Below are 47,399 nucleotides of genomic sequence, written 5' to 3' on the forward strand. Positions count from 1 at the left end.
TTTTCTCCATAAAAGAGGCGCAAGAGCCTTAATTTCTTACTATATTTCCGTTTTATATATTTAATTTCTTCTCGTAAACCATCAGCATGAATAAGACCAACGTAGCCTCCAAATTTAAACTCACCTTGGTTATTATAAATAGAAATATGAGGAACATGAGCAAAGTTATCACGTAACTTGAGATGTCCACTTCCATCTACAAAATTACAGTATTCTTCTGTTCCAGGAATAGTTTTTTCTAGGTTTCCTAGAATTCCAAAAGAAGTCATACCAGCAACTTTTTCTAGTCTTTTAATTACCAAATTAATAATTTTTTCCCCATTACCTAAAATATGATCTGTAATCATTTTAGCCGTTTGGGGACAATTCCAATAACCAATATGAGCGTCTGCTGCACCGGCAGCAATAGCACCTAAATCAAGAAGTTTATTAATAGCGGTAATATCACTTACTGTTTTCGCTATTTGACGCACAAAATCTTCTAAATTATTTGCATTATCAACAATAAATTTATCTGTGACAGAAAGATTAGAATCTGGTTTTATTTCCAAACTAGAACTAATTGGATAAGCAATCATATCTGAAGAATGAATAATATTTAGCCACCTTAAAGGATATTCTTGTGATTTACACCTTAGTTTTACTTGTTCAGCTTGAATATCTAAAAGCATATTAAATAAAATGACTGGTGAACCCATTGTTGTAATGCTTTTTAACTGAACCTTTTCATTAATTAATGACCGAAACTTCAAAGCTGCATCACCATTTTCAAATTTATCTGAAAACAACATATCCCATAAAATTACAGTTCCCATTGAATGAGCAATTATATGTAAGTCTTTTTCCTGTGAGTGATTTTTAATAAAATCTTCTAAATGTTGAGTAATTGATTGTCTGATTTTCGCTCCTTTTTCATGATTCAAATAAGTAAAAGCATCACCTACAAAATCAGATATAAAACCTTGTCTTAATTCTTGACCACGTAAGATATCTTCAGTATTAATATAGGGATTTTCTTTTTTAAATTTTTCTAAGTCCTCATGAATGAAATTCCAGATTTTACCTTTATTATTTATAATATCTGCATAAAATCCAGAATGAAAATGAGGTAATTTTTGCCCTCGTTGGGAGAACTCTGTTTGAATTAAGGTTTTCAGAGGTTCAGCAAATTTAGTCTTATATTCTGCAACACCGTGAATAAAAAGTACAAGCATGGCTATATTAATGTAGAAACAAAAATATTATAAATTGATGATGATAAATCAGTAAGATATGTATAAAGAACTTAATACAATGGATTAGAAAATGATTATAAATAATAACTTTCTAAAATATAAACGATAGTATCACAAAATGGTTTATATTTTCCATCATTATCCAATTCTAAATAATCCTTAATAATATTCTTAATTTCCTCTTCATTAAAATCATCATCCTCTAATAATTCTAATTCTGCATCAATCGCAGCTTGGCGCATTCTTTGTAATTTAGAAATATTCAAGGATAGATTTTCTATAGTTGTTTCAGCGGCAGATTTTTTCGTTGCTTCTTCTGTAGGTAAAATTTCACCAGCAGCAGAATATTTAAAAAAATCTACACAATTTGCTAGTAATGGTGAAACTAATAACTTTTCATCATACCAATTATCTTTCTTGTGTCCACAATGCACTGGTACACGGGGTTGAGTATTATCTTCTCCTTGACAGGAAACTATAAGATTAAAATAATCAAATCTTACAGTTTCATCTATACCTTGAGGTTTAAAATGTTCAATATGACAATTTCCTTTATCTATAGCAACACCACAATAACAACAAATATAACCTTGTTCTTTTAATAAAGTTTCTAGAAGCTGACCTTTAACCCCACTTCTTCCAAAACTTTTCCAAGTAGGTATTTTATCACCTTGCTTGATTTTCCATGTAGATAAACTACTTGGTTCTACACTTTTTTGAATATATTTCATTTACGCAAACTTCCTTTTCTCCTAATTAAAATATCTGCTTTTACAAACTGTGCTTCATCTTCACCAATTTTTTCAGCTAATTCTCCTCTTAATTCTTTAGCACCTTCTAAATCTCCAGCATCAATTAAACGAAATAATTGTAAAAGTTCTTCTTTTATTTCCTGCGGACGTTCAGGAACATCCATTAAATCTTCTAAAATTTGATTACTATCTCTACCATAGGAACTTTCAGGACGTTTAGCAATTATATCTGTATCTGTTTTTTCTAGAATATAAATTCCTTGAGGTTGAACTTGACTAATTACTTGAGGAGAATGAGTAGTAACTATAAACTGACAATTAGGAAATGTTCTAGTTAAAGCTGGGATAATTTCTCTTTGCCATTTTGGATGTAAATGCAGTTCAATTTCATCAATTAAAACCACTCCAAAACCATGAAGGGGATTTTCTAAACCAGGGTTAGCAATAGCTAATCTTCTCGCTAAATCTCCTACCATTGCTAACAAGCATTTCTCACCATCTGATAATTGATTAACTATTAATTCTTCACCATCTTTTTGTAATGTCATTCTCAAAGGAGAACGACGTACACGCAATTTAGTAAAATTGGGAATTAATGAAGATATGGCTTGTCTAACTGCTTCTAATTGTTTATCTCGATAATCAGGATTATTTTCTAGACGTAATTCATTTTCTAAATCTTCTTGTTTTCTAAACCATTCAAAGAAAATTCTAAACTCACTTCCTGTACCACTGACTGCATTTTCATAAGTATCTATTTGTTCAAATGAATGTTGTTTGCGGATTTTTAAGGGAATATCCAGAACTGCACGATTAGTTGAATAATAAATAATAACAGGAAGATTGTATTCCTCAGATAAGGATGAGGATAATTTATGTTTAATATTTTCAGCAATCTTGTTTATTTCAGACAAATTTGTACTTGTATCTTTCATCCGTCCTTTTTTCACCTTAGTCAAAGACCAAGTAAATTTTTGAGATTCAAAATCAGTTATTATTTCATTATGAGTTTCATTCTTATCATTTTTTATGTCTTCTTCAGTAAATAACCTTCCTGAAGCTGTTGAGTGTTGAATAGCACTAGAAAAGCGCGATAATAGAATGGCTAAACAATCAAGAATACTTGATTTACCTACACCATTAATACCAATAAATACTGTTGGTTCTTTTTCATCAAAATCTATTGTTAAATCACCAATTCCGCGAAAAGATTGCATTCTCAACTGTTTAACTCTCATAGTTTTCAATAAAAATTAGCGAAGTTTATGACATTTTATCTCATCTTTGTAATTCACTCAGTAGCAAGTAAAGAATAGATTATGAAGAATATTGTAATCCGTAGTTGACATATTAGGTGATAAATTCTTGAAAATATTGGTGATCTAAGAATGACTAATGATTAAAATAGAAGTGGTTAGGCGTTATGGGGTTTTAGGAAGATGAGTTGGACAGAAAAACTAGAGCAGTTAAAAGAGTTATTTACAGAAATGGAGCAGGCTTTAATAGCCTATTCTGGGGGGGTTGACAGTACATTGGTGGCGAAGATTGCTTATGATGTGTTAGGCGATCGCGCGTTAGCTGTAACAGCCGTTTCTCCTTCTCTATTACCAGAAGAATTAGAAGACGCGAAAATTCAAGCCGCAACTATCGGAATATCTCACAAAATTGTCCAAACACAGGAAATGGACAATCCCAATTACACATCTAATCCAGTCAACCGTTGTTATTTTTGTAAAAGCGAATTACACGATACCCTCAAACCCTTGGCTTTAGAGTTGGGTTATCCTTATGTAGTAGATGGTGTAAATGCAGACGACTTACATGATTATCGTCCCGGAATTCAAGCCGCAAAAGAAAGAGGTGCGCGATCGCCTTTAGCCGAAATTGGGGTGACTAAAGCCGAAGTTCGGCAAATTTCCCAACAATTAGGTTTATCTTGGTGGGATAAACCCGCTCAACCCTGTTTAAGTTCCCGCTTTCCCTACGGAGAAGAAATTACCATCGCCAAATTACAGCGAGTAGGTAGAGCCGAAATTTATTTACGAAACCTGGGGTGGCAAAATTTACGGGTTCGTTCCGAAGGTGATACAGCCAGAATTGAATTATCACCAGATAAAATTAAAGATTTTGTCTCAACTACAGATTTACCAACCCTAGTATCCGCATTTCAAAACTGGGGATTTATCTATGTCACCTTGGATTTAGAAGGTTATCGTAGTGGTAAATTAAATCAGGTTTTACCGCAAATTGCTGTCACCAACTAGTACAACAAGGTATAAATAAACCAACAATTCTCAATTACCAAGGTATTCTTACAAATGTACCGTAATCGCTATTTTCCCCAAGTCTTTGTCTTTATTTTCATGATTACTAGCTTGCTGGCTTGTAGTGTAACTGAAAATAGTACATCTGCAAATGCTAAAAATCCCCAACAGTCACAGTTAAGACAAAATAGTTTACCTCAGTCCATTTCTCAAAGAGTGCTAAGGAATGCTTCTAGAGTTTCTGGGTTGAAGATTTCTAATTTGAAAATTACTCAAATTACATCTACTAATTTTAGTAACCCGTGTATTTTTCAATTTAGAGAAATTTGTACAAAGGAATATAATCCTATCCCCGGTTGGATTGTCATTGTGCAAGTGGAAGAACAATCTTGGATTTATCATGTCAATAAATCTGGTTCACAAATTCTTTTAGATCCGAAAATTAGCAATAATCAATTACCCAAAAAAATTACCAATGGGGTTTTGAGTGATGCTTCTAAACGTTCTGGTTTAGCGATAAGTTCTCTGAAAATTACCCAGTCAACCCAGAAAACTTTTAGCAATTCCTGTGTGTTTAATTTTGGTGAAGTCTGCGCTCAAATATTTGATCCTATTAAAGGTTGGGAAGTAATTGTTAGGGTCAAAAATCAATCCTGGACTTATCATGTAGATATAACTGGTACACGCATTGTTTTAGATCCTCAAATTACTAAAATTTAAGAATCAAAGACATTTTAACAAAACTGCCTTTAATCTTAACGGATGACAAGGCGGTTAAAGATGAGATGTGGCAATGATTTCAGAAAATAAGGTAGCCGCCACAAGAACAAAATGCTACCACGATCATATCAAACAATATTTCAAAAACTCTGTGAAACGTCTCTACTTTTGGATAGATGAATAACTCTAGGAGAACAATTAGAAATTAGTTAAATAACTAGCAAAGGCGAAAAATGACTAAAACCAAAACTCAAGAACCCATTAGTAACTTAGAGTTTGATTTTATTAGTGTGCTGCATACTAAATCCGTAGCAGTTCAAGCTTATGAAAATTATATCAAAGATGCCAAAGAAGCTAATTCTCAACCTTGTGTAGAACTTTTCCAGAAATTACGACAATCAGAAATTGAACAAGCTCACGAAATTCGCCATCATCTTCAAGAAGTTATGCAGAAAGGCAAGATGTAATTAATGTTGGGGGCAGGTTTAAAAGATTAATGATTTAAACCCACCCCTAACAATTAACGAATATACTCTTTCAATACACTATTCCGATTGGGATGGCGTAATTTACGGAGCGCTTTAGCTTCGATTTGGCGAATACGTTCGCGGGTCACGTTGAAAATCTGGCCGATTTCTTCTAAGGTTTTCATGCGCCCATCATCTAAACCATAGCGAAGTCTAAGAACGTCTCTTTCACGGGGACTGAGACTGTCGAGGACTTTTTCTAGGTCTTCCCGCAGCAAGTTCTTAGAAACTTGATCTTCTGGTGTTTCTCCATCAGATTCAATGAAATCACCTAAACGAGAATCTTCTTCTTTACCGATAGGTGTTTCTAAGGAAATTGGCAACTGGGCAGATTTGGCAATAAACCGCAGTTTCTCGATGGTCATTTCCATGCGAGTGGCAATTTCTTCTTCTGTGGGTTTGCGTCCCATTTCTTGGGAGAGGAGTTTGGTGGTTTTCTTAATCCGAGAAATGGTTTCGTAGAGATGAACCGGTAAACGGATAGTGCGGGACTGATCAGCGATCGCTCTTGTAATTGCTTGACGTATCCACCATGTAGCGTAGGTAGAAAACTTATAGCCTTTTTCGTGATCGAACTTTTCAGCGGCACGAATCAAACCCAAACTACCCTCTTGAATCAAGTCTTGGAAGGACAAGCCCCGATTCATGTATTTTTTGGCAATGGAAACTACAAGTCTCAAGTTCGACTGTACCATCTTGTCTTTCGCTCTGCGTCCTACGTGCAGACGATAACGAAAGGTTGGTAATGGCAATGATACTTCTGCTGCCCATTCGCTGTCTCTAGGATCGCGTTCTAGGCGTTCACAAAGCCTTTCCCGCGCCCGTTCTAGTTCCAGTAATTCAGCAATTTTCCGCGCTAATTCAATTTCTTCGTCTGCGCGTAACAAACGAATCCGCCCAATTTCTTGCAAATACAGCCGAATTGAATCTTCGGTGTAGTGCTTTTTCTTGGCAGTTGGTGTCCGACGACGCGATTTAGCGGCTTTTCCAGACTTTGCGTCGTCCTCATCAGACTGAGGCTCTAAAAAATCATCAATTTCGCCGTCATCAGTCAGCAATAGGTCCTCTTCTTCGATTAAGAGTGCCTGTAGTTCGATCTCAGGCGGATTTATCATTTCTAGGTCAGGCTGATAAATATTATCGAGTACGTTGTTAGCCTGGTTCATGCCGCGTTCCTCATGCTCCTTGCAGAATCAGTTACTGAAGACATTATGATTACTTGTAGTGTGAAGTAATCTCTAGACCGAAAATGGGGTTTTGGCTGATTACCCTCAGATATTTTCGGTAATTTTTTTCCTGTTTGAGGCAGGATTTTTTAGTAAAAGTGGCCAATATCACTTTGTAAAGTGAGTTGCCTGCTTTTTTAATTGCCATACTCGCTTGTCCTACATATCACTTTTGGTTAACTGAACCTATAAACTCTAGATCCATCTTTTTCAAAAAGTTTCCTGATGCGGACGCAAGTGGATGACATTTGGTAGATTTAACTGTAAATACTGTTCCGATTGTAGCCTATTTCACAAAAATTACACTCTTTTCGTGCATTATTTATGAACTTACTTACTAAGATTAAGCCACCTTTATCAAAAAGACATTAAAAATGGCGGTAATACCATTAAATCTTGTCGAAAACTTTTTGGTTGGGCAGTGGCATTCTCATTAAATTAAAAGGTAGGCACACTTACTGCTTTATAAAACTTATACAAATTGTTCCTAACTGAACAAATAGTATTTATGTTCTGCTTGAACTTAATCCGAAGGCGGATATTTGTTTACAGATATTAGTTCTGATTGAACTAATTGGACATATCCACTATTAGCTAGTGATTGGTGTTTGTTTCCAGGCACTAACTCCTGTATATGCTATACCAAGAACTTGAACTAAGGAGTTAAAGTTATGGCATATTTTTAGCGAAGTAAAAGACGAATTCAGATTACTCTCAATTTAGCCTTATTCACACATTAGCGCAGAGTTGAGATTTCTACCCTGTGCAAGTTGACAAACTGTTCCTATGGTATACAACGATATTTTAATCAGGTGATGAATAATATTGTTGATAAAACTGCCCAATGATATATTTGGGTAAGTTAACGTATGTCAATTGTAATTATGAATACTTCGGATTTTAAGAAGGTGGCTGTCATCTGGTTATGAAAAGTTTTGTGTATGCTTACTAAGCTTTGCTTTGTAGATAATATCTAGTTGCGCTTTATAAGCATAGCAAATGCTTTCCCCCTTTGTGGAGAAAATTTATGATTTTTAGGGAAAAATTTATGGAAACAGGGAACAGGGGGAGGTAAAGGAGTAATTACCAATTACCAATCACCTATTACCCATTACCAATCACCTTAAATATCTAAATCTGTCATATTCAGTTTAGAACCATAGGTTTCAATAAATTCCCGTCTTGGTGCGACGCGATCGCCCATCAGAATGGTAAAAATCCGATCAGCTTCGGCTGCGTCTTCAATTTCTACTCGTTTGAGGGTACGAGTTTCTGGGTTCATGGTGGTTGTCCACAGTTGTTCCGGCATCATTTCCCCCAAACCTTTAAAACGTTGAATGGTATAGTTAGCGTTAGCCGGTAGGGTGGCAATATGCTGTTGCAGTTCCCGTTCGCTATAACAATACTGGTAATTTTTGCCCCGTTCTACTTTGTAGAGTGGAGGACAAGCAATATAAATGAAGCCTTGTTCAATCAATGCTCTTTGGTAACGATAGAAGAAAGTCAACAACAACGTGCGGATGTGCGCCCCATCTACGTCAGCATCAGTCATCAAGACTATGTGATGATATCGTAATTGTGTAGCGTTGAATTCTTCACCTTTGACACCTAAACCAAGTGCGGTAATTAACGATTGAATTTCGTTATTTTTATAGATTTTGGAGTCGTCGGTTTTTTCGATGTTGAGGATCTTACCACGTAAAGGGAGAATTGCTTGGGTGCGGCGATCGCGTCCTTGTTTTGCACTCCCCCCCGCGGAATCCCCTTCCACGATGTATATTTCCGATTCAGCAGGATCACGGGAACTACAATCTGCTAATTTACCGGGTAAAGGAGAGGATTCTAATACTGATTTGCGACGGACTAATTCCCGTGCATGACGGGCAGCTTCAGCAGCTTTAAACGCTTGGATGGCTTTATCTAAAATAGCATCAGCGATCGCCGGATGAAAGTCTAGATATTCCGTGAGAACTTCACCGACAAAAGAATCAACAATCCCGCGAACTTCCGTATTTCCCAGTTTGGTTTTAGTTTGTCCTTCAAATTCAGGATCAGGGACTTTCACGGAAATTACAGCCGTTAAACCTTCGCGGACGTGTTCACCACTAAGATTAGATTCACCTTCTTTAATTTTATTCCGTTTGCGAGCCGTCGCATTTAATGTCCGAGTTAAAACTGCTTTTAAACCTTCTAGGTGTGTACCACCATCAATAGTCCGAATATTATTAGCAAAACCGAGAACATTATCTGTGTAAGCATCAGTACACCACTGTAAAGAAACCTCTACCTGGACGTTGTTACGTTCCCCTTGGACATAGATAATTTCTTCATGGAGTGGTTGCTTTTCACGGTTCATGTAGGCGATATATTCCTTAATACCACCCTTGTACTCGTAAGTTTCTATTCTCGGTGTGTCGCTTTTGAGGATTTCTAAACGATGATCCGTAAAAATAATTCTGACACCTGCATTCAGGTATGCCAACTCACGCAAGCGTCCTGATAAAGTAATGTAATCAAATTCTATGCTGGTGGTAAAAATTTGTGTATCTGGCTTAAAGGTAATAGAAGTCCCAGTTTTATCTTCTGGGGAAGGTGTTGCTACCAATTCTGTAACGGGGAAACTCCGTTCATATCTTTGTTTATGTACCTTTTTATCTCGCCAAACCGTAACTTCTACAAACTCAGAGAGGGCGTTAACAACAGAAATCCCCACCCCGTGTAACCCACCAGAAACCTTGTAGCCACCACCACCAAACTTACCACCAGCGTGAAGAACAGTTAATACTGTTTCTAAAGCTGATTTTCCGGTTTTGGGGTGAATGTCTACGGGAATACCCCGACCATCATCTGTTACTGTAACAGAACCATCAGCATTGATATCCACTTCAACATGGGTACAGTGACCCGCCAAAGCTTCATCAACAGAGTTGTCCACTACCTCGTAAACTAAATGGTGGAGTCCTCGCGGACCTGTAGTACCGATGTACATCCCTGGTCGTTTGCGGACGGCTTCCAGACCTTCCAGAACTTGAATCTGATCGGCGCTGTAACTGCTCGTCATGAAAATTCTCCTGATGCTTGGGGTTAATATCGCCAAAAGGCGAAAAAAGTCAAATCACCCCAATAGTATATCACAAATGCCTTCCTGCCGTCTGTAGCGCAATTTAATGAGAAATTTATATAGGGGACTGGGGACTAGGGACTGGGGACTGGGGACTGGGAAGAATATTTATTTTGACTAATGACTAAATTAATTGTAATTTGTGGGGCGACGGCGACGGGTAAATCTGGGTTGGCTTTGAGTTTAGCACAAAGGTTAAATTCTGTAATTCTTAGTGCGGATTCTCGTCAAGTATATCGGGAGTTTGATATTGGGACGGCTAAACCAAATCTGGCTGAACAAAAATCAGTTCCCCATTATTTGATAGATATCTGTGAACCAACTCAAGTAATGACATTAGCCGATTATCAGGAACAAGCACAAGCTTTAATTGCTAGTTTGGGGGTTGAAACACTGTTGTTAGTGGGTGGGACTGGTTTATATATTCGTTCAATTGTCCAAGGAATGAAGATTCCTAGAGTTGCACCACAACCAGAATTGCGATCACAATTAGAATCTCTTGGTCAATATCAACTTTACCAGATGTTACAACAAGTTGATCTTATTGCGTCCCAAAAAATTCACGCTAACGATTTGGTGCGAACTTTGAGAGCTTTAGAAGTTTATTATACAACTGGTATGCCGATCTCTGAACAACAAGGAGAAAATCCACCAGATTATCCAATTTTGCAAATTTGTTTAGATTCTGATGCAGAACATTTAGATGTGAGAATTCGCCAGCGAACTGAGCAAATGATAGCAGATGGTTTAGTCGCTGAAGTTGAATATCTTTGTCAAAAATATGGTAATGATTTATCTTTATTAAATACTTTGGGATATCAAGAAATTAAGCAATATTTAGCTGGTGAACTTGCTTTAGATGAAGCTAAAGAATTAATTGTTTTACATACCAGACAATTTGCCAAACGTCAACGCACTTGGTTTAGACAATCTCCTAATCTTGAATATGTTAATATGGATAATCCTGATTTATTAGAAAGTGTTTGGCAAAGAATTAATCAATTTTTCTGATAGATTTTTTAAAATCAATTAACCAGAACTCTGAGTAGAATTTTTTAATGATGCCGATTTCTTACCCTTTCTGGACTACCTGTAGGAATTGCAGCGATTAATTTTTGGGTGTATTCTTCTTTGGGGTGGAGATAAATACTTTCAGATGTACCAGATTCAACTATTTTCCCCTGATTCATCACCAAAATGCGATCGCTCAAAAATTTGACTACACTTAAATCATGGGAAATAAAAATGTAAGTTAGTTGAAAATCCGCTTGTAATTCTTTCAATAAATTTAAAACTTGCGCTTGCACAGATACGTCTAAAGCTGAAACTGACTCATCACAAATAATAAACTTAGGATTTAAAGCCAAAGCGCGAGCAATACAAACTCGTTGACGTTGACCACCAGAAAATTGATGAGGATATTTTTTCATATCATCTGCACTTAAACCCACCCGTTCCAACAATTCTACTACCCTCGTTTGTCGCTGTTGTTTCGACTTCCCTACCCCATGAATCAACAGAGGTTCTACAATTGCTTCCCCAATTTTGATCCGGGGATTGAGGGAACTAAAAGGATTTTGGAAAATAATCTGCATTTCTCGTCGTAAATGCTGCAAAGTTTTCCCACGTAAGTGCGTAATATCCTGTCCATTAAATAATATTTTACCGCTCATCGGTTCGACTAATCGCAACAGTGTTCTACCTAAAGTGGTTTTACCGCAACCAGATTCTCCCACCAATCCCAAAGTTTCCCCCGGAAAAACATCAAAGGAAACCCCATTTACAGCCTTATGGTAACGTTTTGTGCTACCAAATACTCCCCGGACTGGAAAACCGACTTCCAAGTTACTAACGGTCAACAGCGGTAGTTGTGAACGAATATTTGCTAATCTGGCGTTCATCTCTTCCCCAGTAATTTCCGCTGGTTGTGCAGGTTCTTTAGTCTGAATTGTCACTTTTCCAAATTCATCTTCTGTCACATTCATGTAGTCAGAAACAGTCAGTAGTTTGTGGGGACGACGATTCAGACTAGGACGACAAGCTACAAGTCCTTTAGTATAAGGATGTTGGGGGTTATTAAAAATTTGTGTTGCTGCACCATATTCGACAATTTTACCTTTATACATTACTGCTACTTGGTCAGTAATTTCCGAAATTAAACCCAAATCATGGCTAATAAAAATCATTGCCATATTGCGGCTTTGTTGCAGTTCATATAACAATGATAGAATTGTTGCTTGCACGGTCACATCTAAAGCTGTAGTTGGTTCATCAGCAATTAATATAGATGGATTACAAGAAATTGCCATTGCAATCATTACCCGTTGCAATTGTCCTCCAGATAGCTGATGTGGATATCTTTCCAGCATAGCTTCTTTGTGTTCTTTCACCAACTGTGCTAATTTAAAACTACCTGATGCGGATAAATCATGATCAAGGTACTGTTCCTCAATTTGTTCATCACTAGGTAAAAGTTTAACTTCTTGCAACCCGGCGATCGCAATTCTTTTGGCTTCAATTGCATTCACATTTTGATGGCGCATAATAGCTTCTTGCAACTGAAACCCGATACTATAAACCGGATTTAAAGAACTCATTGGTTCTTGAAAAATCATCGCAATATCACCACCACGATAAAGCTGCATTTCGTCCGGTGATAATGTTAATAAATCTAACGGTTGTCCACTTGTCCGAGAAAAGAAAATTTCCCCTCCACTCACTTTTCCCGGATATTGCAACAAACCCATAATTGCTAAAGCCGTAACCGACTTTCCACTTCCCGACTCTCCCACGATTCCTAAAGTTTCACCCTGATGTAGCTGAAAACTAATATCATCAATAGCTTTTACTTTACTGCTATCACTGATAAATTCAACTTGTAGATTGCGAACCCCTAAAACTATTTCTTTCATAACACCAATTACCAATTACCAATTACCAATTTATAACTTCGGCAAAACATCTGGTAGCAATTGTCCTGGAAGTTTAGACAAAGCTAAATTTTGTCCTTGAATTCCTAACTCATTGTGAAAAGTCCGAATTGTATTAACAATATAACCGATTGTTATGTGATAGTTTTCTGTTTTTCTTTCAAATCCACTCAGTGCGTGTAGATGATTTTCTAAAGCAGATTGTAAATGTTGAGATAGGGTTTTTTTGTCACCATTAAAAGATAAATTTGTCACTAAATCATGATGAGCCAATGCTAAATTATTGTGTGTCACATATAAATCAAAATTTAAAGGTAGACTACTAAATGAGTGAGCCATATTTACAGCTTCTTCATAGGCATGAATACATAATTTTATAAGTTTTTGTTGATCTTCCTTAGTTGTTTGCGGCTGATTTGCTAAATGCCAGTAAGCGATACCCAGATTATTTTGAGTAGCAGCATAGGCTTGGGGAACATCAACAGATGTCCGATATTTTAGCGCTTCATTATAAACCTGAATTGCTAACTGGAGATTTTCTACTGGTTGTGCATACTGGGAAAGATTCCAATAAGCAGTACCAATATTATTTTGAATCATGCCATATTTTAGGGGTTCATCTGTCGGTTGATAGTGAACAACTGCTAATTTATAAGCAGCGATCGCCCTTGTCAAATGTTCCACAGGTTGATTATACTGTCCTAGATGCCAGTAAGCTGTACCTAAATTATTTTGACAAGCAGCATATTTTAAAGGTTCTATATCCTCCTGTCGGTAGCGCAAAGCCTCATCATAAGCCACAACCGCCAAATTCCAGTTTTCCACCGCGTCAGCAAACCTAGCCAAATCACCATAGGCAGTACCCAGGTTATTTTGAATACGAGCATAGGTTTCCGGCTGCGTATCACCTGTAATTAACTTGAGCGCTAACTTATAAAAATCTATCCCTTGCTGAATATAAATCTTGGCTTCTTCAGAATTATCAGGAATCCGGTGCAACATCCAGTAAAGAGTCCCCAAATCATTCAAAATATCTGGAAGTTGTGGAGAACTTTCATCATAACTAACAGCCTCTTGATAAGCCAGAATTGCTATCATTAAATTTTCCACAGTTGCTTGTCCTTGCTCAATCTGCAACCGATAGAAATTACCAAGATTCTGATAAGCTATTCCTAAATCTTCTCCCCTAGCCTTTTGAATATGTAACTGTTCAACCTCCCCAAGTATTTGTTGAATTTGCTCACTATCATCAGCATTTATTGTTGCCTTAATTAATCCTTGTAACTCTTGATTAATATGAGATAAGGTAACTTCACTCTGATTCTTGGTAATTTGAGGAGATATAACAGGAGATTTTTCTGGTATTTCTGTGATTAAATCTGTAGTTGTTTTTAAAGGTAAATCAGGATTATTTGTGAATTTTATATCTGGAGAAATTTTTTCCTCATTCACAATTAAATGATCTAAATTTTCTCGTTCTAAACTACGGGAGTCAGCCACAACTTCTGAATAACCCCTATTATCTATAGTTGGTGTCGGTTCTCCCTCAAATACAAATACACCGGTGCGACAATGCCAAAATTTGGGTGCTGATTGCTGAATTGCAGACAACCAAGGACGAGAAACCCAAAATAACAAACTAGATTCTAAAAAACGGCTAGATTCATCACCAGATAAATGTTGTTCACTTAAACGGAGATAATTCAAAAACAACCGTTGAACTGCGACTGGTTCTTTAGTCAGCATTTCCACCCCCACAATCTGAAATCCTGGAATTGGTAAAGGACGACCAGGATTCTCTGTTGAACCTCCAACCAGTGGAGGTGGATAATTAGCTAACCATTGGTTAATTTGTGCAATGGGATTAGGATCGCTTAAATTTAAGCGTATTGTCACCAATCGTGGATAGGCTGGTGTACTAAAATCTCCCACATTGGCTCGTTGATATAGAACTTTGCCCACCGGATAAGCAAGGGTTGAGTGTAAACGTGCTGCTATTCGGTTTCTTAAATGTAAATCATCACATATAGCAAATAAAATTTGTCTACGTAAACCCAGACTCAGAGCAAGTTTTAGGCGTTGATATACTTGCCGATTCAAACCAATGTTCTCTGTGTGGACAGTTTCATTCACGCTTGTATTTAGTTGGGTTTTAGCCCTTGTTTCTGTATACATCCCGACTGAAATAAATTAAATATTAATGTCACATCTCATAATTTGGATTTTCACGGAGATGTTTTCTTTTTCAGGATGAATCAAGTTTTACGGGCTAGAATATCAAAAAAAGACTATAATTATATTTGTATTTCGCCATTCTAGCAAAAAATCAGGCTCTTGATCAAAATAAGAACCTGAAATCAGAAAAAGCTGTCATTTAAAGGATAGTTTGCCAATTAACTACCATTGGAAACAGAGAAGGCCACAAAAATTACTACACCAACTAAAAACGCTGCTGCAACTCCTAGAATAATGTAAGTACGCTTCTGAGAGTTAGTTGGAGGTTCAGCTTGATAAACCTTGGGTTCTTTAGCAAAGTTATTGAGAAGACCACCCTCTTCGTTTGTGTAAGGCATGAAGTGATTCCTTATTATTTTTCTTTACTTAATGTTAAACAGATTTTACAGCACTCTCATAAAAATAAACAAATAATTACATGAATCTCAAGAATTCAGGAGTTACCGAGTAAAACTGGCTTGCTGTCTGGCTTTGAATTTAGATCCTGTACTTCATTAATCTGCAATCTGCGGTATCTTGACAAAATAGACAACTCATGTTTTATTTTGTGCAATTCTGTTTTACCTGACTGCTAAATTTAGGAATAGAATTCATTCCTAATTGAGTGCAAAGTTCAAAGTTCAGTTACATGACTATTTTTCATAAAATTTTTGTTACACTGTCAATAGTTATTTATATTTTTGAATCTCAATCAAAACATCAAAATTATGCAAAGAATCTCTATAGAAAATTTTGGCCCAGTGAAAAAATTTGAGGCTGATGTTACCGATGTTATGCTGTTAATTGGACCACAAGCAAGTGGTAAAAGTACAATTAGTAAGACAATTTTTATATTTAAGTCTATTAAAGATGAAATTCTTAATTATATATATGCCGATAATCTAGCATATTTTTTGCCAAATGATCATAGATATAATGACTTATTAATGGTTATAAAATTCAATTTTGCCCAATATTTTGGACTAAAACCAGATTATGCAGAATTTAGAATTACGTATCAATATTCAATTAAAAAACAAATAACAATTTATAAGTCCGAAGATAATCTAGATGTAAAATTCAGTTTTAACTTAGAAAATGAATTAAACTTGCTAATTAAAGAAATTTTAAATTACAAGATTATTTCTCAAGAACAACATAATCCATTTAAGTCATTAGAAGAATTACGAGAATTAGAATCAAACAAAAGATTACAGTTTAATTATTTTAAATTACGTATTGATAAAATCTTTGAAGAAACACACTCATCTGTATTTATTCCTGCGGGTAGAAGTTTGATGTCTACATTAACAGATCAACTTCAAGAAATCAAAAATCCAGATACATTAGACTATTTTACCAAATCTTTTGTAGAAAGAATTAATTTATTAAAAACTTACTTTACTGATGACTTAAATACTCTCATTCAAAATAAAGATGTTGCTTTAAATCTAGGTGATGACTTATCAAGACTATTAAAAAAAATCCTCAAAGGTAAATATAGATTTAATGCTGATATTGATAAAGAAAGAATTTATTTTAAAAATAACCAATATGTGAAACTACAATATGCTTCTTCAGGACAACAAGAATCTGTTTGGATTTTATTGCTGATATTTAGATATATTTTAGATGGAACGAGTGTATTTATGGTTTTTGAAGAACCGGAAGCACACCTTTATCCAGAAACCCAAAGTGATATTGTAGAACTGATTGGATTATTAGCAAATGTTTATAACAATCAAATAATCATTACTACTCATAGTCCTTATATTTTATCATCGTTTAATAATCTTTTATATGCTCACCAAGTGGGTACAAATAAAGTTGGTGATGAAAGAGAAGCAGTAAAAAGTATTGTTAATAGTAAAAGTTGGATTGATCCAAATCGCATTTCAGCTTATTTTATATCAGAAAATGGCTATGAATCCATTATTGATGAAGAACTGAAATTAATCCAAGCTGAAAAAATAGATAGCGCATCCAGTATAATTAATGACAGGTTTAATTATCTATTCAATCTGGATGACTAAAGTATGTGTAACGATTTTTTTCGAGAAAGTGAATGTAAGGAATTTTGTGATACCAGAAAAACTATAGTTGTCAAAGATTCAGGAAATAAACAAGAATATAGAGTCACCAACGAAAACGGTAAAGAGATTTGTAAAATTAAAGTAGATGGTTGTTTAATTAAAGATGGTGAAAGATGTGATTATCTAATTTTATCATGTGAAGATAAATCAGCATTTTTTGTAGAATTAAAAGGACATGATTTACAAAAAGCAATTGCACAAATAGATTCATCTATAAATAAACTGATGAATGACATAAAAGAATTCAAAATTTATGCACGTATTGTATTAAACAGAACACCAAGCCCTGATATTAATAGTTCTATAGAAATTAAGCTCAAAAAACGTCTTAAACAACAAAATGGTAAAGATTCTGGTGATCTGATCAAATATAAAAGTCAGATTTTAACAGAAACGTATGTAAATAGCAAACAATCAGATCCCTCAACTTCTCAAACAAGTCGGGGATCTGAACAAAACAAAACTAAGCAGTAATAGTCCCCGTCAAAGGTGAACTAGCACTAGCGTAATTCTTCATTGGCATTCTACCAGCTAAATAAGCCATGCGACCGGCTACTGTGGCTAGATTCATCGCATAAGCCATTGCTGGGGCATTCTCAGCCAGAGCGATCGCACTATTAATTAATAACGCATCTGCCCCTAATTCCATCGCCTCAGCAGCCTCAGAGGGCGCACCAATGCCAGCATCTACCACTACCGGAATATTGGCATTTTCAATAATAATCTGAATATTGGCGGTAGTTTTTAGTCCTTGTCCCGAACCAATCGGGGCCGCTAAAGGCATGACTGTGGCACAACCCACTTCTTCTAACCGCTTGGCTAACATCGGATCAGCATTAATATAAGGCAATACAGCAAAACCTTCTTTTACCAACTGTTCCGCAGCTTGCAAAGTTCCAATCGGATCAGGTAGCAAATACTTGGCATCTGGTATCACTTCTAACTTAACAAAATTATTATCTTCCTGTCCCAATAACTTGGCCATTTCTCGTCCCAATCGTGCCACCCGCACCGCTTCTTCTGCGGTTTGACAGCCGGCAGTATTAGGTAACATCCAGATTTTACTCCAATCCAAGGCTTCTGCTAAACCTTCATGTCCTGGTGCATTGGTTTGTACCCGTCGTACAGCTACCGTGACAATTTGACAACCACTCGCAGTGACACTTTGCTGCATTTCCTGGATATTGCGATATTTACCTGTTCCCGTCATTAACCGAGATTTAAAGCTTTTTCCCGCAATAATTAATGGTGAATCGGGAATAATTAAATCTGATATTTCCGGGTGACGGTGTTCGTTAGTGGTAGGAGTCGCGTGAATTAACATTGGTGTAGTAGTAGATGACACAGCAGAAAAGCGAGAATAATGAAAATTAGCTAAAAGAGGATCTGCTTTTTGTTCGCAAATCAAATCAGCAATTAATGTGGCTGTAATTGGTGCAAGTAAAATCCCATTGCGATAATGACCAGTCGCAAAAGTTAAATTATCACAATCACTATGACCCAAAATAGGTAATTCATCGGGGGTAGCGGGACGAAATCCCCACCAAAGTTCCTGAATAGGATAATTTTCTAATTGCGGATATAGGCGAATAGCTGATTGTAATAAATTTTGAATCCCCCCAGGGGTATTATCCGCAGTAAAACCTACATCCTCGCTAGTTGCACCAATAATGATAGAGCGATTCTTTCGAGGAACAATGTAAATATTTTCACCAAATAACACCCTAGTTAAAGGTAATTCATTCAGAAAATCTGGGACTCGCAAACTCAGCATTTGTCCTTTGCGGGGACGCACTGGTAAAGGTAATAATTGATTTGCCCAAGCACCAGCAGCGACAAGATAATGGTCAGCGCGGAATAAACCAGTATTAGTTTGTACACCAATAACTTTTCCCTGTTGTTGAGGAATCGCTTCTACTGTAATTCCATCTTTGAAGACAATACCCAAAGAGTCAGCCGCAGTTCGCAGAACCTTAATTAATGCCCTGTTATCAACTTGCCCATCTTCAGGATACCACCAGCCACCCACCACATCTGCACCCAAACCTGGTTGATATTGGTTAATAGCATCTTGGTCTAACCAGTAAGCTGGGGACTGGGGACTGGGGATTGGGGACTGGGGATTGGGGATTGGGGACTGGGAATGGGAAGAAAAATATTCTCCTCTACCCCTCTGCCCCCCTGCTTGTTGACAAACTGGTGCGAGAATACCGCTAGGCCAATAACCCGTATTTAAACTAGTTAATTTTTCTAATTTTTCCGTCCAGTCTAAATATAAATTACGCGATCGCCTACATAAAGCCAACATCGCCTCATTAGGAATATTTTCCGCATCAGGAGCTAACATTCCCGCTGCGGCATGGCTGGCTGCGGCAGTAAAATCACGGCAAAGCACAGTTACATTTGCACCCCGCAATCTCAGTTCAACACCACAAGCCAACCCGATAATACCACCACCAATAATTAAAACATCATTAGTCATTAGTCAGTAGGGGCGCAGGGCCTGCGCCCAATCATTAGTCCTCAGTAAATAACTAATAACTCATAAATGGCTCACAAGGAGGCGAAAATTGGTCATTGGTCATTAGTTCTTTAAGTTTAACCTTTGACCTTTGACTTAATTTTTCCCTAATTACCACAAAGCCCGAATTGGTTCTTTCTTTTGACCTTCATTACCACTAGCACTTGAGTTAATCTCTGTAGTAGAAGTTTCATTAGTAGAACTGGAACTGTCATTACTACCACTCGTTTCTTGACTAATATTAGAAGAATTGTTAGTAGTTTCCGTAGAAGCATTACTTTGAGCTACACTCGTACGGCGGCTTTCACTGGCAGAATTGCTTCCGCTTGCAGTTTCTGACTCATTACCACTAATATTTTCCGAATCATTCCCATTGGCAGCACTATTAACATTAATATTAGCCGGGAGAACACTAGATGCTCTCCGTCCTTGAGGAACATTAGCAGTTTGTTGTCCGCCCATAGGAAAATTAATTCCCAGTAACGTACCTAGCAAAATTGCTACGCCGCCAGCCATTAAAATCAAGGGTGTCCATCTACCCATCTTGTTTCTCTCCTTGTAAACCTTCTGGTGTCCAAACTAATTGAGAACCTTGATCCCAAAACCCATGAAATTTGGTTACTTTGACATCACCTAAAACCTGAGTTTGACAAGCTAAACCCAAGCAACTTGCAGGAAAATTAGCAAAAAGGGAACGCCGCCGTGTTCACTTACGCCAATTTACTGTGGCCACTCACCTTCTACCTTAACCGCATAAGTACCACAAGTGCCAATACCTCTACTCAGATTTAACAGAATTTTGGGTAGTATTCCCTTAGGTTGTCTTTTGCATTAAAACAGCCTAGAATAGAGCTATTAACAATGGTCTTTCAAACCTCACCCTATAGAAGTTTTCGCAGCTTCTACGATACATATAGTAGTCAGGTAGACCGTGTTAGCTTATGGATTGATACTGCCAACACTTTTAGAGGGAAACAGGAAAAATGTTAGCCATTATTAGCATTTTTTTATCGGTATATTGAAATTACCGAAATAGCGTCTTGTCGTATGTTGGAACATCGCCGCAAAGTTGTCTCTCAGGTGTAAGTGTTGAACAAAGGTTCACCAAATTTTTATGACCAAAACTCCCTCAAATCAACTTTGGATCTATGACACTACTCTCCGCGACGGGACTCAACGTGAAGGACTATCAGTGTCCATAGAAGATAAGTTACGCATTGCTCACAAACTTGATGAATTAGGTATTCCTTTCATTGAAGGTGGTTGGCCGGGAGCAAATCCTAAAGATGTCCAATTTTTCTGGCAACTTCAAAAAAATCCCCTCAAACAAGCAGAAGTTGTCCCCTTTTGTTCCACCCGTCGTCCTCATACCAAAGCCGGAGATGAACCCATGCTGCAAGCGATTTTGGCAGCAAGAACGCGCTGGGTGACAATTTTCGGTAAATCCTGGGATTTGCACGTTACAGCCGGACTCAAGACCAGCCTAGAGGAAAATCTAGCCATGATTGGTGACACCATCGAGTATCTGCGTTCTCAAGGACGACGGGTAATTTACGATGCTGAACACTGGTTTGATGGTTATAAGCAAAATCCTGATTATGCTCTCCAGACACTCACAGCAGCAGTCACAGCAGGTGCAGAATGGTTAGTTTTATGTGATACCAATGGGGGGACTTTACCTCATGAAGTTTCGCAAATTGTGGAAGATGTTGTCAAGGGGACTGGGGACTGGGGACACTTCGGCAAGCTCAGTGCATCGCTGGGGACTGGGAATGAGGAAAAAACTCTTACCCAATCACCAATCACCAATCACCAATTACCCATTCCTCAAATTGGCATTCACACTCATAATGATTCAGAAATGGCGGTTGCTAATGCCTTAGCAGCAGTTATGGCTGGAGCTAAGATGGTGCAAGGAACAATTAACGGTTATGGGGAACGTTGCGGTAATGCAAATCTGTGTTCTGTGATTCCCAATTTACAACTAAAATTGGGTTATAGTTGTATCGGTGAACACCAGCTAAATCAACTTACAGAAGCTAGTCGGTTTGTGAGCGAAGTTGTTAATCTCGCACCTGACGAACACGCACCTTTTGTGGGACGTTCGGCTTTTGCTCACAAAGGTGGGATTCACGTCTCTGCGGTGGAACGTAATCCTTTAACCTATGAACATATTCAACCAGAATTGGTCGGAAATCAACGCCGGATTGTTATTTCTGAACAGTCTGGCTTAAGTAATGTCTTAGCGAAAGCTAAAACCTGTGGGATTGAATTAGATAAGGATCATCCCCAAGCTAGACAAATTCTTCAACGTATGAAGGAATTGGAGAGTGAAGGCTATCAATTTGAAGCCGCAGAAGCTAGTTTTATTCTTTTGATGTATGAGGCTTTATCCTGTCGTCAACAGTTTTTTGAAGTTCAAGGATTTCAAGTCCATTGTGATTTGGTAGAGGTGAAAGAATCTACTAATTCTTTAGCGACTGTGAAGGTAGCTGTTAATGGTAAAAATATTCTGGAAGCCGCAGAAGGTAATGGTCCAGTAGCGGCTTTAGATGCGGCTTTGCGGAAGGCTTTGGTGAATTTTTATCCCCAAATTGCCGATTTTGAGTTGACTGATTATAAGGTGAGGATTCTCAACGGAAATACAGGAACATCTGCGAAAACTCGCGCTTTAGTAGAATCGGGTAATGGTCAACAACGGTGGACGACTGTAGGAGTTTCTAGTAATATTTTGGAGGCTTCTTACCAAGCTGTGGTTGAGGGTTTGGAATATGGATTATTGCTGCATTTCCAAGCTGAAAAGGCGTTGAAAGTTTAGGAGGTGATAAATTTTGGTAGGGATATCTAATGTCTCTACCTAATTAATGTCACCATTCCTTAACCGACAAGTATTGGTTTACTGTCTTTTGCGCGAAACAGAAAAAGATCGCCCCCTTAGAGGTTGTTTGAAAAGTTTTAGGTTGTGATTTTAGGCACTTAAAGATCCCCCCTAACCCCCCTTAGCAAGGGGGGAACTAGAGTCAAAATCCCCCTTTTTAAGGGGGATTTAGGGGGATCTAAAAATATTTGATACACCATAAGGGACTTTTCAAACACCCCCTTAGCAATAAAGCCCACCTGAGTGGGCTAATGAGGTAGATTTGTGTAGAGAAATGCTATTAATAAGGATCGGAATCAAACCTTCCCCGCTTCACACTTCTGAGATAATAACCCCGTGACGGTAATTTATTTAAGTCGAAAGTGTCACCTCTAGGAACTCGCCAGATTTTGTAGTCGTGATAGGTGAGAGGAGTACCTTTTTCACAAATTTCTGGGGGATGATCTCCTAAGACAAAATACGCTGAACCTTTACCCACAACTTTAGCAATACCATATTTATCAACCAGTAAAGATGTTTGTTCACTAATTGCTATCCCTAATGCTTTTGCAGATACACCATCTTGAATTTGTCGGGCAATAAAAACCATAATTCTTCCCATTCTTTTGCGCTCATCAAAGTGGGTATCAATGATAGTTCCGCGCAAATATTTCCACTGGAAAAAATTATAGGTAAAGGTAATATTCCCGTAAGGATCATCAAGGGCTTCATGAGTTTCAATACTCTCTTCACAAGCACAAGAATCATAAACATATTCACTTTGAATCATCGCTCCGGCACTTGTACCACCAATAGCGCCCCCTTTATCGTAAACTGACTTGATAGCAACTTCTAATTTAGTGTTTTTCCAGTGGCGAATATATTCACATTGATCACCACCCGCAAAGAAAATTACGCCAGCATTTCTGACTTTATCAAAAATATCGGTTCTGTTCGCTTCTTGACGATTACGAATGATGAGAGTTTCTACATATTTGACACCTCTCATGCGATAAATTAACTGATTGTAATCATCATTACCAGCAGCACGAATGACTAAAACATTAACTTTATTGTCGCTGTAATTACCGCCTCTGACTTGATTAATCATCCATTGGATAGCGTCATCAACATCAGGCCCACCTCCACCTAAGTTATGAACTGGCCCAGCTAATTTAGGGAGTTTATAAGCTGGTTTAGAGGTGGGACTCTGGCTATCGGCGATGATATCTTCAAAGAACCGTTTTAACTTGGATGTTAAGCGATCTAGGATACGATTTACCATCTTCAATAAGCTGTTTTTTGCATTCTGCAAACGCTTGGATGTATTTAGGGATGCCTTTGTCATATTCAAATCTTGTCAAGCAAACAGCAATCATTTCTAACTTTCGCATTGTCCGGGGCTAAATTCCTAGCGTACAGGGTTGTAGTGTTTTTTTAGGGCAAATTATCAGCGTAATCTTTGATTCTCGTTACCAGACAATTTCTGCTCGTTCCTGCACTACTCTTTCATAAACCATTTCTGTTTGCTTACCTAATTTTGGCCAGCTAAATCTTTTTTCTAAATCTGCATAAGCGTTATTAACTAACCATTGACAATAATCTGGATTTTTCAAAACTTCTAATATTCCCCAAGCTACAGAGTCGGAGTTGTTTACCCAAGTGATAATTCCCGTTTTTCTGTGTTGAACTACTTCTGGTAAACCACCGGTATCGGAAACTATGACTGGTACACGGGAGGCAAAACTTTCTAAGGCAACTATGCCAAAGGGTTCATAAAGACTGGGAAAAACGGCACAGTCGGCAATGGTTTGAAATTTATCTAAATATTCATCAGTTAGAAACCCGGTAAAGTAACACTTGTGCCAAATTCCTAAATCCCAGGCTTGACGTTTTAGATGGTCAGTATTACCGCCACCGACGATAACAAATTTAACATTACCTTTCATTTCCCATAGTACCTTGGGCGCAGCATTAAGTAATACGGGTACGCCTTTTTCATAAGTCATGCGACCAAGATAATACACAATTTTTTCATAATCTGCGGCAAATCGGCGGCGAAAATCTTGAGCATGAAAATCTTGATGATGTATTTTCTTTTCTGGACGGATGCCATTATAGATTACGTCAATTTTATCATTAGTAATATCTAGTGTTTGGATCATTTGCTGACGCATATATTCACTACAAACAATGATTCGCCAAGCATTATGAGCTAGTGTATATTCTTTGTTATGAATATAGCGTTGGGTATCATTATGAATGCCGTTATAACGTCCATGTTCGGTGGCGTGAATTGTGGCAATGAGGGGAATTTTAAAGGTATGCTTGAGAGCGATCGCTGCATCTCCAACTAACCAATCATGGGCATGAATTAGATCAAATGGACCTTTTTCCGTCAACAACTTACCGCCATGTTCTCCCATGCTCTCATTTAAGTTCACTACCCAGTGGAAAAAATCGTTACTAGCAGGTACTGGGACACGATGGATATGAATTCCTTCAACTACCTCATACAAGGATGCTGGACCAAATTCTGGCGTGATTAGGTGGATATCATGACCTAGCTTGATTAGTTCCGGGTACAATTCAGCAACGTGACGAGCAATTCCGCCAACTATCCTCGGTGGAAATTCCCAACTCAGCACTAATATCTTCATTTGACTCCCCGATGATTGACAAAAATCTCAAAAGTTTAAAAACTATAATTATCTCAAAAAAAAGGAATAGGGAACAGGGAACAGGGAACAGGGAACAGGGAATATTTTGCCATAATATTCAAAAATATAGAACTCATATTTGATTCTTGAAAAGAATTAGGTATTGTAGGGTGCGTCAGACTGCATAAATTGTATCAATAAACAGATTTGTAATATCTGACGCACCCTACGTATCTTTTCATAAATCAAATATTATTGCTATATGTCTCATTTCTTATACATAGCAATCCTTATGAAATTTTTTTGTTCCAACTCCTGACTGGGCGCAGGCCCTGCGCCCCTACCTCCTGACTCCTTAAATTAAGTTACAAGAACTTGATACAGCTTGTTTCAGTAAAACTGCATATTCTTCACTACTAGTATGATAAGCGCCAAATCTAGCTAAATGAGGATTCATCATTTGTGCATCAAATATTCTAAATTTCCGTTGACGCAATCTTTCCACTAGCTTCACCATTGCTACCTTAGAACCTTCGGAAATGTTGAAAAACATGGATTCACCAATAAAAGCACCACCAATGACAATTCCCAAAATTCCCCCAGCTAATTTATCATCAAACCAAGTTTCAAAACTATAAGCGTAACCATTTTGGTAAAGTAACTCATAAATCTTGACTAATTCTGGAGAAATCCAAGTTGTGTCGCGGTTAGCACAGCCGGCAACCACGCCCAAAAAGTCCTGGTTAATGGCGACTGTAAACCTTTTTTGGTTAAGGACGCGCTGTAATGACTTAGGATAGCGAAAGCTTTCATCTAAAGGGATTAGAGTCCGTTCGTTACTTCCATACCATCCCAGGTTATTAGTTTCATCAGACATGAGAAAATAACCTTGAGCATAACCCCGAACAATAGCAGCAACATCATATTCCATTATCTTCTTTTGAGATTACCCACAGCAAACAAATTCTATATAAAATATACAAAAATGACTTCAGTAATTCCATCCATTACCTTACCTCCTTCGGAAAATCCTCAGCAAGAAGGAGAATGGTTACAACAAAACCTGTTGCATTGGCTTGATGAAGAGTTTATTCCTGAAGCAATTAATCAAAATATTGCCCAGCGAGCATCACAGATTTTTGTGAGACAACGCATGGAGGGAGAAAATGATTTAGGTTCTCTGGTGATTGCTATTGTGACAGAGATGCAATCATTTGATTTTTCTAAAAGTTTTTTTGGAGAGTTTGCGATCGCCAACGCCGTTAGCGATCTACTCTTAGATAGCCTGGGAATTGATTATTGTTGTGGGCAATAATAACTTGGTCATTGGTCATTGGTCATTGGTCATTGGTCATTGGTCATTGGTCATTGGTCATTGGTCATTGGTCATTGGTCATTGGTCATTGGTTATTGGTTCACAGCAAATAGCTACTGACAACTGACAACTGACCATTGACCACTAACTACCAGCTAGACTTAACAACACCAGGTAAAAGACCTTCGTGGGCCCATTCCCGGAGTACGTTCCGAGACAAGCCGAAATCACGGTAAACGCCTCTAGGACGACCAGTTAACCAGCAACGGTTGTGCTTACGAGTAGGCGCACTGTTACGGGGTAATTGTTGAATTTTACGGTGAACTTCTAACTTCAGCAACGGAGATTCTGCTGTTCTAAACTCTTCTAATAGTGCTTCACGCTTTTCAGCATACTTAGCTACCATTCTAGCGCGTTTCTTCTCGCGCTCAATCATACTCTTCTTCGCCATGAATTCCCTAATCTAATGAAAGACAGCATTCCCCATTCTACACCTTTATTGGCAATTCCCGATAAATTGGCCAAAAAGATTTACCAAGAATGTAAAGCCCGTAGCTGGGGTGTTTTTTTAACTTGATGGGCTTGCATTCTCGTGAGGACATCATCTAAAATGCCCACAGCTTCAATAATATAATCACCCTTATTGAGCATGACACATTCTGCCCGTTCTGACATGGCAGCATCAGTAATTTCTGCCCGTGACGGCATTCCGTGTTTGACGAGATTTTCTAAGACTTGAGTTGCCCAAATTACGGGAATATGGGCAGCTTCACATAACCACAATATTTCTTCTTGAATTTCTGCCAACCGTTGATAACCAATTTCCAGGGCTAAATCTCCTCTGGCAATCATAATTCCAAAGGGTTGTTTACCAGCAGCTTGAATAATTAATTCTGGCAAATTACTCACTGCTAAAGGAGTTTCTATTTTCGCAACTATGGCAGGTGTGGGAGAATTTTCTGGTAATCTTGTCGCTAATTCTTGTTGTAAAAGCTGAATATCTGCGGGTGTTTGCACATAGGAATAACCGATAATATCAACTTGATTGGCGTGGGTGGTAACAAAATCTAAATCTTCTTGATCTTTTGTGGTTAAAGAACTTAAATGTAATTCAGTGTCAGGAAAATTAATGCCTTTTTCTGGTAATATTTTCTCACCTTTGAGACGGGCATGGGTGATTTTTAACCACACTCCCTCAGATGTAATTGACTCTACACAAGCACCAATGCGGCCATCATCAATCCAGACCATTGTACCAATTGTGAGTTGTTTTAATACTTCAGGAATTGTGCAACTGGCTTGAAAAAATGCAGAATCAATATTCGTGGGTAACTCATTGGTAAGCAGGAGAGATTCACCTTTAAATATTCGTTGTTTGGGACTGGGGGTAAGAACAGATTTAATTCTGGTTTTGGGACCACTCAAATCCATAAAAATTTTACAGGAAAATTCTAATTCTAATTCTGCTTGTTTGACATTGTTAATCATTGCCAACCATTCAACGGGGGTATCATGGGCGCAATTAATTCTGACACAGTTTGCCCCTTCCTGAATGATATCCCGCAAAAATTCGTAATTGGTAGCGGCTGCATTGGGTAACGTTACCATGATTCTGACGCGACGGTTATCGAGGGTGTTGCCAAATAAATCTTCGGTATTTTGTTGAAGTAGGCGATCGCCTTCAAAAAATGCGTCCAAAGGTGGATGTATAATCATAGAATCATTATCTGTGCCACAAACTGCCTGTAAGGTGGCAATCACCGCATCTAAGGTAGGTAAAACTTTAGCTTCTATCCTCCCCAATGAGGACAAACCCCAAGGCATTAAAGCCGCTTGCAGTTGTCGTAAATCGTGTCTTCTCAGTGCCAAATAATAGGCAAGATTGAGACTACTATTAATAAAAGATTGTCGGTGAATTTGCTTTTTCCATCTTTGAAATATTTCCCTCCCCTCTTCATCAACAGATTGACGAAGTTCCTGTAATGTGGTAAGCAAAATACAAGGATCTGAGAGATCCAACTCTAGATTGTTTGTTTGCATATTCTTTTGTTAGTTGTCAGTTGTCAGTTGTCAGTTGCAAAACTGTTACCAATTACCAATTACCAATTACCAATTACCAATTACCAATTACCAATTACCAATTACCCAGTCCCCAGTCCCCAGTCCCCAGTCCCCAGTCCCCAATCCCTATTCCCCCTTTTCTGCTTTCGCAATTTCTAACATTGTCTTAATTACAGAATCAGGGTTGAGACTAATAGAATCTATACCTTGTTCAACTAAGAAACGAGCAAATTCTGGATAATCGCTGGGTGCTTGTCCACAAATACCAATTTTGCGCCCATTTTGTTTAACAGTCGTTATGGCTTTTTCTATTATTCTTTTCACAGCTTCGTTGCGTTCATCAAATAAATGGGCAACTAATTCTGAATCTCGATCTAATCCTAACGTTAACTGTGTCAAATCATTAGAACCAATGGAGAAACCGTCAAAAACCTGGCTAAATTCATCAGCTAATAAAACGTTACTTGGTAATTCGCACATTACGTAAACTTCTAAGCCATTTTCGCCTTTAACTAAACCATTTTTTGCCATTTCCTCTAATACTCTTTTTCCTTCTTCGGGAGTGCGACAAAAGGGAACCATGAGAATCATATTGGTTAAACCCATTTCTTCTCTTACCCGTTTCATTGCCTGACATTCTAAAGCAAAACCTTCACGATAACGAGGATCATAATAACGGGAAGCACCACGCCAACCCAGCATGGGATTTTCTTCTTTGGGTTCAAATTGTCTACCACCTAAAAGATTGGCATATTCATTACTTTTGAAATCAGATAAACGAACAATTACAGGTTTGGGATAAAAAGCTGCGGCTATTGTTCCTATCCCTTGCGCCAATTTAGCAATAAAAAATTCGGCTTTATCTTCATATTGTGCCGTTAATTCGCTAATTTTATATTTGGCAAGTTCGTCTTCTAATTCATCAAAATGTAATAATGCTAAAGGATGGGCTTTAATATGATTAGCAATGATAAATTCCATTCTGGCTAAACCAACACCATCATTAGGAATTGCGGTTAAACCTAAAGCTTCTTCAGGATTACCCACATTCATCATAATTTTAGTGCGGGTTCGAGGTAAGTTATCTAATGGTAATTCTTGAATTTCAAAGTTTAATAAACCTGAGTAAACTTGACCTGTTTCTCCTTCTGCACAACTAACAGTAATTTCTTGTCCTGTTTGTAATATTTCTGTTGCATTTCCACAACCCACAATAGCAGGAATACCCATTTCTCTGGCAATAATTGCTGCGTGACAGTTACAAACAACTACAGGAGTATATTTATCCGTAAAAACCAGATAATTATGATGATCCGCAACAGTAATATTATAAACTTCAGCGTCTACTGCATCTGCAACTTTAATAACTCGTTGCATCCGAATATTACCTTGCAGAAGTTGTTCAAATTGACCTATTTCACGGAGTTGTTTATCAGAAATTAGGAGATTTTTATCTTTTCTAACTTTGATGTCACCTGTTACATTATCGCCAAATAGTTGATTAGTAGCAAAGAAACGAGTTTGAATAGTTCTTCGATAAACATCTCCTTTGACTCGTTGAGTATATTCTAAAATTTGCTCTAATTTTTCTACAATTTGGACATTGTAGATATGACGATTTCTGGTAACTTGAGGAACAGTATTGATTTTTAAACAAGCAATAATCACAGCTTGTAGTAAGTTCTCCTCAGAGATATAGATGTTAATGCGATTATTAGCATAGCAACCATCACCATCAATCACACCTCCTAAAAAGTGATAAGCAACTTCTGAAGTGTTTTCCAGGAGAATTTGAGTAATTTGTTGTTCTTTTTGTTTTAAGTCGTAAGCTATGGCTTTAGAATAAACACGATAAGCTGTAGCTTGTCCTTTTACCTGTTTTCCTCGGATATAACCTGAAGATACTGCTTTCTCACAAGCAGTAAAAGATTTACCATAAACAGCGTTCATTTTGTCATTCATCGTAGCTATGAATGCTTGTTTTTCTGGTAAACATTTTTGAATAAACTGGACTTCTCCATGAGTTCGACTAGTGTAAATTGAACCGTCTGTGATGATTCCCCCAATCAGATAAGCTAAATCAGCTTTTTGATTTTTGTTGTCACCTAATGTGGGAATGTTCTGAGATACAAGCACCATTTCCTGAGTATCTAACATTTCTTGAATCTCAGTTTTGGTATATTCACCATTCCGCAGGTTGACCATTTTATGATCAGGAGTTAATCGCAGGATATTATCTGTGACTCTCCCACTTTGAGATACACTCACACCAATTGTTTTAGATGTCCGTTTCATGGCATCTGTAATGGGTTTCCATTCCATTTGATGGGTTTTGGTGTTGAGGGCTAAAGTTGATAATCCTTGATATCCTTGTTCATAAACCTGCTGAATGGTCATAAAACCTTGATTGGTGAGAATTTTTGTCTCTCCATCAAAACAAGTCCGTCCCCCAGAGTTGGTGACGATAGCACTAGCTTTTTTCATAATCGGTTCCCAGTCGGGGTCTGTGCGGTTAGTAACTAACACTTCTCCGGCTTGGAAGAGATGAATTTCCGGCACATCTAGAATTACCCTAGCTTTACCTTGACCTATCATTTCGCCAACGCTGCGACCTGTTAATAAAACTTTGCTTTTTTCTTGGAGTTGATAACTTCTGAGAACGGTTTTTGATTTTTGAGATTGAACGGTTTCTGGTCTTGCTTGGACAATAAATAACTCTCCTGTCATCCCATCTTTTGCCCATTCAATATCCATTGGTGTGGCCATTCCCCGGACTTGGGAATAATGATCTTCAATAATACAAGTCCATTCTGCTAGTTGTAAAATTTCTTGATCATTCAGGGCAAATTGATGACGTTCAATTTGAGGAACGGAGATATTTTTGGTTAATTTTGATCCACCTAAATCATAAACCATTTTAATTTCTTTTGTTCCCAACCGCTTTTGAAGAATGGGTTTATATCCTTGTTTTAAAGTTGGTTTAAATACTAAATATTCGTCTGGGTTAACTGCACCTTGAACGATGTTTTCACCCAAACCATAAGCAGCGGTAATTAAAGCGGCATTTTGAAACCCTGTTTCTGTGTCAATAGAAAACATGACTCCAGAAGATGCTAAATCAGACCGGACCATTTTTTGGACACCAACTGATAGCGCTACTTCAAAATGATCAAAACCTCTTATTTGTCGGTAGGAAATTGCCCTGTCTGTGAAGATAGAAGCAAAGCATTTATGACAAGATTCTAATACACCTTTGATGCCATGAACGTTGAGGTAGGTTTCTTGTTGTCCAGCAAAACTAGCATCTGGTAAATCTTCGGCTGTGGCACTGGAACGAACAGCCACATCAGTATTAATACCGTATTCTTGACAAAGATTTTGATAGGATTTAGCGATCGCTTCTTGTAATTCTAGCGGAAATGGGGTTTCTAACATCAATGATCTGGCTTGTTTGCCACATTCTTGCAAATTATCCATATCTTCCACATCTAAATCTGCAAAAATCTTCCGCAGTTTTGCCTCTAACCCAGCCGCAGTAATGAAGTATCTATAAGCATAAGCCGTAGTTGCAAATCCTGTGGGAACTTTTACCCCTTGAGAACTGAGTTGTTGAATCATTTCCCCTAGAGAGGCATTTTTACCACCTACCAAGGGAATATCTGCAATTCCCACAGAATTAAAAGGTAATACCAAAGCTTCTTGATGAATTTGGCTATTTTCTTGGTTGCGTTTAATTTCCAACATATTCTGAGATTCCTTAAATAGCTACTGTTATTTAATTCAGAACCCATTCTGTTTATGCACGGACAGTTTAAAGATGTTGCGAGGATATATAGCGGGGAACGGGATTTACTACCAGATGTTAATGGCATCCTATATTTAACACTACTCTAGTTTAGAGTATAAATAAATGTATAGCTAATATAGCGAAATATTACGTAATATATTGTTCCTGCAAATATTCTCACAATCCCCCCATACTTGAGAGTTAATATTCAGGAATGTACATAAGAAGTTTTAATTTATCTCAATTCATTACATGACTACATCAAGCAAAACACTTGCAAAGAAGGACTTAAAACTATTATGCCTGAATGCCCTTGTTGTTCCGATTCACTTTTACACCATATTCGTGGTACGGAATCTTATTGGTTTTGCCGCAGTTGTTGGCAAGAAATGCCTATATTAGTTCAACGTCACACTGCTAATGTCCCAAAACCGATTTTAGCAAAACTAGCTAAAAAAATCGCCCCACCAGAACATCGTCTCGGTTCTGATTGTTTGAATCAACCAACTTCTTTTCAAGTTAGACTAGAAGAAAAGTGGGATAGAGAAGTGGTTTATAAAAGTTCCACAGAAGTTTAATTTGTGATTTGCGTGGAAGATTATCCCGTGAACACGGGAATCCAATTTTTTCATGCCTAAATAAAATTTTTAGAATAATTTACCGCAGATAAAGACGATAACTTAATGAATTTATTAGTTGTCACCAAATCTGACTTAAATCTAAAATAAATCCAGGTAATAAATCTTCACCAGTTAATGTTTGGGGATTATCTAATTCTTCCACAGCTTGACCAGGACGATAAATAAATACTTTCCGTTGTTTTCTATCAATTAACCAAGCTAATTTAACGCCATTATCTATATATTCTTGCATTTTTTCTTGTAATGGGTTTAAATTGTCGCTGGAAGAACGTAATTCAATGACAAAATCAGGTGCAATAGGCGCAAATTTATTCTGTTGTTCTGCTGGTATTGCTTCCCATTTTGAGCGTTTTATCCATGCTGCGTCGGGAGAACGGACTGCACCATTGGGTAAGGTAAAACCACCACTAGAACCAAATCCTACCCCTGTACCATCTTGCTTTGTCCAAACACCTAATTCACCAATTAAATTAAAGTTACGTTCACCTGTTTCTGAATCTGTAGGTGACATAATTAATAAATCTCCAAATTGATTACGTTCAATTCTTAAATTACGGTTTAATTGACAAAAATCAAAGAATTGTTCATCACTTATGATAATATTTGGTTGCATTTTTAAAACCATTGGTAAGGTTTCTATAACTACAGTTGTTTGAGTTTTCATAGTTTTTGTTTTCATATTATGTATGATAGAAAAAATATTGTTGCGTGTAAGGGTTTAGCAATGCTAAACCCCTACATGATTTTAAAATTCTCCAGCTAAAGCGGGAATACAACGTTCACAAAGTAATGGATGTTCTGCTGATTCACCAACATGGGTAGAATAGTTCCAACAGCGATCGCATTTGTGGTATGATTTCCCATCATGCTCATAGTCTGCGGCATTGACTACGCCAATATCCCAATTATCCTCACCTTGAACTCGCAGGGTTTTTAATCCTTTTAATGCGTCAGGAGAATCTAATAATTGCACATTGGAAGTGAGGAATAAATACCGTAATTCATCAATTCCATTCCCGCTAACATTCAACGGTTCGATAGCAGTGCGTAATTTTTCATCGCTGAGATAAATTAAAGCAATAGCTTCTAAAGAAGAACCAATTAGCTTTTCTGTCCGCGCTTGTTCTAACACTTTATTAACATCACCACGAATCCGGCGCAGTGTTTTCCAAAATTCCGCTAATTCGGGATTATCCCATTTATCATCAACCTGCACCCAACCAGCTTGAAACACTGATTTAGAAGATGTTTCGTAGGGGATAAATTGCCAGATATCCTCCGCAGTATGACATAAAACAGGAGCGATCGCTCTGGCTAAATTCTCCAAAGCAATTTGCAACACCGTTTGACAACTCCGACGACGGAAAGCATCAGTTGAACTGATATATAATCTATCTTTCGCAACATCTAAATAAAAGTTTGACAAATCCACAACGCAGAAATTCTGCACAGTTTGGAAAAAGCGGAAAAACTGGAAACTATCAAAAGCGTCCGTTACCTCATTAAACACCTCACGAATGCGGTGTAACATATATTTATCCAAATCTGGCAAATCATCAAAAGCTACAGCATCATTCAGAGGATCAAAATCATGCAAACTCCCCAATAAAAACCGCGCTGTGTTGCGAATCTTATTTCTCACATCAGCTAATTGCTTGATGATGTTACCACCCAACCGGACATCACCAGAATAATCAACCGAAGAAACCCACAACCGCAAAACATCAGCACCATAAGCAGGTTGTTGTTTTTGGTTAGTCCCACCTTGAATCATCAATTGAGGATCTACCACATTCCCGACTGATTTACTCATTTTCCGTCCATTTTCATCCAAGACGAAACCATGAGTTAACACAGTTTTATAAGGTGCAATGCCATTAACCGCAACACTAGTTAACAAAGAAGATTGAAACCAACCCCGATGTTGATCAGAACCTTCCAAATACATATCAACAGGATAGCATAACTCCGGTCTTTGCTTCGCTACTGCCGCCCAAGATGAACCAGAATCAAACCAGACATCCATTGTATCTGTACCTCTGCGGTAAGTCTTGCCATTATTGCGATATGCTTCTGGTAACAACTCCTCTACCGACAATTCCCACCAAGCATCAGAACCCTTTTCGGCAAAAATAGCTTGAACGTGGTTAATCGTGTCCGCATTCAGCAGAACTTCTCCAGTCGCTTCATCATAAAACACCGGAATCGGCACACCCCAAGAACGTTGACGAGAAATACACCAATCGGATCTTTCTGCTATCATTGGCGTGATCCGGTTTTCACCTTGTGCGGGAATCCAACGCACAGATGAAATAGCCGTTAAAGCCTCTTCCCTAAATCCTGCCACAGAAGCAAACCATTGTTCAGTAGCCCGGAAAATCGTCGGTTTCTTCGTTCTCCAATCATAAGGATACTTGTGAGGATAAGCTTCCTCCTTCAACAGAGAACCCGCTTCATTCAAAGCGTCAATAATCGCTTGATTCCCATCACCCAAAACATTCAAGCCAGAAAACTTACCAGCCTCATCCGTAAAATTCCCACTATCATCAACAGGGGCAAGAATCGGCAAACCGTAGCGTTGACCAACAATGTAATCTTCTTGACCATGACCAGGAGCAGTATGAACCAACCCAGTCCCCGACTCAGTAGTGATATAATCACCACCAACCACCACCGGACTTTCACGGTCAAAAAGAGGATGACGGTAAATAGTCCCTTCCAAATCCTTCCCTGCGAACTTGGCTTTTACCGTTAACTCACAATCCAAAACCGCAGCCAACCGTTCCACCAACTCAGCCGCCACAATCAGATACTTGCACTCTCTCCGCGCCTCTGCGTCTGGGCGTGAGACCTCCACCACCGCATACTCCAACGCACCATTCACAGCCACAGCCAAATTACCGGGAATAGTCCAAGGAGTAGTCGTCCACACAGCCACGCCCAAATCAGGCAAGAAGCCACCCAAACTAGCCTTTAACCCTCCGGCAACCTTCACCACCGGAAAAGCCGCGTAAATACTGCGAGAAACGTGACCTTCAGGATATTCTAACTCAGCTTCAGCTAAAGCAGTTTTAGAACTAGGACTCCAATGCACAGGCTTTAAACCGCGATAGATATAACCTTTGAAGAACATTTCCCCAAAAACGCCAATTTGCGCGGCTTCGTATTCTGGTTTTAAGGTTAAATAAGGATTTTCCCAATCACCCCAAATTCCATAACGTTTAAAGCCTTCCCGTTGTTCGTCTACTGTCTTCAGTGCGAACTCTTTCGCTTTTTGACGCAATTGCAAAGGAGTAAGATTTTGCCGTTCTGCCTGTTTCATATTTTGCAGAACTTTCAACTCAATGGGCAATCCGTGACAATCCCAGCCGGGAACGTAGCGAATTTTACGACCTTGGAGCAAATGGTAGCGGTTAATAATATCTTTGAGAATCTTATTTAAAGCATGACCAATATGCAACTGGCCGTTAGCATAGGGAGGACCATCGTGCAGTATAAATAATTCGCCGGGGTTGTTTTCTGCCAGTTGAGAATAAATGTTGTTTTCTTCCCAGAATTTTTGGATTTCGGGTTCGTGCTTGATTGCGTTTGCCCGCATATCGAAGTTAGTCTTGGGTAAGTTGACGGTATCTTTGTATTTTCCAGTTTCGGTCACAGTTTCATGCCTAAGATATGTTTGCAGTTATTTGATCAATTATAAGTCAAGCTAGAAAGCCTAAAACCTTCTGGTGTAAGTTCTAGACATTTAGTAATTTAGAAATTACTATAGTAAGAGTATAGATAAAAACATTACCTATGAGTAACGATTCCTTTTTTAATGAACAGAAAGAGCCATCTTTAGTAAAAGCTAGAATTGTTGAGAAATATTTTTCGGCTTGGGCTATTGCAATGATAGGAGACATTGAGAAGCGTAAAAGTCAAGGTAAAATGGTTGATGAAAGAATAGCTTATATAGACCTTTTTGCTGGACCAGGTAGATATGAAAATGGTTCAAAATCAACACCAATTAAAGTTTTAGAAATAGCAATTGCTAATCCAAAGATGCACGATAGGTTAAAAACAGTATTTAATGATGCTAATACTGAACATACCAATTCTTTACAAGAAGCTATACATACCATTCCTGGTATTGAGAAACTAAAACATAAACCTAATGTAATTAACGATGAAGTTGGCGACAATATTGTCAACATATTTAATAAGCTAAGATTAATTCCTGCATTATTTTTTCTAGACCCGTGGGGATATAAAGGTTTATCCTTAAAACTTATCAACTCAGTTTTGAAAGATTGGGGTTGTGATTGCCTCTTTTTTTTCAACTATAATCGTATCAATATGGGTTTAGCAAATGTAAAAGTTGAAGAACATATGAATGCACTTTTTGGAAAAGTGCGAGCAGATAAATTACGTGAAGAGTTGCCAAAACTTAATTCAGAAGAAAGAGAGTCAACAATTATAGAGGCAATTTGTAAATCTCTGCAAGAAATGGGTGGAAAGTATGTTTTACCTTTTTGTTTTAAAAGTGAAAATGGTAACCGTACTAGCCATCATTTAATCTTCGTAAGTAAGAAGTTTCTAGGCTATAAAATTATGAAAGAGATAATGGCAAAAGAGAGTTCTGATCAAAATCAAGGTGTTTCTTCTTTTGAATATAATCCAGCTACTATTAGGCAGCCATTTCTATTTGAACTATCACGTCCTCTAGATGATTTAGGACAAATGCTATTAGATGAATTTGCAGGTAAAACAATCACCATGAACGAAATATATATGCAGCATAATGTTGGTAGAAGTTACATTAGCAAGAATTACAAAACTGCTCTTATTAATCTTGAAGCTCAAGGCAAAATTACAGCCGACCGTCCTGCTGATAAAAGACCAAAACGCAAAGGAGAAATTACTTTTGCAGATTCTGTTAAAGTTACATTTCCACCTAAGCAGTAAGTTGCAAATTTTCTTTTTTTAATGCTAATTTTCGTGGAGATTGACCCCATTTTTTCTGATGTTCTTGCCAAGCTTCTGGCATTTCATCCCATATTCTACCATCTAATAACTTACCACCAGCTTTAGAAGTTCTACCACCAATTTGCTTAAAGAAAAATGCAACTTCTGCTTTTTGGCATTGGTCACGAATGTCCTCAGCCCATTTAATATTCATTGGACGATGTTTTTGACCAGACTCTCCACCAACAATGACCCAATCAATATTCGTGAGGTCAAGATTTAATGAACCTAACAATGGTTCACAGGAAAGAAAACGCACATTTGCAGGAACTTGACGAAGTAAATCAATACGAGAAACATAACTTTGATTTTCCACTGATACACCTAACCAGATGTTTTTATGAAATTCTAGATGTGGTGCTAATTCAACTAATCTTTCAGGTCTTTTTGTTAATATTTGATATATATGATGAGGCGTAGCATGAATCACTTTAAATACCTTTTGAATAAAATCTAAAGGTACTTCTTCATGAAAAAGATCGCTCATTGAATTAACAAATATTCTACTGGGAGTACGCCATTTTAAAGGTTCTGTCAATCTTTCTGGATGTAGAGTTAAATCAAATCCATTTTTGAAATTATTAGGAAAGCGTTTAGTAATAGCTTCTGCGTAGCAATGCACACAACCTGGACTAACTTTGTTACAACCAGTTGTAGGATTCCAAGTTTTATCTGTCCACTCAATACCTGTGTTTATACTAGACATGATGATTTAACCTTAGTCAGTTATGAATTTTGTAAGTTATCTGGATTTGATGTTTTTAATTCGTATGTACTATAATATAACAGATTTCATGAGTATCAAAAATAATTTTCTCCTAACTTACAATTTTTTGTTTTTGCAGATTTACAATATATAAAGTCACCCACAATAGACTTATGACACTAACCCTCAGCTTACCACCAGAATTAGAACAGTATTTAATACAGGAAGCACAACAGCAAGGACTTTCTGTGGAAACTTATACATTGGAACTTATCCAAAAATCTATTTTCCAATTAGAGAAAAATTCATCTCTTGAAGAAACACCCACAGAAATTGTCATTGAAGGTATTCGTCAGGGAATAAAAGAAGCATTAAGTGGACAAACTATACCCCTTTCACAAATGTGGGAAGGAATAGATGCAGAATAATGAACCACTACTAATTGAAATTGCTCTTACTCCTCGTTTTCAAAGAGATTTGCGAGAACTGGCTAAACGCTATCGTTCCATTCGTAGTGATATTCAACCTTTAATTAATCAACTACAAGCAGGTGAAATTCCTGGAGATAGAATTGCGGGAATTAAATATCAAGTTTTCAAAGTTCGTATTAAAAATAGTAACATTCAAAAAGGAAAAAGTGGAGGATATAGAGTGATTTATTATCTAAAAAATGCTCAAGAAATTATACTCACTACAATTTATTCTAAATCTGATCTGACAGATGTGAGTAATGAAATAATTGAACAAGCAATAGCTCAATATGAAGAAGAAAATACAATTCCAGATGACTAAAAGTATGCCCCAATTACTAGACGTAGCAGCACTCACAGTTGATTTACCTGAATATAACTTGTTACGTGGTCAAGTTGGTACAATAGTTGAATTATTAGCTGATGGTGCTGCGTTTGAAGTAGAATTTAGCGATACTAATGGACAAACTTATGAATCTGTTGGGTTGCGTCCAGAGCAAATTATGGTGTTACATTTTGAGCCGACATCACCTAATTTTGTGCCGGAAATGGTTACAGCATAAGCAAATGTAGGTTGGGTTGAGGAACGAAACCCAACACAACTTATTGGTATTTTAGATTTAATGTTGGGTTTCACTTCGTTCTACCCAACCTACGGCAATCAAATATTATTCAGTAATAGATTTAGAACTGACCATCATAGCTGAAAGGTTTACCATAATAATTTGTGTCTTTCTTCTTTTGCGTAGAATCAGACTGAATATCTAAGTTGTCAATATTTTTAGTAACACGACGCAGTTGTTTTTTTCTCCCTCTATCTAACTGTCTAAGTTGAGACTTAACAATACAAGGATAACCTTTAAGAACTTGAAAGCCATTACTCCAACAAAATCCAGAGTTTTCCTTATTTGAAGAATTGATACTAACACGCCCTACAGACATATAGATTAATCTTTTGTGAAGTCTGTAGCGTATTTGATGTTTAGATTTTCTGACATGAGTATTAGTAGCAGTATTTGAATTATGTTTGGAGTTGACAACCTTTAAAATTTGATTAGCTTCTTCAACTTGTTTTTTCAGTTCTTTTTCAATAGAAGATGGACGAATTCTAATCAAATTATCATAACGTATTTGATAACCGACAAAAGCAATCCAAGGAACTGCTGCATTTTCTTGTTTATTTGCCCAACAATAAGGAAGTTTTGATTTAAAATTTCCTTTCCAGTATTCTCTACCATAAGTAGTTACTTCCTGCGGTTCATGAATTGGCAGTTTTAACAAATTCAGAGCTTCCCGATATCTGTTAAAAGAATTTTCACAGCTTTTTTTATCAGAATGAACAACTATCATATCATCACAATAACGAGCATAGAAGAAATTTTGTTTCTCTAGTTCATGATTGAGAATTTCCCTATCTGCATTATCTAACATTAAATTTGCAATAATACATGAAATAGCCCCTCCTTGTGGAATGCCTATAAATTCATTAAGAGGATTATCCCAAAACTGCTTTAAATCTTGGTCAATTTTCTTTAAATGTCCTTTTTTATCGTTTGATTGAAACCATTTGTTAGCAGCAGGAATAGCTACCTTCGTAAAAGAATAAGATTGCAAATACAACTGAAAAATCTCAACTGCCCTATTATCAACTACTTGACCATCACTTTTTAAACGTTCTTGAGCTTTATTAAAAGCTAGACGTGCCTGATCATGATGCACACAATCAAAAAAACCTTTAATGTCACATTCAGCAACCCAAAGAAATTGATTATCATAATTAATTTTGTACTCAATTAAATCTTTGATAGCTTGATGGTGGTTGAGCTTATTCTTACGAAAAGCATAGGAACATCCTAGAAAATATTTATCAAAAATATCAATCAAATATTTAGCACATTGTCCAATAATAATTCTATGTTTTAAATCGTAGTTAGCAATTGGTCTATATTCGTGATTATTACTTTTGGGATCTTTTCTATAGAAATTTATATGAGGGGTTTCAATTTTAAAGTTTTTATCTTGTAATGCGTCATAGCGTATATCCTCAATAAATTGGTTGAGCTGCATTAACCAAGGTTCTTGTTGAAACTTAGCAGAATTTCGCTTTTGAATTATAGTTTTCTCTATTGCCCACGCATTCAATTGAACACTGCTTTTATACTTCTTTCTTTCATCATATTTTGGACGTATCCACTGTTTACGAGGAGGCATCAACCTGCATATCTTAGCTTCTTGAGGCTTCGCTGCTTCTTCTGGCTTTTGTACAGAGGTGGATATGTTATATAAAAATTGTTGATCATGTCGCTTATTGGCTATTTCAGCACGATAATTACAGAGTAATCTAATAATATGCCTGTCAGTAAAATAGTTTGAAAGTGACATTGAGTAACCACAGAAATATATTTTTTCGTAATAAATAGGTAGTAGATTAGGTAGGGTAGGGTATTTGAACCCATAAAAACCTGTTTGAGTATTCTTAGCATAACCACTTACCTTATCTGACTGTAGTCTCTATCTCGATGTGGTTGAGATAGTAGTCCAATTTTACCAGTCACTACTGAATTCTACATTTATTACTAGATGTTATATTCAGACCTACCAAATCTACTGTCACTTAAAATAACACATTATTCCGAATATGCCAAGAGTTAATTTAATTTAATTTAATATTATTGTAATAATTTATTACAACAGATTATATTTCGGGTTGTTTACTCGTTGCCAATATCATCATCAAAAATAATTTCCTCACCCGCACCCCACATTATGTCATACATACCTTGACGTACAGCGCGATGAAAACTTGAATATTCCCAATCCTTTGGTGCTGTTACCAAACCATGTTTCACTGGATTATAATGAATATATTCAACGTGGTTTTGAAAATCAATTTCATCTTTAATTAAATGTTCCCAAAAACGATATTGCCATATAGCCCTTTGTTTTTTCTTTTTTCTAGATGCAGATATATTTTCTGGTGATATAGTTTCACATTGACGACTAAAATAACTTTTAATTAAACGCCAACGGGTTGAAAAATCCTGATCATTTTCTGGTAAAGTCCAAATACAGTGGAGATGATCAGGTAAAATAAAAATAGCATCTATAATAAATGGATGTTTCTGCATTACATCACCAAAAGTATCTCTTAATAAAGAAACATTTTTTGGTAAACATAATATTTTTTGTCTTTTATCTGTCACAACTGTAAAAAAGTATGTTCCTCCTGCCACATTGGCGCGGCGATATTCCATACTATAAATATCCTGTGATTAAAGTTGTCTTTTATGATCTTGATTTTACCCCGTAGGTTGGGTTGACGCAAGGAAACCCAACATTAATTATAATATATACATGGGTGGTGTTGGGTTTCACTTCGTTCTACCCAACCTACAAATATTGGTTTTACATTTTTATGATAAGGGTGGTGTTACCCAATTTTCATATTCTAAATTAGGGATATTTTGAAAGTGTTTAATATTGGCAGTGATTAAAACGCATTTATTATTAATTGCTGATGCTCCAATCAGTAAGTCAAGGGGAGTAATTAATAAACCTCTTTGACGTAAATTCTGATAAATAATACTTGCAACATTAGCTGTGTCTATATCAAGGGGTAAAATCTCGCTGCTATTGGCAAGAATTTCAAATTGCTGTAAAAGATTCCTAGCATCTTTGTATAGCAATCCACTTTTGATTTCGTAGTATGTAAGAACAGAAAAAGTTAAATAACTGTGAAATTGTTGATATTCACGGAATTTTTTGACAACTTGTGTTTCACCTCGCAGAAAATATGAGAGGATATTAGTATCTAGTAAAGCTTTTTTCACAGTTCCATTTGCCTTTGCAAGTCTAGTAATCTTTGTTCTTCAATCTCATGTTCGAGGTTTTGTAAAAGTATAGTTTCTTCAGCAGTGGCAATACCAGCAAATTGCATAAAATCTATAGTTTTTGGATGCAGTAGTTGTTGACGCTGTGCTAATTGCTGGAAAATCAGTTGAGCAATTTCATTCTGTTCATTTTCAGGTAGCCTTGAGACGACAGCATAAGCTTGTTGTAAGAGATTAGTCATAGTGTTTTGTCGCCATTATCAAAAATTTTGGTAAGTTGATAAAACTAGATTCATTTTATCACAAACATTTTATCTTTCATAAGAAAACTTTATTTTTGATTACCTGTAAATATATTTTAAATAAAGTTGTGTTGTATGATCTTGATTTTACCCCGTAGGTTGACACAAGAAAACCCGACCCAGTAAAATCATGGAAATATCCGGTTATATTTGATCTTCATCTCCAAAAAATTAACGATGAACAAAGCGATCGCAACAGGTGTAAGATCAGCATCAGAAAGTTATACAAAAGTTCTATGAAAAATACTTTGATAGCCCGTATTCCCAAAATGAGCGCAAATTGTTGGTATTGCTTAATCTTGTTAACCACAACACCCACCTTAATTACTGCCACTGCTTTCATTTCCACAGCAACACCACTCAAACTTGCCCAAGTTAACACAGACATTAAAATTGATCGTCCCCCCTTAAACATGAATAGTCAGGGTGAACGAGTTACCGAACTCCAAGCAGCTTTAAAGCTTTTAGGATTTTATTCGGGTGCTGTAGATGGTCAATATCAACAGAGTACAGTCGTTGCTGTTGCCCAATTTCAACAGGCTGCCGGTTTAAACTCCACTGGTAATGTAGATAAGATCACATGGCAAAAACTATTTCCCAGCCCATCAAATCTTACCGCTACCACAGCTAAACCTGCCAGTAGTTTTACAACTGTTCCCACCCAACCTGCAAGAGTTACAAAACCACCAATTACCAAACGCCCAACCACCAAAAATCCACAAAACACCAGCATTCAACCCACTCCTCCCAATCAACAAATGCCCGGTATCCAATATACTGACGAAGGGTGGCCAATTTTGCGTTTACGCACGAGTGGTGCAGAAGTAATTAAATTGCAAAAACAACTACAAAACTTGGGGTTTTTAAATGGTAAAATAGATGGATATTTCGGACTATCCACAGAAGCCGCAGTCAAAGCTGCACAAGTCCGTTATGGCTTAAAACCTGATGGTGTAGTCGGTGCTAGTACATGGAAAGTTTTCTTAAAACGCACTTCCCAATAACATTAAACTATGAAGCACTTTATTTTAACTTGGCTTGGTACTGCTGTAGCATTGTTAATTACCTCTAAAATTGTCCCCGGCATCATTCTCACAACTTTTAGTGCTGCTTTAATTGCGGCTGTTGTCATTGGGTTAGTAAATGCCATTGTCCGGCCAATTTTGCAGATTTTAGCATTTCCCATCACTTTAATAACTTTAGGTTTATTTACCCTGGTAATTAATGGTTTAACTCTATGGTTTGCAAGTGCGATAACTCCCGGTTATGGTTTTGAAATTCGGGGTTTTATTCCGGCTTTTTTAGGTTCAATTGTTTTATCAATTGTCTCTGGTATTATTAACCAGTTTGTCAGTGTGGTTGATTAAAATATCAGGTTTTAATCACTTTTAGCAACAGCTACGGTTACTGTTCCTACTTCCCCTGGTAATCGGAAAATTTGTTTAGGAACTAATAATATTATTTCCGCATATGTGATTTCCGAAGCTGCAAGCATAGCTGAAGCCTCGGCTACGCTAGATGTTCCCACTAACTTAGTAATAGTATTATTAGGATGGGGAACAAGTACACTATTTAAAAGTTCAGCACTAAAGACTTTTAACGGTAACTTTTCTAAGTTACAAAATTCTAATAAACCAATTTCCGAGGCTTTTTTATCAATAGTTGCAATTCCAGCTATTTCACTATATATAAGTTGGTTTTCTTGAAAAACTTGTTTAATTGCAGTATTAATTAAGTTCTGAGAAACTCCCTTTTGACAACCAATTCCTACCCATAATTTTCTTTTTTCTACCACATTATCCACTTTGTTTTTAATATTGATTGATTCTCTTTTGTTATCTATTTTGGATTGTTAAATTTACTATTTCGCGCAAAGAGGCAAAGAAGCAAAGGAAGAAATAGATTAATTTGAAAATCAATCTTCTCTACTTTGTAGTCCACCTCTACGACGGGCAAGTTCATTTTCTATTTCATTTTCATTTAATAAAGGCTTACCAGCAGCAACAATTCTAGACCGAATTTGTCACAAACGTTCCCCTAAAGGAGGTTTATTTGCAGAGTTTTTGAAATGGAGAAATTCCAGAAACTCTAAAACTTCCTCTTGTTTGTCTTGTAGTAGGGAACGCCACTTTGTTAATAACTCTTGTTCTGGACTAATTAGTATTTACCCGTTAATATGACTAATTATATTTCTATTTTATAAGCGGTTGCAGTAGATTCAAAGAAAGACTAGAAAAAGCTCAAATATTAAAGGTAGAATAAGCAACTGTGCAGAAAATTACACAAAACTTAGTCATTATCTTTTTAACAGCCCAGAACCATGATTATTTCGTTGAATTTCCATGTATATTAGTAATCGTCAAGAGCAATTTAGTATAGCTTATATTAGTGCTGTAACGGCTGTTGCGGGATATGATCTTTCCGCGCCAGGAGTAGATGATGATAGTATTGACTTAGTTAAGTAGGTAAACCGAAAAATTTAAAGGTATGTGACGAAATGTAAATTCAATGAATGCCTTACAAATAGGTTGTTTTACGGGTTTCACAAAACTAAACATATATTGGTTTTATTATGTTTACCTACTTATTTCAGCCAGAGGACCTATTGGAACTTATCGCTCTCCCCGTTTAGAATTACAAGTAAAAGCCCCTTTTCAAAGGAATGTAGTTAATGCTAAGAGTATGAGTTATTCCTTAAATAAAAAAAACTATGATGATTTGAGATATACTGATGTTTATGTTCCACGTATTTTAGTTGTTGTTGTCTTGGCTGACGATATAAATAGCTGGTTATACCAATCCGAAGAAGAATTAGTTATGAAACATTGTGCTTACTGGATATCACTACGAGGAGAACAGGAATTACCTACTGGACAAAAAAGTAAGTCAGTGCGTTTATCAAGAGACAAAATATTCAATGTAGAAGCTCTAGAAAGTTTGATGAAAATAATCTCAAATGGGGGCGCTCCATGAAAGCAACTATACAAGATATTGATATTCTTAAATCTATAAATCCCTTAGAAGTTGCTGACTATTTAAGAAATCAAGGTTGGCAACAGCAAAGTCAAATAAACGATATTGCATCAATTTGGACATTAGAAGTAGGTGAGGGAGAAAGTGTTGAAATTTTCTTACCTCTAAATCCTAATTTTCGTGATTTTCCTGCTCGGATGAGGGAAGTTTTACAAAATCTGGAAATTGTAGAACATCGTTCTCAGTTAGAAATAATAAATAATTTTAAAAATCCATTGTCCGAAATTATACAAATTTCAGTGAATCATTCAGAGATTATAAATGGTAGTATTCCTATATCTCAAGGAGTTCAATTATTTGAATCAGCGAGAAAGCTGATGTGGTCTGCTGCTTCGTCTGCGGTAGAACCTAGACCTTACTTTAAAGGTTCATTTAGTGAAGTAACTGACTATATGCAAAAATTGCGTCTGGGTCATACTAAAGAAGGAAGTTATGTTCTCACTATTATTTCTCCATTACAAGTAGATAATTATCAATCTGAAGATTGCTTTGAAAGAAAAGTTACTAAAACTCTGTTTCAAGCTTTGAATATTATTAGTTTAGCTCCCGAACAAAAGCTTTCTGAAAGAGAAAATATTTTAGATGCAGCAATAGAAGAAGGAGTCAGTGCTAATTTATGTGATGCGTTATCACATATGATAAATACTGCCGCCGAACCAAATTTGAGTTTTAATTTAACAGGTTCTAAAATAATAGAAAGTACATCTAATTTCCCTTTGGAGATAAAATTAAATAAACACATTTTACCTGTTATTACAGAGGTTAAGAACAAACTGAAGTCTCGCACAGCTAATTTGAGTAGAAACAAAAAAAATATCCAACAAGATACGATTATATTACCTTTATCTTCTCAGAAATTACTATCCCACTCAACAATTACAGGGTTAGTAATTAAGCTTGAATGGTTTGGTGGGGATGAAAAAGCAAAAGTTATTGTTATAACGATGATAGAAAATAAAGAAAAAGAGGTTATTATTGAAGTTAATCGTGAAGATTATCTAATAGCAATTCAAGCTAATTTAGATCAACTTCCAATAGTATGTAATGGTAGTTTGATTGAAGAAAATGAACAATTAATTGTGAGGGAAGTACAGAAATTTTCGGTTCTACCGCTCCCTTTATGAAAGGAT

The 47,399-nt window shown here is 37.0% G+C and carries 43 protein-coding genes and 1 pseudogene; 19 read left to right on the forward strand and 25 right to left on the reverse strand.

What is annotated here, in order from left to right:
• The 3 genes from FJR05_RS16010 to FJR05_RS16020 form a co-directional block, all read right to left on the reverse strand.
• Positions 1 to 1,214, reverse strand: a 1,214-nt coding sequence (locus FJR05_RS16010; protein ID WP_168645019.1) for an alpha/beta hydrolase, incomplete at its 3' end; no start/stop codon positions are given.
• Between the two features lie 95 nt (positions 1,215 to 1,309).
• Positions 1,310 to 1,966: a retron system putative HNH endonuclease gene (locus FJR05_RS16015; protein WP_168645020.1), complete on the reverse strand. Its 657-nt coding sequence runs from the start codon at positions 1,964 to 1,966 to the stop codon at positions 1,310 to 1,312.
• Positions 1,963 to 3,225, reverse strand: a complete 1,263-nt coding sequence (locus FJR05_RS16020) for an AAA family ATPase (RefSeq protein WP_168645021.1) — start codon at positions 3,223 to 3,225, stop codon at positions 1,963 to 1,965. Before FJR05_RS16020 ends, FJR05_RS16015 begins: the two co-directional genes overlap by 4 nt.
• A 201-nt stretch (positions 3,226 to 3,426) precedes the next feature.
• Between FJR05_RS16020 and larE the strand changes: the two genes are divergently transcribed.
• From larE to FJR05_RS16035, 3 genes are all read left to right on the forward strand, one after another.
• Positions 3,427 to 4,251 (forward strand): ATP-dependent sacrificial sulfur transferase LarE, encoded by an 825-nt coding sequence (larE, locus tag FJR05_RS16025; protein ID WP_168645022.1) that lies wholly within the window; start codon positions 3,427 to 3,429, stop codon positions 4,249 to 4,251.
• Between the two features lie 54 nt (positions 4,252 to 4,305).
• Positions 4,306 to 4,971 (forward strand): hypothetical protein, encoded by a 666-nt coding sequence (locus FJR05_RS16030; RefSeq protein WP_168645023.1) that lies wholly within the window; start codon positions 4,306 to 4,308, stop codon positions 4,969 to 4,971.
• Positions 4,972 to 5,204: 233 nt separating this feature from the next.
• Positions 5,205 to 5,438, forward strand: a complete 234-nt coding sequence (locus FJR05_RS16035; protein WP_148764456.1) for a hypothetical protein — start codon at positions 5,205 to 5,207, stop codon at positions 5,436 to 5,438.
• A gap of 53 nt (positions 5,439 to 5,491) precedes the next feature.
• Here FJR05_RS16035 and rpoD read toward each other — a convergent pair whose 3' ends face one another.
• The gene (rpoD, locus tag FJR05_RS16040) at positions 5,492 to 6,664 is read right to left on the reverse strand and encodes an RNA polymerase sigma factor RpoD (RefSeq protein ID WP_168645024.1); all 1,173 of its coding nucleotides are present in this window, start codon (positions 6,662 to 6,664) and stop codon (positions 5,492 to 5,494) included.
• A gap of 1,183 nt (positions 6,665 to 7,847) precedes the next feature.
• Entirely contained in the window at positions 7,848 to 9,785 is a 1,938-nt protein-coding gene (gene gyrB, locus FJR05_RS16045) for a DNA topoisomerase (ATP-hydrolyzing) subunit B (RefSeq protein WP_168645025.1), read from the reverse strand.
• 180 nt (positions 9,786 to 9,965) lie between these two features.
• Between gyrB and miaA the strand changes: the two genes are divergently transcribed.
• Positions 9,966 to 10,856, forward strand: a complete 891-nt coding sequence (gene miaA, locus FJR05_RS16050; protein ID WP_168645026.1) for a tRNA (adenosine(37)-N6)-dimethylallyltransferase MiaA — start codon at positions 9,966 to 9,968, stop codon at positions 10,854 to 10,856.
• A 44-nt stretch (positions 10,857 to 10,900) separates the two neighbouring features.
• On the opposite strand, the gene FJR05_RS16055 is transcribed toward miaA, so the two are convergent.
• The 3 genes from FJR05_RS16055 to psb34 form a co-directional block, all read right to left on the reverse strand.
• Positions 10,901 to 12,757 (reverse strand): ABC transporter ATP-binding protein, encoded by a 1,857-nt coding sequence (locus FJR05_RS16055; RefSeq protein ID WP_168645027.1) that lies wholly within the window; start codon positions 12,755 to 12,757, stop codon positions 10,901 to 10,903.
• 30 nt (positions 12,758 to 12,787) lie between these two features.
• Complete coding sequence (locus FJR05_RS16060; RefSeq protein WP_168645028.1) at positions 12,788 to 14,950, reverse strand: tetratricopeptide repeat protein; 2,163 nt, start codon at positions 14,948 to 14,950, stop codon at positions 12,788 to 12,790.
• A 218-nt stretch (positions 14,951 to 15,168) separates the two neighbouring features.
• Positions 15,169 to 15,348, reverse strand: coding sequence for a photosystem II assembly protein Psb34 (gene psb34, locus FJR05_RS16065; RefSeq protein ID WP_168645029.1), 180 nt, complete (start codon positions 15,346 to 15,348; stop codon positions 15,169 to 15,171).
• A gap of 369 nt (positions 15,349 to 15,717) precedes the next feature.
• Between psb34 and FJR05_RS16070 the strand changes: the two genes are divergently transcribed.
• Complete coding sequence (locus FJR05_RS16070) at positions 15,718 to 17,022, forward strand: AAA family ATPase (protein WP_168645030.1); 1,305 nt, start codon at positions 15,718 to 15,720, stop codon at positions 17,020 to 17,022.
• Between the two features lie 3 nt (positions 17,023 to 17,025).
• On the forward strand, positions 17,026 to 17,556 hold the full coding sequence (locus FJR05_RS16075; RefSeq protein ID WP_174783731.1) for a hypothetical protein: 531 nt from the start codon (positions 17,026 to 17,028) through the stop codon (positions 17,554 to 17,556).
• On the opposite strand, the gene thiO is transcribed toward FJR05_RS16075, so the two are convergent.
• The 3 genes and pseudogenes from thiO to FJR05_RS16090 form a co-directional block, all read right to left on the reverse strand.
• The gene (gene thiO, locus FJR05_RS27675; RefSeq protein ID WP_168645031.1) at positions 17,546 to 19,564 is read right to left on the reverse strand and encodes a glycine oxidase ThiO; all 2,019 of its coding nucleotides are present in this window, start codon (positions 19,562 to 19,564) and stop codon (positions 17,546 to 17,548) included. The genes FJR05_RS16075 and thiO overlap by 11 nt on opposite strands.
• 150 nt (positions 19,565 to 19,714) lie before the next feature.
• Positions 19,715 to 20,146, reverse strand: a complete 432-nt coding sequence (locus tag FJR05_RS16085; protein WP_168645032.1) for a hypothetical protein — start codon at positions 20,144 to 20,146, stop codon at positions 19,715 to 19,717.
• Positions 20,139 to 20,383: pseudogene (locus tag FJR05_RS16090) on the reverse strand (hypothetical protein); the annotation flags it as partial. The gene FJR05_RS16085 and the pseudogene FJR05_RS16090, both read right to left, overlap by 8 nt.
• 334 nt (positions 20,384 to 20,717) lie before the next feature.
• Between FJR05_RS16090 and cimA the strand changes: the two are divergent.
• Positions 20,718 to 22,421, forward strand: a complete 1,704-nt coding sequence (cimA, locus tag FJR05_RS16095) for a citramalate synthase (protein WP_168645033.1) — start codon at positions 20,718 to 20,720, stop codon at positions 22,419 to 22,421.
• Positions 22,422 to 22,761: 340 nt separating this feature from the next.
• Here cimA and FJR05_RS16100 read toward each other — a convergent pair whose 3' ends face one another.
• The 3 genes from FJR05_RS16100 to aat form a co-directional block, all read right to left on the reverse strand.
• Positions 22,762 to 23,808: a cyanophycinase gene (locus FJR05_RS16100; protein WP_174783732.1), complete on the reverse strand. Its 1,047-nt coding sequence runs from the start codon at positions 23,806 to 23,808 to the stop codon at positions 22,762 to 22,764.
• A 124-nt stretch (positions 23,809 to 23,932) separates the two neighbouring features.
• Complete coding sequence (locus tag FJR05_RS16105) at positions 23,933 to 25,120, reverse strand: glycosyltransferase family 4 protein (RefSeq protein ID WP_168645035.1); 1,188 nt, start codon at positions 25,118 to 25,120, stop codon at positions 23,933 to 23,935.
• A gap of 355 nt (positions 25,121 to 25,475) precedes the next feature.
• Positions 25,476 to 26,051 (reverse strand): leucyl/phenylalanyl-tRNA--protein transferase, encoded by a 576-nt coding sequence (gene aat, locus FJR05_RS16110; protein ID WP_168645036.1) that lies wholly within the window; start codon positions 26,049 to 26,051, stop codon positions 25,476 to 25,478.
• A 54-nt stretch (positions 26,052 to 26,105) separates the two neighbouring features.
• Here aat and FJR05_RS16115 point away from each other — a divergent pair, with 54 nt between their 5' ends.
• Positions 26,106 to 26,435 carry a hypothetical protein gene (locus FJR05_RS16115; RefSeq protein ID WP_096666770.1) on the forward strand — a complete coding sequence of 110 codons (330 nt, stop codon included), beginning with the start codon at positions 26,106 to 26,108 and terminating at the stop codon, positions 26,433 to 26,435.
• Entirely contained in the window at positions 26,425 to 26,562 is a 138-nt protein-coding gene (locus FJR05_RS16120; protein ID WP_168645017.1) for a hypothetical protein, read from the forward strand. Before FJR05_RS16115 ends, FJR05_RS16120 begins: the two co-directional genes overlap by 11 nt.
• 21 nt (positions 26,563 to 26,583) lie before the next feature.
• On the opposite strand, the gene rpsN is transcribed toward FJR05_RS16120, so the two are convergent.
• From rpsN to ppsA, 3 genes are all read right to left on the reverse strand, one after another.
• Entirely contained in the window at positions 26,584 to 26,886 is a 303-nt protein-coding gene (gene rpsN, locus FJR05_RS16125; RefSeq protein ID WP_168645037.1) for a 30S ribosomal protein S14, read from the reverse strand.
• A gap of 80 nt (positions 26,887 to 26,966) precedes the next feature.
• Positions 26,967 to 28,475, reverse strand: a complete 1,509-nt coding sequence (locus tag FJR05_RS16130; protein ID WP_168645038.1) for a pyruvate kinase — start codon at positions 28,473 to 28,475, stop codon at positions 26,967 to 26,969.
• Positions 28,476 to 28,622: 147 nt separating this feature from the next.
• The gene (gene ppsA / locus FJR05_RS16135; protein ID WP_168645039.1) at positions 28,623 to 32,240 is read right to left on the reverse strand and encodes a phosphoenolpyruvate synthase; all 3,618 of its coding nucleotides are present in this window, start codon (positions 32,238 to 32,240) and stop codon (positions 28,623 to 28,625) included.
• Positions 32,241 to 32,582: 342 nt separating this feature from the next.
• Between ppsA and FJR05_RS16140 the strand changes: the two genes are divergently transcribed.
• Positions 32,583 to 32,861: a hypothetical protein gene (locus FJR05_RS16140; protein WP_168645018.1), complete on the forward strand. Its 279-nt coding sequence runs from the start codon at positions 32,583 to 32,585 to the stop codon at positions 32,859 to 32,861.
• A gap of 121 nt (positions 32,862 to 32,982) precedes the next feature.
• Here FJR05_RS16140 and FJR05_RS16145 read toward each other — a convergent pair whose 3' ends face one another.
• Complete coding sequence (locus tag FJR05_RS16145) at positions 32,983 to 33,588, reverse strand: Uma2 family endonuclease (protein ID WP_168645040.1); 606 nt, start codon at positions 33,586 to 33,588, stop codon at positions 32,983 to 32,985.
• Between the two features lie 81 nt (positions 33,589 to 33,669).
• Positions 33,670 to 36,579 (reverse strand): isoleucine--tRNA ligase, encoded by a 2,910-nt coding sequence (gene ileS, locus FJR05_RS16150; protein WP_168645041.1) that lies wholly within the window; start codon positions 36,577 to 36,579, stop codon positions 33,670 to 33,672.
• Between the two features lie 140 nt (positions 36,580 to 36,719).
• Here ileS and FJR05_RS16155 point away from each other — a divergent pair, with 140 nt between their 5' ends.
• A complete protein-coding gene (locus FJR05_RS16155; RefSeq protein ID WP_168645042.1) occupies positions 36,720 to 37,868 on the forward strand; it encodes a three-Cys-motif partner protein TcmP in 1,149 nt (382 codons plus the stop codon).
• Here the strand turns inward: FJR05_RS16155 and FJR05_RS16160 are convergent.
• Positions 37,858 to 38,634, reverse strand: a complete 777-nt coding sequence (locus FJR05_RS16160) for a DUF5131 family protein (protein WP_168645043.1) — start codon at positions 38,632 to 38,634, stop codon at positions 37,858 to 37,860. The two genes, FJR05_RS16155 and FJR05_RS16160, sit on opposite strands and share 11 nt — an antisense overlap.
• Before the next feature lie 173 nt (positions 38,635 to 38,807).
• Between FJR05_RS16160 and FJR05_RS16165 the strand changes: the two genes are divergently transcribed.
• Genes FJR05_RS16165 through FJR05_RS16175 form a run of 3 tightly spaced genes read left to right on the forward strand, consistent with a single transcriptional unit; the run spans position 38,808 to position 39,667 of the window.
• Positions 38,808 to 39,062, forward strand: a complete 255-nt coding sequence (locus FJR05_RS16165) for a hypothetical protein (RefSeq protein WP_168645044.1) — start codon at positions 38,808 to 38,810, stop codon at positions 39,060 to 39,062.
• Positions 39,052 to 39,426 carry a type II toxin-antitoxin system RelE/ParE family toxin gene (locus tag FJR05_RS16170; protein WP_168645045.1) on the forward strand — a complete coding sequence of 125 codons (375 nt, stop codon included), beginning with the start codon at positions 39,052 to 39,054 and terminating at the stop codon, positions 39,424 to 39,426. The genes FJR05_RS16165 and FJR05_RS16170 overlap by 11 nt, the downstream gene beginning before the upstream one ends.
• Positions 39,419 to 39,667: a DUF4926 domain-containing protein gene (locus FJR05_RS16175; RefSeq protein ID WP_168645046.1), complete on the forward strand. Its 249-nt coding sequence runs from the start codon at positions 39,419 to 39,421 to the stop codon at positions 39,665 to 39,667. The genes FJR05_RS16170 and FJR05_RS16175 overlap by 8 nt, the downstream gene beginning before the upstream one ends.
• A 121-nt stretch (positions 39,668 to 39,788) precedes the next feature.
• On the opposite strand, the gene FJR05_RS16180 is transcribed toward FJR05_RS16175, so the two are convergent.
• The 4 genes from FJR05_RS16180 to FJR05_RS16195 form a co-directional block, all read right to left on the reverse strand.
• Entirely contained in the window at positions 39,789 to 41,486 is a 1,698-nt protein-coding gene (locus FJR05_RS16180; RefSeq protein WP_168645047.1) for a reverse transcriptase domain-containing protein, read from the reverse strand.
• A gap of 329 nt (positions 41,487 to 41,815) precedes the next feature.
• Positions 41,816 to 42,358 (reverse strand): transposase, encoded by a 543-nt coding sequence (locus FJR05_RS16185; protein ID WP_168645048.1) that lies wholly within the window; start codon positions 42,356 to 42,358, stop codon positions 41,816 to 41,818.
• Between the two features lie 159 nt (positions 42,359 to 42,517).
• Positions 42,518 to 42,934, reverse strand: a complete 417-nt coding sequence (locus tag FJR05_RS16190; protein ID WP_168645049.1) for a type II toxin-antitoxin system VapC family toxin — start codon at positions 42,932 to 42,934, stop codon at positions 42,518 to 42,520.
• Complete coding sequence (locus FJR05_RS16195) at positions 42,931 to 43,176, reverse strand: hypothetical protein (RefSeq protein ID WP_168645050.1); 246 nt, start codon at positions 43,174 to 43,176, stop codon at positions 42,931 to 42,933. The genes FJR05_RS16190 and FJR05_RS16195 overlap by 4 nt, the downstream gene beginning before the upstream one ends.
• A 296-nt stretch (positions 43,177 to 43,472) precedes the next feature.
• Between FJR05_RS16195 and FJR05_RS16200 the strand changes: the two genes are divergently transcribed.
• Positions 43,473 to 44,240: a peptidoglycan-binding protein gene (locus FJR05_RS16200; RefSeq protein WP_168645051.1), complete on the forward strand. Its 768-nt coding sequence runs from the start codon at positions 43,473 to 43,475 to the stop codon at positions 44,238 to 44,240.
• A 9-nt stretch (positions 44,241 to 44,249) separates the two neighbouring features.
• Complete coding sequence (locus FJR05_RS16205; RefSeq protein ID WP_168645052.1) at positions 44,250 to 44,603, forward strand: phage holin family protein; 354 nt, start codon at positions 44,250 to 44,252, stop codon at positions 44,601 to 44,603.
• 11 nt (positions 44,604 to 44,614) lie between these two features.
• Here FJR05_RS16205 and FJR05_RS16210 read toward each other — a convergent pair whose 3' ends face one another.
• The gene (locus tag FJR05_RS16210) at positions 44,615 to 45,031 is read right to left on the reverse strand and encodes a cobalamin biosynthesis protein (protein WP_371416903.1); all 417 of its coding nucleotides are present in this window, start codon (positions 45,029 to 45,031) and stop codon (positions 44,615 to 44,617) included.
• A gap of 547 nt (positions 45,032 to 45,578) precedes the next feature.
• Here FJR05_RS16210 and FJR05_RS26995 point away from each other — a divergent pair.
• The 3 genes from FJR05_RS26995 to FJR05_RS16225 are packed head-to-tail and all read left to right on the forward strand — an operon-like array spanning position 45,579 to position 47,393.
• Positions 45,579 to 45,701: a DUF4365 domain-containing protein gene (locus FJR05_RS26995; protein WP_168645054.1), complete on the forward strand. Its 123-nt coding sequence runs from the start codon at positions 45,579 to 45,581 to the stop codon at positions 45,699 to 45,701.
• A gap of 43 nt (positions 45,702 to 45,744) precedes the next feature.
• Complete coding sequence (locus FJR05_RS16220; protein WP_168645055.1) at positions 45,745 to 46,209, forward strand: DUF4365 domain-containing protein; 465 nt, start codon at positions 45,745 to 45,747, stop codon at positions 46,207 to 46,209.
• A complete protein-coding gene (locus tag FJR05_RS16225) occupies positions 46,206 to 47,393 on the forward strand; it encodes a hypothetical protein (RefSeq protein WP_168645056.1) in 1,188 nt (395 codons plus the stop codon). Before FJR05_RS16220 ends, FJR05_RS16225 begins: the two co-directional genes overlap by 4 nt.
• Positions 47,394 to 47,399: the final 6 nt, after the last annotated feature.

Origin of the sequence: Dolichospermum sp. UHCC 0259, from assembly GCF_009711935.1 — a bacterium.
GTDB lineage: Bacteria > Cyanobacteriota > Cyanobacteriia > Cyanobacteriales > Nostocaceae > Dolichospermum.

Coding starts and splice junctions, on each gene's coding strand:
- FJR05_RS16020 (WP_168645021.1), bottom strand. CDS start 3,225: ATGAGAGTTAAACAGTTGAGAATGCAATCTTTTCGCGGAATTGGTGAT.
- FJR05_RS16030 (WP_168645023.1), top strand. CDS start 4,306: ATGTACCGTAATCGCTATTTTCCCCAAGTCTTTGTCTTTATTTTCATG.
- FJR05_RS16195 (WP_168645050.1), bottom strand. CDS start 43,176: ATGACTAATCTCTTACAACAAGCTTATGCTGTCGTCTCAAGGCTACCT.
- FJR05_RS16015 (WP_168645020.1), bottom strand. CDS start 1,966: ATGAAATATATTCAAAAAAGTGTAGAACCAAGTAGTTTATCTACATGG.
- FJR05_RS16175 (WP_168645046.1), top strand. CDS start 39,419: ATGACTAAAAGTATGCCCCAATTACTAGACGTAGCAGCACTCACAGTT.
- FJR05_RS16075 (WP_174783731.1), top strand. CDS start 17,026: ATGTGTAACGATTTTTTTCGAGAAAGTGAATGTAAGGAATTTTGTGAT.
- FJR05_RS16100 (WP_174783732.1), bottom strand. CDS start 23,808: ATGACAAAGGCATCCCTAAATACATCCAAGCGTTTGCAGAATGCAAAA.
- aat (WP_168645036.1), bottom strand. CDS start 26,051: ATGGAATATGATGTTGCTGCTATTGTTCGGGGTTATGCTCAAGGTTAT.
- FJR05_RS16140 (WP_168645018.1), top strand. CDS start 32,583: ATGCCTGAATGCCCTTGTTGTTCCGATTCACTTTTACACCATATTCGT.
- FJR05_RS16105 (WP_168645035.1), bottom strand. CDS start 25,120: ATGAAGATATTAGTGCTGAGTTGGGAATTTCCACCGAGGATAGTTGGC.
- FJR05_RS16060 (WP_168645028.1), bottom strand. CDS start 14,950: ATGTATACAGAAACAAGGGCTAAAACCCAACTAAATACAAGCGTGAAT.
- larE (WP_168645022.1), top strand. CDS start 3,427: ATGAGTTGGACAGAAAAACTAGAGCAGTTAAAAGAGTTATTTACAGAA.
- FJR05_RS26995 (WP_168645054.1), top strand. CDS start 45,579: ATGTATATTAGTAATCGTCAAGAGCAATTTAGTATAGCTTATATTAGT.
- FJR05_RS16085 (WP_168645032.1), bottom strand. CDS start 20,146: ATGGGTAGATGGACACCCTTGATTTTAATGGCTGGCGGCGTAGCAATT.
- FJR05_RS16035 (WP_148764456.1), top strand. CDS start 5,205: ATGACTAAAACCAAAACTCAAGAACCCATTAGTAACTTAGAGTTTGAT.
- FJR05_RS16160 (WP_168645043.1), bottom strand. CDS start 38,634: ATGTCTAGTATAAACACAGGTATTGAGTGGACAGATAAAACTTGGAAT.
- ppsA (WP_168645039.1), bottom strand. CDS start 32,240: ATGTTGGAAATTAAACGCAACCAAGAAAATAGCCAAATTCATCAAGAA.
- FJR05_RS16170 (WP_168645045.1), top strand. CDS start 39,052: ATGCAGAATAATGAACCACTACTAATTGAAATTGCTCTTACTCCTCGT.
- FJR05_RS16220 (WP_168645055.1), top strand. CDS start 45,745: ATGAATGCCTTACAAATAGGTTGTTTTACGGGTTTCACAAAACTAAAC.
- FJR05_RS16205 (WP_168645052.1), top strand. CDS start 44,250: ATGAAGCACTTTATTTTAACTTGGCTTGGTACTGCTGTAGCATTGTTA.
- FJR05_RS16180 (WP_168645047.1), bottom strand. CDS start 41,486: ATGTCACTTTCAAACTATTTTACTGACAGGCATATTATTAGATTACTC.
- FJR05_RS16165 (WP_168645044.1), top strand. CDS start 38,808: ATGACACTAACCCTCAGCTTACCACCAGAATTAGAACAGTATTTAATA.
- FJR05_RS16145 (WP_168645040.1), bottom strand. CDS start 33,588: ATGAAAACTCAAACAACTGTAGTTATAGAAACCTTACCAATGGTTTTA.
- FJR05_RS16200 (WP_168645051.1), top strand. CDS start 43,473: ATGAAAAATACTTTGATAGCCCGTATTCCCAAAATGAGCGCAAATTGT.
- FJR05_RS16070 (WP_168645030.1), top strand. CDS start 15,718: ATGCAAAGAATCTCTATAGAAAATTTTGGCCCAGTGAAAAAATTTGAG.
- rpoD (WP_168645024.1), bottom strand. CDS start 6,664: ATGAACCAGGCTAACAACGTACTCGATAATATTTATCAGCCTGACCTA.
- FJR05_RS16055 (WP_168645027.1), bottom strand. CDS start 12,757: ATGAAAGAAATAGTTTTAGGGGTTCGCAATCTACAAGTTGAATTTATC.
- rpsN (WP_168645037.1), bottom strand. CDS start 26,886: ATGGCGAAGAAGAGTATGATTGAGCGCGAGAAGAAACGCGCTAGAATG.
- gyrB (WP_168645025.1), bottom strand. CDS start 9,785: ATGACGAGCAGTTACAGCGCCGATCAGATTCAAGTTCTGGAAGGTCTG.
- FJR05_RS16155 (WP_168645042.1), top strand. CDS start 36,720: ATGAGTAACGATTCCTTTTTTAATGAACAGAAAGAGCCATCTTTAGTA.
- FJR05_RS16115 (WP_096666770.1), top strand. CDS start 26,106: ATGACTTCAGTAATTCCATCCATTACCTTACCTCCTTCGGAAAATCCT.
- FJR05_RS16225 (WP_168645056.1), top strand. CDS start 46,206: ATGAAAGCAACTATACAAGATATTGATATTCTTAAATCTATAAATCCC.
- psb34 (WP_168645029.1), bottom strand. CDS start 15,348: ATGCCTTACACAAACGAAGAGGGTGGTCTTCTCAATAACTTTGCTAAA.
- cimA (WP_168645033.1), top strand. CDS start 20,718: ATGACCAAAACTCCCTCAAATCAACTTTGGATCTATGACACTACTCTC.
- miaA (WP_168645026.1), top strand. CDS start 9,966: ATGACTAAATTAATTGTAATTTGTGGGGCGACGGCGACGGGTAAATCT.
- thiO (WP_168645031.1), bottom strand. CDS start 19,564: ATGACTAATGATGTTTTAATTATTGGTGGTGGTATTATCGGGTTGGCT.
- FJR05_RS16130 (WP_168645038.1), bottom strand. CDS start 28,475: ATGCAAACAAACAATCTAGAGTTGGATCTCTCAGATCCTTGTATTTTG.
- FJR05_RS16185 (WP_168645048.1), bottom strand. CDS start 42,358: ATGGAATATCGCCGCGCCAATGTGGCAGGAGGAACATACTTTTTTACA.